Source organism: Mixta mediterraneensis (assembly GCF_030283135.1).
Lineage (GTDB): Bacteria > Pseudomonadota > Gammaproteobacteria > Enterobacterales > Enterobacteriaceae > Pantoea > Pantoea mediterraneensis.
This window is the reverse complement of sequence record NZ_JASUAZ010000018.1, coordinates 1-56,814: the sequence shown is the minus strand read 5'-3', so window position 1 is coordinate 56,814 and position 56,814 is coordinate 1. Positions and strand designations below refer to the sequence as shown.

Below are 56,814 nucleotides of genomic sequence, written 5' to 3'. Positions count from 1 at the left end.
GCCGAAGGCTATAGCACGCTTCTGCTGGAGAGCGCCCGCCACCGGCGCGCCCGGCAGATAACGGGAGGGGTACGTCTGCAAACCGCCTACGCGCAAATCAGCGCTGGCAGAAGTAACGACAGTTCATGGCTCAGCACCAATATCCTGCAAGTAATGCAGTCGGCGATGAAAAAAGCGGACGTCAGTACAGAACAACTGTGCGCGATCATTCCGCACGGCAACGGCTCATCCGTCAGTGATAAAGCGGAAGCCAAAGCGATAGCGGTATTTGCCGAAGACAATACGATCCCGGTCCTCGCCTATAAAGGACAAATGGGTTATACCGCAACCGGCTCGGGCATTATTGATTTAATTATCGGCCATCACGCTTTATCTCATCGCGAACTTATTTCCCCCGTTGGGAATGACGAAATTATTGATGTCGTTGCGCAGCATGTTTTAGTTAATCGCGGCGTAACCGGACACAATAAACGTCATCTCCTGAAAACAGGCATTGGGGTTGATGGTTCTGTTATTGGCGCCGTGATGACTGATGTGAATCCAGGCCGGTGAGCGATCATGGAGAGTGACATGTATTTATCCTCATTTTCGATTATTGAGCCAGACGATAAGTTTTATTTTTATCAGCCAGGCTGGCTGAATGCCTGGGAGTCGCATTTATATAATAAGGCACTTAAATCTTCGCATGTGAATGGCTGGGGACTGAAGCGCTTTGGTACGCAGCCGGAACGCTATGCCGGAGAAATGATCCGTAATCCTCAGTATCAAAAATACCTTGAGGCAATGGAACGGGCGGCTGATGAAGCGCTGCAGGGGCTAGCCACCAAAGAGCGAATGAAGTTATTAAAGCTTCGTACGGCATTTATTTACGTGGATTCATGGGGCGAATCGGGGCCATTTGAGAATATCTCCAGCGCACTACACATTTCGATGATAGATACCCTGCCAAAGAATCTGGTAAAGAAATTCGCCATTAACGCGCCGACCTGCAAAATCCGGGGCGAGAAGCAGGCTTTCACCCAGGCAATCTTTCTGGCGAAGGATTACCTGAGCTGGGATGTTTTTGATTATGTCGTGATATGTGCAGCGTACCGTGCCATTCCGATACTCGTATTTTCTGATGAGGATCTTTCCCTGAAGCGGGGTGAAAAGCGCAGAGGCCGGGCTGATAGTGTGAATTTAACGGTCGAACGTGCAGGCTGCTTTATTTTTAGTCAGCAGGAAAGCGCAGTAAGAGTGAGTGGTGGGCAATATATTAGGGCGGATCACATTAAAAACCCCGCAGTTGCTGAATACATCGCTTTTGCTGGTTTGCGAAAAGAACTGCTGCAGCGTTCAGCGGTTCCTCAGCAAAATACCCTTTATCTGGTGGATACCTACGGTGCCAGCGGCTGTCTGACACCCGCGTTGAGCTTTGCCTGGATTCATCAACATCCTCATGTTGCAGGAAAAATAAGAACGGTCGTTCCTGACAATTTATCTGGCTATAGCTATTTCGACATTGAATATCGAAAGGAATAACGATAACTCCATGAACGGAATAATAAAAGAGCTCCCTGTAATAGCGTTAAGCAATATTTATAAGCGCTATGGTACAGGTGACGGCAAAGTCGATGCGCTGAAAAATGTCAGTATGGAAATAGCCAAAGGTGAATTCCTGGCGCTGTGCGGGCCATCCGGCAGCGGCAAAAGTACGCTGTTAAATATCCTGTCAGGGATTGATAAGCCTACAGGCGGTACGGTGCTGTTTTTGAATAAATTACTGAATAACCTTAGCGAAGAACAACTTTCAGCGATCCGCGGTAAGCATCTGGGTTTTATTTTCCAGTTCTTTAATTTAATTCCGGTGCTGAATGTATTTGATAACGTTTATTTCCCTCTGGTGCTGAACGGACACACGAGCAAAAACGAGGCGAAAGCGCGGGCGCTGCACTTTATCGACAGCGTAGGGCTGGCTGCCTTTGTGGATCGCAAACCAGGGCAACTTTCCGGCGGTCAGCAGCAGCGGGTAGCCATAGCCAGGGCGCTGGCGCACGACCCGCAGGTGGTGATCGCCGATGAACCCACCGGAAATCTCGATCTGGTGACCGGGGAAGCCATTCTGGATCTGTTGCTGAAAATTAATCAGGAGACCCGCACCACTTTTATTATTTCCACCCACTCCAGCCAGCTTAAAGCGCGCGCGCGGCGTGTGGTTGAAATTAAGGACGGAGAGTTAGTTCATGATTCGCAATCGTAATTTCCTGGTGCTCTGCGGGTGCCTGCTATGTCTGGCCTGGGCCGGTAATGTCAGGGCTTCTGCCGCACCCGTTGCTGAACGCATTATACAGAACGGGTTTCCGACTCAGCCTGGCGCGCTGGCGGAGATGACCCAGGCACTGTTTACCGAGTACAAAGCGAACGATAACCCGCTCTCGCTGGTGTTTTACGCATACGGCATGCTGCGCCAGGCCGATGGTTTTATGACGACCAATGATTTTATTCGGGCATCTGAATACGCCAAAACGGGCTTTTTCTATCTGGATGAAGCGGTTGACCTGCATGAAGACAACCTGCGGGTGCGCTATCTGCGCGCACGGGTTGATGCCTGGCTGGCGGCCGATAGTGGGCGTTGCGTGGTCACGCTAAAGGATACGGCGCTGATGCTGAGTAACACGTCGGCCTTCAACGCCGGGCTGGTGGATCACATCAACGGCATGCGTTATCGCGCGCTGCTGAGCTGTAAACAGCAGCAGCAGGCGGAAGCGCTGCTGGCGCACATTAAAAAGCAAAACGCCGGGGCCGCCGTGGCGCTGCTGTCTGGCAGCGCGCCGGAGTGGGATATGAATGAAGTGAATCAGGTCTTGTTACCGCTGGTGAAAGGGAAATAAATGTCCGGGCAAATGGTATTAACCCATGTGGGTATCGTATTAATTCTGCTTTTTGTCCTCTGGTGCGTAATATTTCGCTCACAAGATGTGAAGTTTGCATTCCTGAATCTCTTCCGTCATAAGCGCCGATCATTTTCAACCATCGCCGCTATCATGCTGGGTGGAATATCGATTTTCCTGTATGGCGGATTTATCGATTACTCCTTCTGGATTTTGAAAGAGCAGACCATTCGAACCAACATTGGGCATGTTCAGATCTATAACCAGAATTATTTTGAAACGTCGAATAAAAACAAAAGCCTGATTAATGACTACCGCTCGTTGAAAAAAGCGATCCTTAACGAGCCAGAGCTGGCCAGGAGTATCTCGACCCTTTCCGGGCAACTGGAATTCACCGGCGTTATTTCGCAATATGAGAGTGAAACCTCTGGTTATTTCTCTGCGCTGGGCGTTGAGCCATTGCCGGCATTAAAACTGGGATCCTTTGATAAGTTAATTACCGGCAGCGATCTGTCACGGGTAAAAATCAATGAAATTACGCTGGGCAGCGGGCTGGCGAAAACGCTGAATGCTCATTACGGAGACTGGCTTGACGTGCTGGTGGTCAACACTCAGGGCGGACAGGGCGCATTATCTATGCAGCTGCGCGGCGTATTTGAATCCGGTATCAAAGATTACGATGACGTGGCAATGAAAATTCCGCTGATTACCGCGCAACGTATCATGGGCACCGACAGCGTAAGCAAAATCCTGATCCTGCTGAAAGAGGAGGATACCGCCGCCTTCAGCGACAGGTTGCGCCAGTTTATTGCGAAGCACCACCTGCCGCTCATCGTAAAAGACTGGAAAGAGGTCTCGCTGTTTTATCAGCAGGTCGAAGGACTACTGACCGGGATTTATTTCTTTATTAAGCTCATCGTCAGCCTGATTGTTATTTTTATGATCAGCAACTCCATGACGATGAACGTTATTGAACGCACAAGAGAAATTACCACGCTCAGGGCCATTGGCTTAAAGCCACTTCATGTTACACGGCTTTTTTTATTAGAGGGGATTTTCGTCGGCATTATTGGGGCCGCAGGAAGCCTGGCGGTCGGTTATGCTGTTGCATCCGTTATTAACCTTTACGGCATTGCGATGCCCCCGTCGCCAGGGCAATCCCTGGGCTATACGGCCTTTATCAAAACTGACAGCATAGCGCTCAACTGGATAACCCTGGTTCTCCCGATATTAACGGCAGCGGGTGCCTCCGTTCTGCCCGCGTTGCGCGCTTCACGGCTTAATATTTCGGATGCTTTTAAATTCTCGTAAGGAAACGGTATGAAGCGCATTGTTATTGCAAAGCTATTTTTAGGTTTATGGCTCTATTCGTCGTGGGCTTATTCAGATCCTGTGGATGAAAAGGCGATGGAGATTATTCGGCGTGCCGATGAGATTCGTTCTCCAAATAAACCTTTTCGCTACACCCTCACCATCAGTGAATATAAAGCGGGAGCAACCCAGCCCGCTAATAAACAGGTTCTGGATATTTCCATGCGCTTTTTGAAGCCTGAAGGAGAAACAAAGGCCGATGCCCGTTCACTGGTGCGTTTTATTTATCCGCCACGAGACAGGGGAAAAATGCTGCTCTCCGACTGGTATGCGCTGTGGTTCTATACGCCCGAACTGCGCCGCCCCATTCCGGTTTCGCCACAGCAGCGGCTCGTGGGTCAGATTTCCAACGGCGACGTCATTGTTACCAACTTTGAATATGCCTATCGCGCTACGCTGCAAGGTGAAGTGCCGTGCGGCGAGAAGGTTTGCTACTCGCTGGAATTAGAACGCAAGTCTGAAGAGGTGACCTGGCCAAAAGTCATCTACTACGTTGAGAAAGCGGGCGATAACAGGCCGTACAAAGCAGCCTATTACTCGCTGGATAATCAGCTGTTCAAAGAGGTGTCTTACCATGATTTTCGAATGGTGCTGGGGAAGATGCGCCCGACGAAAATCGTGGTGCAGGATACTCGTCACGGTAAGAATTATTCTGTTATGGAGTACAGCGATGTCCGCCTGGAATCCTTACCTGAATCTTATTTTACCCGAGAGTCTATTCAGCGAGGGATGAAATGAAACTCGCGCTGTTGGGATTAACGCTGGTATTGTCCGCCTCTCCGCTGAGCCTGTGGGCTGACTGTCTCTCCGGGGCTGAGATTGCACAAAACACCACGGTGACGCTATTTGAGCAGGTGTCATACGCGAATAAGCAGAGCTCGCTGTGGCAGATTGATGGCAAAAACCCCTATACCCGAAACAATCTGTTTAACGATGCAGGCGTCAACATCGCCAGCAACTGCTCGCTTATCGACAATGTGCTGAACCTCGACTTTTCGCTCTACGGACTGACCTGGTATGCCCTTCGGCCGCTCGGCACATTCGAAGAGGATGACCGCCGTTCTCGCGGGATTATCGAACAGCTCAGGCTGGTTTATTCGCTGTCAGACCGTATACAGCTAGAGGTGGGGAAGCTCAACACGAAGCCGGGACTCTTTTCCCTGCATTCGCCATCCGATCTCATTAGCCATTACTACGGAGGATTCAAGCCTACGCGGCTTTATGAACCACAGCTGAGATCGGTGTATTCGTCCTCCTCCTGGGCGGCAACCCTGTCTGCGGTTAACCGGGAGCATGCATTATCGCTGACCGTCGTGCCAAAACTGGCGACGATAGATAAACACTATCTCTCTTCCGGCAACTGGTCGGCTAATCAGCGCGGGAACAGCAGTGAAGCCTGGCTGGTGCGTTACACCTCGCATCAGTTTAGCGATCATACGCCCGAAGTCCGCGTTTTGCTGGGGAACTCACATTCGGTGGCGCTCTCCGACAGCTTCAGCTACACCCCTCAGCTGACATTTAACGCTGAAGTGGCGTATCACGCTGAGCAGCGCTGGCGCCATTTTTCCGAACAGAAACAAGCGGAAGTCGAGCGTTATCAGTTCCCGTCATCGCTGTACAGCGCAGAAGATAAAAAGGGCGTTGAGCTAGCCGTAGGGGGGCAATATACCTCTGACACCTTCAACATTTTTGCTCTGGAATACTATTTCCAGAGCGAAGGGTATTCGCGTTCCCAGTGGCAAAAACAACGCGAGCTGTTGAGCTTTCTGAACACCAATACGGGCTCTGGTCCGCTGGATAAGGCATTCGGCGCGTATAAATATCTCATGTCGTCTGAAATCAGCAATACCGGCAACAAAGGCATGCTGCAGGGAAAACATTATCTCAGCGCCTGGTCCAGCCTGCGGTTGGCAAATCAGGCAACGCTACAGCCGTACGTAATCTTCAACCTGGTGGACAAGAGTTCAATGGCGGGTCTTCACTTCAGCACGCCGCTGACCGCTATTAACGACAAACTGGAAGCCTTCAGCGGGGTCTACACGGCACAGGGTAGTGCAAGTTCTGAGTTTGCGTTCTTTGGCGATGCCGTCGGAATTTATGTTGGTTTAAAATATTATTTATAAGGAAATTACTGTGACGCTTAAAAATACCTCGCACCCCGTGGTGCTGCTTTTTTCCGGACAGGGAAATCCGGTTATTGGGATGGGAAGCGATCTATGGGGCGTAAATGCAACGGCAAAACAGGTCTGGGATTGTGCCAGCGATATTTCCGGCATGGATCTGCGTCGACTCTGCCTCAAGGGGCCGATGAATAAGCTGGTTCAGACCACGGTGCAGCAGCTGGCAGTGACGGCCATCAACGTGACGCTGTTCAGCCTGTGGCGGGAGCGCTTTACGAATATACCCATCATTGGCTCCTGCGGCCATAGCGTTGGGGAATACAGCGCGCTGTATTCCGCCGGGGCTATCTCCCTGGAGTCGCTATTTCATACGATTCATTTTCGCGCCAGCACCATGGATGCGGTAAGCAAAATCCATAAAGGATCGATGCTGGTGCTGAAAGGCGCAGCTTTCCCGACACTCCGCGACATTATTACCCGTTCGGGTATCGCCTTGGATATCAGCTGTGATAACACGCCCCTCCAGCAGGTTATTGGTGGTACGCAATCCGCGTTGAGCGATTTCGCCAGCGTTCTGCTGGATGAAGGATACAGCCCGATTAAACCTGGTGTCAGCGGTGCCTGGCATACGCGTTTAATGGAGGAGGGCGTTCAGCCAATGCGCGATTTCCTTGCCAGGCAACCTGTCGTCGCGCCCGAACATGAGGTGTTAATGAACGTAACGGCGCAGGTTGAGTACATTCCCGAAAAGATAAAAGAAAACCTGTCTCTGCATCTGACGCACACGGTGAAATGGACCGATACTCTGTCGTACTTCTTAAACCATACCACGCGCCCGCTGTTTGTTGAGATGAGCAACAAATCTTATCTTGGGCAAATGCTGAATGACTTTCCTGGGGTAGCTTCTGCCCCTGTCCTGCACTGCAGAAAAGCAGTAGAAATGTAATGGTAGAGATATGATCCCTGATTATTTAACATTTATTCGCTTTCAGGATAAAAGGAACCTGCTTTTTATCTATATCATGACGCTTATTCTGCTGGGTTTATACTGGAAAAATAGCGGCTTTTCGTTTTCCAGTGAGGATACCTGGTGCGTGAGCGGCATCTTAGCGCTGGTGCTGTATTCATTTATTGCGGACCTCAAGGCGTATTGGGCCTATAAATGCGTCGTCAAAAATATAGATTTGACTTACTTCCTGGGCAAAGAAAATCAGAAGGTGGATGCGTTTATCTCTGCACCCTTTATCGCTCTTACGTTCGCCGCTCTGGTTTTTAGCGGCTTAACCTGGGCGCTGTTTTTCTTTATACCGCCAGACATAACGTTGATGGTGTTGATGATTGTGGCACCGTTACTTATCTGGATCATGTTCGCGCTACTGCGCCCTGTCTACATAAAGCAGGTGATAGCATCGGCAAGGAACAAAGCGAAATATAAGCGGCTTTCTCATTATTTAGCCCTTGCTGTGGTTATGTGTGTTGTGATGAATCTGATGACAATCACTCCCCTGCGTAACAGCGAACAGTTTGATCTCTACGGACGCTACCTTACACTCAAATCCATCATCACCATGCAGGTACTCTGTACGGTGGTACTGGCGATTAATCTCCTGTTTTTACGTTTTACGAAGCGGTATATCTTCCTTGGCCATCTGTTCCTGAATGAAATCGATCTCTTCTTTTCATCGGCTATACCGTGGCGTTCGCTATACGAAAGGCCACTCTGGCTAAGGCTGGTGATACTTTGCGGCATTGAGTTTGTCTGGTCGGCATTGACTGGGCTTATCGCCACACTAACGGGATGGAAGGTGTGGTTTGAGGTCTATTTCCTGTTCTGTTATTTGCCTTGTCTGGCTTATTACACGCTTCATGCCTGGTGGAAATGGCATAACGATTTCATCATGTCCTGCGATATGTACCTTCGCTGGGGGGAGATCAGCCGACAGAACGCGTTATGCTAAGAGCGTGCTAGCAAATCTGCCTGCAACGTGCGCGTTCAGGCAATAAAAACACAACAAAAAAGAGGGAGCGGCATGACAATGCTCACCATTGCGAATATTAACTGACTACTTGCGGCATAGTGCGGCCCAACGTCATCGGCAGACTTGAATTAACGTTCCCGGAAATAAAAAACCACGCACTGCGGCGTGGTTCAGTAGTTTTTAATCAGCGATCATTTGTTAGCGTCATTGTAGACAGTGGCGACGGCATCAAAATTAGGGCCGTGCTGACGAGCGGCAATAATATGGTAGTACTTACCGCCTTTCTCATCGGCTAACTTTGAGAGCTCTTTGTGCAGATCACTTGGAGAAGATATGCTTCCTCCACTTTGTGAAACATTGACATTACCGATTTTGACCAGTTTAAAATGTTCAACTTCTTCTTTAGACACCTGATCAGCGGCAAGCGCACTGAATGAGAAAGCGGAAATAAGCAGAGAGGTAGCAAAAGCGATTTTTTTCATAGAAGGAATCCTTTTTCATTAATCTCAGAAATATGCTTCACGCCTATACAGTTTAGACTGTATCGCCACGGATACCGCAAACATTACTGATCCATTGAAAAAATTACCGTTCTCTTTTGCGGGATCTTTTTATTTCAGCCTCACCCCACAGGCTGGTGACTTTTTTATCTCAACGCGTTTTAAACATAACCGATTTTGCTTTTACCTGAAATAATACCGCAGCCCTGCTGTCGTCAGGCTGTACATTCAGCGTGACTGCGGCACAGGGTTATAGATGTTATGTAAATAATTAGCATGGCAATTATTGTTAAAACGACGTCGCGCTTTTTTGAGATTATTCCTACGCCCCTTCAAGAGCTAAGCCATTAGAGTGCCGGAGATAAGCGCCGGGTGGGGCATTCACTTTAAAAATGATCGTCTTTCCCGCCAGTTGTCCTCAATGATTGTCCATGCTGTTATGCCCGTTCGGGTATGCTCAGCATCATCATAAATGTTACTCGCATCACTAATTTGTAATGAATATTCCCTTTCATTTCCTTTTGAAATCTTTGTTCTTCATTTACTCTTTCAGCACACCTCCCGGCTGACGCGAAACCGAGTATTGATGATGAACAACACGATAAAAGAGATGCAGCTAAGATCAGCTAAAACCCATGTTATTGGCGTGGTCTGCGAGGGTTTAACTCACCCGCACACTTCAAAAATGCTGGATGAGTTAACCCGACAACTGAATGCACGCGGTTACTTAACGCTGTTATTAAATATCAACAGTCAGGATCATTATCCGATGATGCTGCGAAAGGCTGGGCAGTTGCCGGTCGATGGTTTGGTTTTCTTATCGAACCAGGTTGATGAGCCATCCATTAGCACAGCCGTTGCAAATTATCCCTTTCCGTTCATTCATCTTTGTCCCGCTACTACCGCCCCAGGTCTCAGCGCAGATGATTATGCAGCTGGAGCAGCATTGGGTCGTTTACTGCTGTCACAGGGCTACCAGCGCTTCGGTTATATGCAAAGCCAGGACGCTTCCTCAACTCTTCAGCAGCGTATGAAGGGGTATATCGCCAGCTTAGACGCTGCGGATAAATCATTGAATCAGAGGCTGATAGCCGACGGGCATAGCCGGGAGCGGGCTTATCAATCAATGCTGGCTTACCTGAAAAAAAGCCGGGCAGCAGAACGTATCGAAGCCTTGTTTTGTGAAAATGATTTGCTGGCGTTTGGCGCGATACAGGCCATTCGGGATTTTGGTCAGGCCACGCATATCGGTGTAGTGGGTTTTGGTGATGTGGATGAAGCTCGTTCATCAACCTGGCACTTAACCAGCTGGGCGCAGCGCTGTGACTTACTGGTTTCAGAAGCGCTAAACAGACTGCTGGATAATCGCGTTGCAGAAGAGGGGGCATGGCGCCAGGGTGAGCTACAAATCAGACATGCGCATCGAAGAAAGGAAACGCCAGGAGAGATGGCAACGTGCGGATGCACGGGCCGTCACTAGCAAATTTTAACGAACAATATCAGCAGAAAAGCCAGCCTAAGCGCCATCGACTGCGCTGATCTTTTACTGTGCAGCCCAGACGACAAACAGCGTATCACGACTGCGGCTGACCAACCGGGCCGCTGCCGCCAGGTGCGCCGGTAGGCTGTTGCCCGGATGGAGGCGGGGCATCGTGACCGTGATGGCGCGGTGCGCAGGCGGACAGGGTGGCGGCAATACCGATTGCGGCAAAAAAGAGAACGATAGGCTTCATGCAATTTTTCCTGTTACGTGATTTAACGGTTAAGTATAGAAAAGCGTGTCAAAAACACAGCAATCACTGGAAAGCACGCCGCAGTGAAACTCCTGGCAAGATAATTTGAGATGTCTCTCAACTTTGCATCAATAATCATGTGTTTTTACTGAGCGAAAGGTATGGTAGCGCCTCATCTTAAAGGAGTCGTTATGAATGGCATTTTGAAATTTGTCCGAGGCTGGTTGCTATTTTCACTGCTGTGGGGCGTGTTCATGTGGTTTATGTCATGGCAGGCACAGGGTAAAGAAATTGGCCTGGCTGTTGTGATGAGTTTGTATGCTGGTTTGATTTATCAGGCTTTGGTGACGATGATCGCGCGTTATAAGGCTCGCAGACAACAAGCTTAATTCAGACCTGCTGCCGGACAGCAGCAGGTCTGAAACGTTAGCCAAGATTTCCGGTCAGGCGACGGTGGAAATCAGTGCTCCGTACATCCAGCCCTTCAATTGTCACCTGTGCGCCATAACGCTGATAGCGATATTCAATTCCGTCTAACGCCGCGACACTTGAGGCATCCCAAATCTGCGCATGAGTCAAATCAATGATCACTTTCTTAGGATCATGGGCATAATCGAAATGTTCAAACAGATCGTTGCTACTGGCAAAGAACAGCGGGCCGCGCACCTGATAGCGCACCGACTCACCATCCTCACTGAGCTGACGTTCGGCATGGATCACATGGGCGATACGTCGGGCAAACAGCATGATGGCTACCACCACGCCCAGCGCCAGATTACCGGTCCAGACAGTCACCAGCACCGTCAATACCATGACCAGCGTTTCTGGCCAGGGCATACGCTTCAGCGTTGCGGGTTGCAGGCTGTGCCAGTTAACCGTTTTCACTGCCACCACCATCATAATACCCGCCAGCACTACCATCGGAATTTGCGCCATGATCTGGCTCAGCCCCGTTACCAGCAGCAATAAAACTAAACCAGCCGCTACCGTTGACACGCGACTACGCGCTTTGCCCAACTCAACGTTAACGATGGTTTGCCCAATCATTGCACAACCGGCAATGCCACCGTAGAAGCCCGCAAAAATATTGGCCACGCCTAATCCCCAGGATTCGCGACGTTTGCTGGATGGCGTATCGGTGATGTCATCCACCAGTTTTGCGGTCAGCAATGATTCCATCAGGCCAACGAAGGCGATACTCAACGCGGTTGGCCAGACAATTTGCAGCGTTTGCAAATTCAGTGGCACCAGGAAAGTGTTAAAACCTGGCAAACCGGCGCTCATGGGGCCTTCATCCCCCACGTTCGGTACGCGATAGTCCATCAACAATGCAACGGCGGTCACCACTACAATGGCGACCAGGGGCGAGGGGACGCTTTTCAGTATGCGAGGCAGGAGCAGGACGATTGCCAGAGTCGCGGCAAATAAAATCCACACCAGCGATGCCTGACCCCAGACGTGCGGCACTTGTGCAAAGAAAATAAGCACCCCAAGCGCATTAACAAAACCCAGCATGACCGAACGTGGGATATAACGCATCATGCGTGCCAGCCCAACGACACCAAATAAAATCTGGATCACGCCACCCATCACCACGGCGGGCAAAATATATTCGACGCCGTGCGCGTGCACCATGGGACCAATCACCAGCGCCACCGAACCCGCCGCTGCGGTAACCATTGCCGGGCGTCCGCCGAGAATCGATAACGTCAAACACAGCACCACAGACGCCACCAGACTGACTTTGGGATCAACGCCAGCAATTACGGAAAAGGAGATCACTTCCGGGATCAGCGCCAGTGCGGTAATCACACCAGCCAGGCACTCCCGGGTGAGCAGCGCAGGTGAATGCAATACGCGCTCCACACTCAGATCGCTGTCCACGCGTTGTGACGTAGCGACATCATTTGAATTAGTCATAAATTTGTGCAGGCTCTTTTATTTTTTAATCTCGCGCGAAAGGCGAGAAAGATCGGCTAAATCGTGAAGTGATAATGTTACCGGGCGGGGCGGGAAGATACCAGCAAAAGCAACATGGACTCCCTGTCGGGAGCCTGTGTCATACGGACAAATCGTCGGGTGTTTTATGTACAACCAGCTCAAGCAACTGACGATAAATGTCGAGCGAAACCACATCCGATTCCAGCTCAAGGCGATGAATCAACGTCGAAATAATCGTCTTATTACTGATGGGTCTACCGGATCGCAGAATTTCCGCAATAACAGTACCCAGTATTTCCATATCGCTGGCGGGTTTATTTGCAGCAATATTGAAATACTCGGCAATTTCTTTATCGGTTTGAGGTTGTACATTTTGCATAGATCAGCCTTTCAAAACAGCCCGGAATGATATTTCAGCTGTCAGGACATATTGACGTTAAAAAACTTCGCATGGACAGACGCGAAGAAGCCTAATTAATCCGCTATAACATTAAAAATAACCTCTGAGGGTGGAAATCCCTTGGCACCTTCAGATGTGACGCAAACGCATCATGCGTTACAGAGTCGTAATCGACTCACGGAGAATAAAGTTATACAAGGAGATCTTGTTTCGACAAGGTGAATTTTGATTAAATTGTGCTATTTTTTATTAAACAGAAGGTTATTGAGGAAATTCCCTCCTAAAACCTGTACAGGGCAGCTGCATATAGGGGGGAATGTTGTATCGAACGACAAAGAAAGGCGACCAGTTGACAACGGGCAGCGCGATCAGCTGAATAAATTCAGTTTGGCTGTTAATTTACGTAGCGTTTTTTTCTCACCGACAACAGCCAAACCCAGTAGCCGCCATTCAACGCTGGGCATCAGGCGTATCGCATTGCTGAATGCCAAATAATCCGTGGTGGTTTGACCCTGCTCGGGGAATACTACCACATCACATTTCATCTCTTCGCATTTTATTTGCAGTTGATTTAACTGTTCAATACTGGCTGCTAATACCGGAATGCCAACGGGAATTAAACCCGGATAATGACGCGCATTGACATCTTCTAAGGCTGCGCCCACCAGCGCAGGATGACGCTGACCCAGCGTTAACGCAATGACAGCGGCGGCATTAGTGGCTTTACCCGGCGGCAAGCTGGCATTCAAAATCATGGCACAACGAAGATCTTGCATAGTTTTCTCCTGACGCAAAAAGCGCATTATGACCCTCTGCTTAATCAGAGTCTGGAAGATTTGTGCAAGCCAGTTGATAGCGGGCAGGGGTGAGATGGCAGGCGCGCTTGAACCAGCGACCCAAATGACTTTGATCAGCAAAGCCGAGTTCAGCCGCGACATTAACCGGTGCACAACCTGCGGCAAGCTGGCGTCGCGCCTGGCAGAGCCGCCATTGCACCAGCCAGGCATGCGGCGGCAAACCCCAGTGTGTCTGAAACAGACGCGATAAACGAAAGCGATCAATATTCAGCGCCTGCGCCATAGTCTGCAATCCTGGGTTTTCTGTATGATGTGCTATCAGCCAGTCACGAGCCCGTTGCGCCAGCAAGACATCCTTATCAATCATATCGTTGCGATTACGCCACAGCGGATGTTGACCCAGTTGTAAAAACAGGCGATCCAGCGCCGCGTCTTTAATCATCTCAGGATGGTCATGCCACAGCGCTTCAAAGGCATGCCATACCGCGTAAGCTAATTGCTTATCATCGCGCAGGGTGGCCGCGAAACCGAGTTCATGCTGCTGTACGCCAGACTCAGTCAGGGGCGCTAATCGTTGTTTAACCTGCTGCGGCGAAAGATACAGCATGCGATAAGTAAAGCCCTGGGCATTAATGGCGTCGCCATCATGCAGTTCTTCTGGCTCTAACATGAATACCGTGCCAGGCCGGCTTTGATGCTGCTGACGTCGTGAGTGAAACTGCTGCACGCCTTGCTCGGTGACGCCAATTAAATAGCTGTCATGCCAGTGTGGATCATAAGCATGGCCGGTAAAATGCGCACGCAGGCTCTCTATTCCGCTCGGCTTGTCATGGCGCAGATCAAGCCAGTTTTGCGTAGTCTGTTTCATCTTACTCTCACCAGATTGGCAGCCTCTGGACATTCTGTCGTGATTCATTCACTTTTAACAGGACACGTTCTTTTCATCAGCGTTTAGCTTTGCGTATAATAACGCCATTATTTAATTAGATACCTAACCATTAGAGTGCTATTTTTTGACGCAGCATAACCAAACGTTTACCCGTTTACTTTATCTCACCGCGCATGCCTGGCGTATCGCTGTTGATCGTCATTTAAAAGACAGTGGTTTAAGCATGAGCAGCTGGATGGCAATCGGCATCATTGCCAGCGACCCTAACCCTCTGACACAGACTGAGCTGGCGCAATTACTGGGCCTGGAAGATGCCAGTATAGTACCGCTGGTTGATCGACTGGTGAAACAGGCATTACTGTCGCGCGTACAGCCATCTGAAGATCGTCGTAAGCGGCATTTGGTGTTGACTGAAAAAGGAAACCAGGCTTCTGCGGAAGTCAAAGCGCAGGCCGATATGCTGCGTGCCTCGCTGCTGTCTGACATTGATCCGCAAGCGTTAGCGGTGACGGAACGTGTATTACAACAATTGCTGACACGTCTGGGAACCATGTAATCGTGGCCCGGCGCAACCCCTATACCGCGCGTGAATGGCTGCCGCATGAAAAACCCATGCTGCCGGGGTCGCCGTCAACGCCGCTGCATTCGACACCCAAACGTATCGCCTTCGGCCTGATTGGCTTATTGATTTCACTTACCGGTGCGCTAAGTAACGCACTGGTTACCGCCAATCTTACCAACCTGCAAGGCACCTTTGCCGCTTATTCAAACGAAATTGCCTGGTTGCCGGCGGTATATGTGATGGGGAATATCTCCATTAACCTGCTGCTGGTGAAATTTCGCCAACAGTTTGGCCTGCGAACGTTCACCGAAGCGTTTTTGTTACTGTATGTGCTGGTGGCGTTCTTCCATCTTTTTGCCAACGATCTCAACTCAGCGATCATTGTACGCACCGCTCATGGCATGGTGGGCGCGGCGCTGAGCTCGCTGGGCATCTATTACCAGATCCAGGCGTGGCCTGCCAGACACCGCCTGAAAGCGCTGGTGATCGGGCTGACCGCGTCGCAGCTGGCCATCCCACTGGCGCGTTTGTTCTCCAGCGAACTTCTGCAACTGGAAGAATGGCGCGGGCTTTACTTATTTGAACTGGGTCTGGCAATGATTGCGCTGGGCTGCGTACTGATGTTGAAGTTGCCGCCCGGCGATCGCATCAAAGCCTTCGAGAAAATGGATTTTGTCACCTTCATCCTGCTGGCGCCGGGCATGGCATTGCTGTGCGGCGTATTATCGCTGGGTCGCATTGAATGGTGGTTTACCACACCGTGGCTGGGCGTCTGCACTGCCATTGCGTTAACGCTCATCGTCACCGCCATCGTCATTGAACACAACCGGCGCAATCCGTTAATCAACACCCGCTGGCTCAGTAGCGGCACGATGGTGCGGCTGGGTATCGTGATGATTATGATGCGTATTGTGTTAGCCGAACAAAACACGGGCGCCATCGGTTTTCTTCAGCAACTCGGCTTACTTAACGATCAGATGCGCGGTCTGGCGCTGGCGATTATTGCTGGGGTCATCGTTGGCATTATCGCCAGTGCGCTGACAATCAAACCAACGCAACTTAACTGGCCAATCGTGACGTCGCTGGTGGTGATGAGCATCGCCTCCCTGATGGATGCGCAATCCAGCCCGCTGACGCGTGGCAACAATATGTACTTCAGTCAGTTCCTGCTGGGTTTTGGCAGCGCCTTTTTCCTTGCTCCGGCGTTGTTAATCGGTATTGGCAGCGTGGTGACTCAGCCGAAAAACCTGGTTAGCTTTGTGGTGCTGTTTGGCATGAGTCAAAATCTTGGCGGTCTGATTGGTTCAGCAATTCTTGGGACTTTCCAGGTATGGCGCGAAAAATATCACTCCAGCCTGTTAGCTGACAGACTGTCACTGCTCGATCCGAATGTCACAGAACGTCTTAATCAATATAATGCGCTCTATAACAGTCTGGTGGGCGACAGCGTATTGCGCAGTGCGCAAAGCAGCAGTCAGCTACAGAGCGTGGCAACACTGCAGTCAAACGTGCTGGCTTATAACGACACCTATTTATTAACGGCAGCGCTGGCCTTAATGACCTTGATGTGGGTGCTGTGGCGTTTAACCCGCCGTCGTTATCTCGACTGGCGTCAGGCAAAACATAATATGCGTGAGCAGCAGCTCGCTGCCTTACAAGAACGAACGGAGCAACAATGAGTCAGCAGGATGAACTTCAGGCTGCAGAGCGCGATCGTGCAAACCGTCGCCGCATTCTTTCTATTGCCGCCGGAGGCGGTATTGTCGTGCTGGGGGTGCTGGTTATCCTCTATGCGTGGCAACTCTGGCCGTTTACCAGCTCGGTGCAAAGTACTGAGAACGCCTACGTACGGGGACAGGTGACATTTATCAGCCCGCAGGTCAGTGGTTATCTGACATCGGTTAATGTCATCGATCTGCAGCCAGTGAAAAAAGGCCAGCTGCTGATGACGATTGATGATCGCATTTATCGTCAGCGTGTGCATCAGGCGCAGGCACAGCTGGCGATGAAACAGGCCGCGCTGAGCAATAACCAACAGCAGCGCCGCAGCGCTGAGGCTACCATTCAAAGCAACAAGGCTGCCCTGGAAAATGCCAAAGCGCAGGCGCTGAAAAGCGGCTTTGACCTGAAACGTGTCGAAAACCTCACTGCCGACGGATCGCTTTCTGTGCGTGAGCGTGACGCCGCACGCGCCGCCAATGCGCAGGCGCAGGCGCAGGTGCGTCAGGCCGACGCGCAAATTGCGGTCGCGCAGCAGAACCTGCAAACGGTGATCGTCAATCGCGCCTCGCTGGAAGGCGATGTCGCCAGTGCCAGAGCAGCGCTGGAACTGGCCAACATCGATCTGGCTAATACGCGCATTATCGCGCCAGATGAGGGGCAGCTCGGTCAGTTATCGGTACGCAAAGGCACCTACGTCACTGCCGGAACGCGTCTTACTTCGGTGGTGCCCAACAATAAATGGATCATCGCCAATATGAAAGAGACGCAGCTGGCACGCATCCGGCCCGGCTTGCCTGTCAGTATTCGCGTAGATGCGCTCGACGGTAAACATTTTGATGGCCGCGTCGAATACATTTCTCCGGCCGCCGGATCAGAGTTCAGCGCCATCTCGCCGGACAACGCGACCGGTAACTTTGTGAAAATCGCCCAACGCATTCCGGTACGCATTCGTATTGATTCGAAAGATATGCATGAGCTGCGCCCTGGCATGTCAGTGGAAGTCAGCATCGATACCGACGCGCCAGTCAAAGACGAGGCGGCGCCATGATGCGTCGCAGCTTGCTGGTCAGTCTGCTGGCGATGGCGTTAACGGGATGTGCAACCAACGTCGAAAAAGCGCCATCTTCGCTGCTGATCCCGCCAGCGTGGCGCGATCAGGTTGGCCCTTCGGCTGCCGTTGAAGCCGAATGGTGGCGCGCTTTTGGCGATGACAACCTTAACCGGCTGGTGGCGCAGGCGTTGCGCAATAATCCCGATATTCTGATTGCCCGATCGCGCGTCGATCAATATCGCGCCCAGCTGCGTGCGGCCCAGGGTGATAACTTTCCGACCCTTAGCGCGGGTGTAGCCGCAACGCGTGAACGCGTAATGTCATCGGTGACCGGTCAACCGTATGAAACGGCCGTATTCCAGGGATTATTGCAGGCCAACTACGACGTGGATTTGTGGGGAGCACGCAGCAGCAGCATTGCCGCGTCGCAGGCCACGCTGGATGCACAACGTGCGGCGGCTTCCGCCGCGGAATTAACGATTGCCAGCTCGGTGGCCTCGGGTTATCTCACGCTGTGCGCACTGGACCAGCAATTGCGCGTCACCGAGGCAACGATGCAAACGCGTAGCAACTCGCTGAAACTGGCGCAACGTCAGTATGAAACGGGTTACACCTCGCGGCTGGAATGGATGCAGGCGGCATCGGAATATCAGACGGCAAAAGCCCAGATGCCACAGTTACAGCATCAAATTGCTCAGCAGGAGAATGCGCTCAGTATTCTGGTGGGAATGAATCCGCGTGAGATTGCGCGTCGACCTGAATTTAATCAGATCTCCCCGCAGCAAATGCCGAGCCTGCTGCCCTCACAGTTGCTTAACCGACGGCCCGATATTGTGCAGGCACAACGTCAGCTACTGGCTGCTGACGCCAGCCTGGCTTCTTCAAAAGCCAACCTGCTGCCGAACCTCAATTTAACCGCGACCGGAACCCTGCAAAGTTCGGTCTTGCATCAGCTGGTGGAGAATCCGTTCCGCCTGTGGAGCATTGGCGGCAGCGTGCTGGCGCCGCTTCTTAATCGCGAGGCGCTCACCGCACAGGTTGACGTCTCAATGGCAACGCGCAACCAGGCGCTTTACAGTTATGAAAAAGTGGTACGTAGTGCATTTTCAGAAGTGAATGATGCAATGGACGCTATTCGTCAGGGTGAAGCGCAACTGGAAGAATTGCAAAAACAGGAAAAATACGTGGCTGAAGCGCTGCGCATTGCCAGCAATCGTTATCAAAACGGTTATGCTTCCTATCTGGATGAACTTGATGCACAGCGCACCCTATTCAGTACCCAGCTCAACCTGGTAACGGTGAAAAATAATCTGCTACTGGCGCAAATCGATCTTTATCGCGCCCTGGGCGGCGGCTGGCAGAACAATTCAAAAAAACCATAACAGACGCTATTCCTGCGTAATGGGAAGAAAAGTCTGATCTGAAACGCAGACGCGTCTCAGGGGTGAGGCGAGTGATAACGAGATCGATCCGCACAGACAGAAGATGAATTTGCGGCCGAGCCAGTTTTTTCTGTTATGAACCAAGGGATCAGACGCCTGTCGATACCTGACCTAAACGTAAAAATAAGGCTGTATACCGGCCTTTAACCACGCACCATCCGTCATTCCCTTTTCATATTTCAGCTGACGTGTCTTTACAAAAGGTGTTATTATGCGCCGGTTTCACAGAATCTGAACGGAGAAGCGCACTATTATTAACAGTTGCGCAAGGCGAGTTGCGATTTTAACAGCCTGAAATGACAGGGGAATAAAAGAGAAAGCCATGAATAATAAATCAGTTTTGGTACTGGCTCTTACCGCCACATTATTAACCGGTTGCGCACGCACCGCGCCGATTCACAATGTGCATCAAACGCTGCCACAACGCTACACCGACAATCAAATGAAAACGGCCATCATTGAGGCCGGTATTGGTCGTAAATGGATAATGACGCCGGTAGCGCCAGGCATTATCAATGGTCGGCTGGCTCAGCGTGGGTACACCGCCAATATTCGTGTCAGCTACAACCCGCAGAGCTACAGCATTCAGTACCTGAGCAGTGAAAATCTGAAAGCCAAAGGTGGAAAAATCCACAGCAATTACAATCGCTGGGTTAATAATCTGGATCAGGATATTCAACTGCGTCTGGCGGCACAGAGCATTAAATAACGGCTATTCCGCCGCCTAAATCAGGCGGCGGAATACACGATAATAAAATAATTCATCTGTCTGCCAGCCAACCCAATGACCGGTTCTTGCCGTATCGCGGGTTAAACCAATAGCGTCCGCGTCAGAGACGGGCAGATATTTTCAGGGATGAGCCTTTGCTTGTATCGGGAAGATCGTTGACGCCCCACGGACGGCGATTCCAACAAGCTTATAAAAGAACACTGCTATGAAACTCGCTTATTCGTTAATTGACTGGCAGGCTCTGGCACCGGGGTTAGCCGAACGTGAGGCCTGGCAACGCTGGGCGCAACAGCCTGCAGTGATTGACAGCTCACAACAGATTGCTAAGCCGCAATACCTGCCAATGATGACTGCACGCCGTCTGAGCGCCGGTAGCCGTGCAGCGGTAGATGCTGGCCTGGCGTTACTGGCGCGTCAGCGGGTCGATGCGGTGGTCTTTACCAGCCGCCATGGCGAGCTGGCGCGTAATCTGCGCATTCTCATCACATTAGCTGAACAACAGACGCTGTCGCCGACTGATTTCGCGATGTCAGTGCACAACTCTGCCGTTGGCAGCCTGACCATTGCAGCAAAGCAGCCACTGGTTTCCACCTCGATTTGTGCCGGTAGCGATACTTTCCAGCAGGGCCTACTCGAAGTCAGCGCGCTGCTACAGGCCGGTTATCGGCAGGTGATGCTGGTTGACTTTGACGGCACCGTTCCTGACTATTATTTACCCTGGCTGCCCGAAACAGGCTGGAACGTGCCCTGTGCAGTGGCGTTGCTGCTTGCGGCAGGCGACCCGTTGCAATGCACGACGTCCGCGAAAACCGAGCCTGGCCTACAGCCAACGCCGCCACAAAGCCTCGTTTTTCTGCATAATCTGCTGGCGCCACGCAAAACGTTTACCGTCGTGGGCGAACGCCTCAACTGGCATTGGGAGAATGCATATGGCTGATTCTTCTCTGTCGCTGCGTCATGGCCGGCCTGGCTTCAACTATTACTGGCGATTATTTATGACCGCCATCAGCTTTACGCTGTTCAGCGTCGGCGGCCTGTTGCTGTCACTCACCTGGTTTAATCTGTTGCTACTGGTGCAGCACGACACCTATCGCCGCCGCCAGATTGCCCGCCGCAGCATTGCCAGGAGCTTTCGCTGCTTTCTGCGTTTCTGCCGCTTCGTTGGCGTTTACGATTACCGTATTGAAGGCGCAGAACAGCTACGAGGCGATCGCGGCTGCTTAATTGTCGCTAATCACCCCTCCCTGATCGATTATGTGATGATCGCATCAGTGCTGCCGGAAATGGATTGTCTGGTTAAAGCGGATTTGCAAAAAAATTTCTTTCTGCGTGGCGTGATTCGTGCCGCCGATTACCTGATTAACAGTGAAGCGGATACGCTGCTGCCGGACAGCCAGCAGCGGCTGGCGCGCGGCGAAACAATCCTCATCTTCCCGGAAGGAACACGCACCCGCTACGGCGAAGCGCTGAAACTGCAACGCGGCGCCGCGAATATCGCGGTGCGCGCGGGCTGCGATCTGCGCGTGGTTCATATTAGCTGTACCCAGCGTATGCTTGACAAGCAGAGCCGCTGGTATCAAATCCCGCCGGTAAAGCCTCTGTTTACCGTGCGCGTACATTCGCGGATCGACAGTACGTCGTTCTGTGAAAGCCACCAGGATGCGCAACCGTTGGCTGCGCGCCGTCTGACCCGCCATTTACAACAGGCGTTGGTTCCCCAGGATAAGCTGTAATGTGGAAAACGGTATGGACGTATTAATTAACGATATTAAACAGATGATCATCGACACGCTGAATCTGGAAGATGTCAGCCTGGATGACATCGAAACAGATGCCCCGTTGTTTGGCGAAGGCCTGGGACTGGATTCAATTGATGCGCTGGAGCTTGGGCTGGCGGTGAAAAATCGCTACGGCGTGGCGCTGTCTGCTGAGAGCGAGACCCTGCGGGCACATTTCTTCTCCGTTGCCTCTTTAGCGGCGTTCGTGAACCAACAACGCGCCTGATCGCAGAGAAATAAATCATGATGAACAAAGATGAAATTTATCAGGAAGTCGCTTCGCTGCTGACCAGCCTGTTTGAAATTAACGCTGACGATATTCGCCCTGATGCTCGTCTTTATGAGGATCTTGAACTCGACAGCATTGATGCCGTGGACATGGTGGTGCATTTGCAAAAGCGCACTGGCCGAAAAATTAAACCGGAAACCTTCCGCTCAGTGCGCACCGTGCAGGATGTGGTCGATGCGGTGGAACAGCTGATGCGCGAAGACGCCTGATTTCATCATGCATACCGCGTTGCGCTTGCTCAGTTTGCTTACGCTACTGGCCTGGCCGTTTCTGGTCTGGCTGGCACTGACGCAGCCGCACTGGCATGCGCTGTTCTGGTTACTTGCGGCACTGTTTGGCCTGCGCTGGTTAACGTTGCGTCGGCAAAAAACACCGTTCAGTCATGTAATGGGATGGCTGGCACTGCTCGGCACGCTGTTATGTATCAGCAGCCTGACGTTGCGCAGTCAGCATTTGTTACTGTGGTATCCGGTGGCGGTCAATCTGGCGATGCTGCTGATATTTGGCGCATCGCTATGGAGTCGTATGCCGCTGGTGGAACGGCTTGCGCGCCTGCGTGAACCCGCGTTACCGCTACAGGCCGTGCACTATACGCGACGCGTAACCCAGCTCTGGTGCCTGTTTTTTATCTTAAACGGTGGTATGGCGTTGTTCACCTGTTTGCGGGGAAACCTCCAGTTATGGACGCTGTGGAACGGCTGCATCAGTTATCTGTTGATGGGCGTATTGATGAGCGGCGAGTGGCTGGTACGTCAGCACATAAGGCGCAAAGTATGAAACCTGTTGCCGACTGGCTAAACGGCGAGCAACGCGAAGTCGCCTGGCGAGGCGAGCAATCACTGTTGCTGAACACGATGCGTCGTCAGGTGCTGGCGCTGAGTCGGACACTGCAAACCTTGCCCGGCACGCAATGGGCATTATGCTTTGACGACAGTTATCATTTCTGCGTCACGTTACTGGCAGCCTGGTACGCTGGAAAAGTCCCGGTGATCCCTGGCCACTGTCGCGCGGCGCAACTGAACGAGATGCGTGACGAGCTGGATGGCGTGATCAGCGATCTGCCACTGGATATTCAGTTGCCGCTACTGAAATGGAAGGGCGAGGAAGCCGAAGGCAAATTACCGGCCTTGCCTACAGATGCGACGCTGGTGCTGTTTACGTCAGGTTCAACTGGCGCGCCGCGTCGGGTGGTAAAATCGCTGGCGGTACTGGAACAGGAATCGCGTTGGCTGGCGGCGTTATGGGGTGAGCAGCTCGCGGATTGTCGCATTATCGCGTCGGTCAGCCATCAACATCTTTATGGCTTAACCTTTCGCATTATGTTGCCCATGGCGCTGGGCCGTCCGTTTGCGGCGCAGCAGGTATTTTACAGCGAACAGCTGGCAGAACAGTGGCAACAGGGTCGTCATGCCTTGATCAGCAGTCCGGCATTTTTACGCCGCCTTGATCATTCGCTCACCACCTCAGATTGCGCGCTGATTGTTTCCGCGGGTGGGACGCTGGCCTGGCAAGACGCGCAACGATCGCATCAGGCAATGAACTGCCCGGTGAATGAAATTTACGGCAGCACGGAAACCGGCGTCATTGCCTGGCGTCAGCGTATTGTCGATGAGGCAGCCTGGCAGCGTTTTCCCGGCGTCAGGTTGCAGCAGGTCGAGACGGATCGGTGGCAGGTTTATTCCGCCTTGATTGAAAATCAGGAGGGCTGGCGACTCGACGATCGTTTGCGGGTCGATGCAGAAGGCCACTTCCAGTTAGCGGGCCGTCATGACAGGTCAGTAAAAATCGAAGATAAACGCATTTCCCTGAGCGATATAGAGCGTCGTCTACTGGCGCTACCGGGCGTCACAGATGCCGCCGCGCTGGCAGTGACGCGTCACGGACGTCAGGCGATTGGGGTGGTACTGGTGCTAGATACGCCGCTTGATGATCAACAATTGCACCAGCAAAAAAAATGCTGGCGACAGCATTTGCAACCGTGCCTGGAGCCGGTGGCGCTGCCACGCTATTGGCGCGTAGTTGAGACCATTCCCGTTACCAGCCAAAGCAAGCGCGCCTGGCCGCAAATTGAGGAGCTTTTCCATGTTACCGGTTGAACGCAGCCGCCAGATACAGCACAACACGGTGACGCTTATGCTGCACGTCACGGCCGATCTGTTCTGGTTTCAGGGCCATTTTCCTGCTCTGCCTATTCTGCCTGGCGTCGCTCAACTTAACTGGGTGATGCATTACGGCGTGTCGCTGTTAGCGGCTGGTAAACAGTTTTCTGCGGTGGAAAACATCAAATTTCAGCAGCCGGTTCCGCCGGATTCGTTACTGCAACTGGTTATCGGCTGGGATGCAAGCACATCTCGCCTCGGTTTTCGCTACAGCCTGCTGCGTGATGGTGACGCTGTCAGCGCCAGCAGCGGAAAAATTCAGCTGTGTTAACGTCAAATTTTTCACCCTGCGTGGTGATCCCCTGTTACAACCACGGCGCGATGATGGCGTCAGTACTGGCGCGTCTGGCACCTTTCAATCTGGCGGTGATCATTGTTGATGACGGCAGCGATGCCGCCACACAGCGGCAACTTGACAGTCTGCAGGCTACACAAACCACCGTATTGCGCCTGGCAAAAAATCAGGGTAAAGGAGCGGCGGTAATACAGGGTTTGCGGGCGGCGGCGGCGCAGGGCTTTACCCATGCGATTCAGCTCGATGCCGACGGACAGCACCAGATTGAAGATTGCCCGGCCATGCTGGCAGAAGCGCAGCGCTATCCTGACTGTCTGATCTCTGGCCAGCCGCTTTACGACGACTCAATCCCTAAATCACGCTTGTATGGGCGCTACATCACCCATTTTTGGGTGTGGATCGAAACCCTGTCATTTTCGATCAAAGACAGCATGTGTGGTTTTCGTGTCTATCCGTTGCAGGCAACGCTGATGCTGTGCAACCAGCGCCCAGTTGGGCTGCGTATGGATTTTGATACCGAAATTATGGTGCGGCTTTACTGGCAAGGTACGCCAGCCCGCTTTCTCAGCACGCGCGTTACTTATCCTGAAACCGGTATTTCCCACTTCGACGCTCTGCATGACAACTTGCGCATTTCCTGGATGCACACGCGCTTATTTTTTGGCATGTTGCCACGTATTCCGCATTTATTAGCGATGCGTCGTCAGCAAAAGCACTGGTCCGGCGAGCCGGAACGACGCGGTCAGCTGGGCCTGCGCTTTATGCTGGCGATCTATCGCTATGGTGGCCGCTTGCCGTTTATGCTGCTGTTATGGCCGGTGGTGGCGATTTACTGGTTAACCGGGCGACGCGCACGCCAGGCCTCGCAACAGTGGCTAGCTCAGGTAAAAACGCAGGCGGCACAGCAACGCATTCGGCTGCCTGCGCCGCTTAACAGCTATCGTCATTTTCTGCGTTTTGCCGAAGCGATGCTGGATAAAGTCGCCAGCTGGCGTGGTGATCTGCGTTGGGGGCGTGATATTGAGTTTGCGGCAGGTGCAGAGGCGGTAATTCGAGCACCGGCCGGGCGGGGCAAACTGATCCTCGCCTCGCATCTGGGCGATATTGAAGCTTGCCGCGCCATGGCAAAGCAGGTTAACGGGCTGGTCATTAATGCGCTGGTGTTTACCGACAATGCGCAGCGTTTTCGTGCGGTACTGGAAACTATCGCGCCCGAGGCGGGCGTGAACCTGATCCCGGTCAGCGACATCGGCCCGGAGACCGCCATTTTGTTGCAGCAAAAACTGGATGCCGGTGAATGGGTGGCCATCGTTGGCGATCGCACAGCGATAAATCGCCAGCGCGGCGGCGAACGTCGCGTGGTATGGAGCGAATTTTTAGGCCGTCCGGCACCGTTCCCGCAAGGTCCTTTTGTCCTGGCAGCGGCGTTGCGCTGTCCGGTGCTGCTGATGTTTGCCTTACGTCAGCAAGGCAAATTACAGGTTTACTGCGAACCCTTCGCCGATCCGCTCCTGCTGCCACGTGGTCAGCGGAAGCAGGCGCTGCAAACAGCAGTCGATCATTATGCGCAGCGGCTGGCGTATTATGCGCTGCTGGCTCCGCTCGACTGGTTTAATTTTTTCGATTTCTGGACGTTGCCCGATGAACGGGAACGCCATAAGGAGTCCGATAATGCCTGATTGTTTGCCTGCCATTGAGGTTGCGCTAACGGTGTCCTTTCATGACTGCGATCCGATGGGCGTGGTATGGCATGGCAACTATTTTCGTTTTTTCGAAGTCGCCCGGGAAGCGCTGTTACGCAGCATCCATTATAGCTATAGCGAAATGACTGCCAGCGGTTATATCTGGCCGGTGGTGGATGCGCATGTTAAATATCGCCAGCCGCTGCGCTGTGAAGAAACTGTCTTCGTCAGCGCCGCTATCAGCGAGTATGAAAACCGCTTACGTATTGATTATCAGATCCGTAACGCCGCCGGAAAAATCACCACTAAAGCCCATACGGTGCAGGTCGCGGTAGAGCAGGAAACGGAAGCGTTGTGTTTTGTTTCGCCGGACATTTTGCTGGAACGTTTAGGGGTGAAAGGATGCTAAAAATTATTTTTACCGGTTTGCTGCTGTGGACCAGCGCCGCCAGTGCGGTTACGCTTGCGCAGTTGCAACAGCGTTTCGCCAGCCAACCGGTGATCCGCGCAAACTTTGTCCAGACGCGCACCATTTCTGGCATGAAGCAGCCGCTGGTGTCGCATGGCAATCTGCTTATTGCCCAGCAGCAGGGGCTTTGGTGGCATCAAAGCACACCGTTTGTTATGACGTTGCTGTTAGATGATAAACGTATGGTGCAAACGCTGAACAACCAGCCGCCGCAAATCGTGACCTCAGACAGTAATCCACAGATGTTCCAGTTCAATCATCTGCTGCGTGCGCTGTTTCAGGCCGATGAAAAAGTACTGAAAGAAAATTTTACCCTCGACTTTCAGGATAAAGGCAACAACCGCTGGACGCTGGGTCTGATCCCCAAAGCCGCACCGCTCAATAAAATCTTCAACCGTATCGATCTTGCCGGAAGCGAGTTTCTCGAACAGATCAATCTGGATGATAAGCAGGGCGATAAAACCCAGATTCAACTCAGCAATACGCGTATCCAGCCGCCGCAGCTAAGTGATGAGGAGCGCACGCGTTTTGCCGGGCCGTAACGATAAACTTTTCGCACTATTATGGTTAGTCATTTGCCTGGTGCTGGCGAGCGCGCTGGCGCTGTTGCTGCCACGCAGCCATCTCAATAGCAGCGTATTAGCGCTGTTGCCGCAGCAAAACCTTGGTGCGGCGCCCGCAGAGTTGCAGCAAGGTTTCATGCAGCGCCTGGATCGCCAAATGGTGTGGCTGGTGTCGTCGGGAAAAACCGACGATCCGCGCGTCGCTAACGCGTGGCTTGCACAGCTGCGCGCTTTGCCTGCGTTAAAGCAGGTACAAGGCAAGATGGACGACAGTCAGCAGCAAGAGTGGGGCCGCTTTGCCTGGCAACATCGTAACGGCCTGATTGACGATGCCACGCGCGCCCGGCTGCAAAACGATGGTAATGCACAGGCGGATTGGCTGCTGGGCCAGCTATTTTCTGCCTTCGCGGGCGTAGGCAGCAAAGAGTGGCAAAACGATCCGCTGATGCTGGTACGTGGTTCGCAGCTGGCGCTACAGCAAAATGCTGACCGTATGATGCTGCATAACGGCTGGCTCACCACGCTGGATAAAAACGGCCAACGCTGGTATTTCCTGCATGGCGAGTTGGCAAATAACGCCTTTAGCATTCAGCAAAGCCATCAATTAGTCACGCAGCTACAACAGCGGGAAAAAGCGCTGAAAAGCCGCTGGCCGCAGGCGCAGTTGCTGACGCGTGGCACGGTGTTATTCAGCGATGATGCCAGCCAGCGTGCACAGCATGATGTCGAAACGCTCGGCAGTATAACGTTAGGCGGGGTGCTATTACTGGTACTGCTGGTGTTTCGATCTCTGCGGCCGCTGCTGTTGATTATCGCTTCAGTCGCGACTGGCGCGATAGCCGGTACGGTGATGACGCTGCTGTTTTTTGGTGAACTGCATCTGATGACGCTGGTGATGAGCCTGAGCATTGTCGGCATTTCCGCTGACTACGCGCTCTATTACCTGACCGAACGTATGGTGCATGGCGAGCATGTCACACCATGGCAAAGCCTGCGTAAGGTGCGCGGCACGCTGCTGCTGGCATTAGCCACTACCGCCATTGCCTGGTTATTGATGTTGCTGGCGCCGTTTCCCGGTTTGCGCCAGTTGGCGGTGTTTGCCGCCAGCGGTTTAACCGCCTCCTGTTTAACGGTTATTTTCCTCTATCCCTGGCTGGTACGCGGTTTGCCGGTTCGCCCGGTGCCGCTGATGGTGCAACTCGCACGCTGGCTGGCGGCTTGGCGTCGACGCAAAGCCCTGCGCATCGGCCTGCCGCTGGCAATGGCGATCTACGCGCTGAGCGGCATTATCCAACTCAGGGTTGATGATGATATTGCCCATCTGCAAAGTGCGCCAGGGCATCTGCTTCAGCAGGATCGCCAACTGGCGGCGCTGACCGGGCAACGCGCCGATCAAACCTGGTTTGTGGTGTGGGGCGAGAATGCTCAACAGACGCTGCAACGTCTGGCGCAGCTGGCACCCGATTTAAAACAGGCACAGCAGCAAGGCCAGTTACAAACTTACCGGTTACTGCCGCTGCGCTCACTGCAACAGCAGCAGCAGGACGTGCAAACATTACACCAGGCGGTGCCGCACATCATGGCGCGGCTGCAACAGGCGGGAATCACCTTGCCGACACCCAGCCTGCAACCGATGCCAGTCACGCCGGCTATGTGGCTGGCCAGCCCGTTGAGCGAAGGCTGGCGGCTGCTGTGGTTGAGCCTACCCGATGGACGCAGTGGCGTGCTGGTGCCAGCCAGCGGGATAAAAGACAGCGCGGCGTTAACGGCCCTGGCGCAAAAACATCCAGGCGTGAGTTGGGTTGATCGCAAAGCTAGTTACGATACGCTTTTTAGCTTCTGGCGTTCTCTGCTGAGCGGTTTACTGGCGCTGGCGTTAGCATTTATCGCCCTGAGTTATGTGCTGCGTTTGGGGCTGAAAGCGGGTCTGCGTAGTGTGCTACCGTCGTTGCTGTCGCTGGCTACCGCGCTGGCAACCCTGGGCTGGTTGGGCGCATCACTGAATCTGTTTGCGCTGCTGGCGTTGATTCTGGTGCTCGGCATTGGTATCAACTACACCTTGTTTTTCAGCAATCCCCAGGGTACGCCGCTGACCTCATTGCTGGCTGTCTCCATGGCGATGATAACCACACTATTAACGCTGGGTATGCTGGTGTTCAGCAGCACTAGCGCCATCGCCAGCTTTGGCACAGTGCTGTGCAGCGGCATCTTTAGCGCCTTTCTGCTGTCGCCGCTGGCGATGCGGCCTGCCAAATCGAGGAAAAAAGGATGATTCGTATCGCCATAATGATGCTCAGTCTGCTTCTTCTGAGCGCCTGTGCCAGCCACGCGCCAGACGACACGCAACCTACCGCCTGGCTGAAACCGGGTGTGCAGATAACGCTGCCACCGCCGGGCATCACCCCCGCGTTTCAACAGCAGCAGCTGTTAACCGGTCAGGTCAAGGGGCAAAGCCAGTCATTACTGGTGTTGCTGAGCGCGGATGCGCAAAAAATTGAGCTGGCGGGCTTATCCTCGGTGGGTATACGTCTGTTTCGCGTCAGCTACGACGCCAGTGGGATACATACGCAACAGATGATGCCGCTGCCGCATATGCCGCCAGCCAGCCAGGTTCTGGCCGATATTATGTTGAGCCACTGGCCGCTTGCGGTATGGCAAAAGCAGTTGCCGCCGGGCTGGACGCTGCAAGACACAGGGCTGAAGCGCGTGCTGAAAGATGCTGATCACCGGGTAATAACCGAAATCGATTACCTGCAACGTAACGGTCAGCGTGAGCCGATCAGCATTCAGCAGCATGCGTTTGGTTATCGGATTCACATTCAACATCTGGACGCATCATGATTTATATCTCCGCGATCGGCATGCTGAACGCACTTGGTAACAATAATCAGCAGGTTGCCGCTAACCTGCGCAACGGTCTTGCACCCGGCATGCGCGAACGTAAAGGCTGGCTGACATCAGGCAAAACCTGCTGGCTTGGCGCCGTCGAAGGGGCGCTGCCTGCACTACCGCCCGCGCTGGCCGCGCATGATACCCGTAATAACCGGTTGCTGCTGGCGGCGCTGGAACAGGTTCGACCCGTGCTGGATGCGGCGATCAAAAGATATGGCACCGATCGCATCGCGGTCGTGATGGGGACCAGCACCTCCGGCATTGCCGAAGGAGAGGCGCAGATCCGCGGCGATGGGCAACATTATGATTACCGTATGCAGGAGCTGGGCGATCCGTCGCGTTTTCTGGCGCAATACCTGCAACTCAACGGCCCAGCCTACACTATTTCTACCGCCTGCTCCTCCAGCGCCCGCGCATTAATCAGCGGGGAGCGCTTAATTGCCGCAGGCTTAGCGGACGTCGCGCTGGTTGGCGGCGCGGATTCGCTGAGCCGCATGCCGATCAACGGGTTCGCCAGCCTGGAGTCGCTTTCGGAACGTCGTTGTGCGCCCTTTAGCCGCGAACGTGACGGCATTTCCATTGGTGAAGGTGGCGCGCTCATGCTGCTTACGCGTGAACCGCAGCGGCTGGCGCTGCTGGGCGTGGGGGAATCGTCCGATGCCTGGCATATGTCTGCTCCCCACCCGCAAGGCGAGGGTGCGGAAAAGGCGATGCGCATGGCGCTGCAACAGGCGGGGTTAACGCCGCAGGATATCGGTTACATCAACCTGCATGGCACCGCCACCCCCCTGAATGATCAAATGGAGGCGGCGGTTATTCATCGTCTGTTTGGCTGCACTGTGCCCTGTAGTTCGACGAAACATCTTACCGGGCATATGCTCGGCGCAGCGGGCGTATGCGAGGCGGCGCTCAGCGCGTTACTTCTCAGCGAAGATTTAGCACTGCCTGCGCAAGATTTTTCTGACACGACCTATGACAAGCGTTTGCCGGAATGCGGCCTGCTGTTGCAGTCACAGCCGCTGCGCCGTCCGGTGATTGCCTCGAACTCGTTCGCTTTCGGCGGCAATAATAGCTGTTTGATTCTGGGGCGTTGTGATGACCATTAATAGCTGTGCAGCAGATTTTCTGCCGCATAAAACGCCGATGGTGCTGGTCGAACGGGTGATTGCAGTTAATGACGACAGCGTGCATTGCCAGGTTTCTACCGCAAAAGAGGGATGTCTGGCGCCGTTTCTTACCACACAAGGCGAACTGCCTGCGTGGTTTGGCGTTGAAATCATGGCCCAAACCGTTGGCGTTTGGTCTGGCTGGCAGGCAAAGCGGGCCGGTAGCACGCTTATTCTGCCTGGCATGTTGCTGGGCGGGCGCGGTTGGCGGGCAACGCAATCTACTTTTCCGGCGAACGCCACGCTGGATATTACGATACGGCTGCTGATGCGCGATGATCGCATGGGCAGCTTTGAAGGTGAGATTTATCATGGCGAGCGGCTGCTGGCCAGTGGACGTCTGAACACTTACCAACCGAATAAAGAAGAATTACAGCAACTGATGTCACAAGGAAATCAGCCATGACAGGTTCCGTATTGGTAACGGGTGCGAGTAAAGGTATTGGCCGCGCTATCGCGCTACGTCTGGCACAGGACGGGTTTGAACTGGTGGTGCATTACAACCGCGATCGCGCAGGTGCAGAGCAAACCTTGCAGCAAATAGTGGAAAACCACGGTCGCGGACGCGTGCTGGGCTTTGACGTTGCCAGTCGCGCCGCCACACGCAACGCCTTAGAGACTGATATGGCGCAGCATGGGGCTTATTACGGTGTAATCAGCAATGCAGGTATTACGCGTGACGGCGCATTTCCGGCCTTGACCGAATCGGAATGGGACGACGTTATTCATACCAATCTCGACAGCTTTTATAATGTGATCCATCCCTGTGTGATGCCGATGATTAGCCTGCGGCGTGGCGGCCGTATTATTACGCTGTCATCGGTATCCGGCATGATGGGTAATCGCGGCCAGGTGAATTACAGCGCGGCAAAGGCGGGCATTATAGGGGCCACCAAAGCGCTGGCAATAGAACTGGCGAAGCGCAAAATCACCGTTAACTGCATCGCCCCAGGCCTGATCGATACCGGCATGGATGGGCTGGAGCCGCAGGTAATTGAAGAGGCACTCAAGATTATCCCAATGAAGCGCATGGGCGCGGCAGAGGAAGTGGCAGGGCTAGCCAGCTATTTAATGTCTGATATTGCAGGTTATGTCACGCGTCAGGTCATTTCGATTAATGGAGGCATGCTGTGATTCAGCGCGTAGTGGTCACGGGGATGGGCGGCGTGACCGCTTTTGGTGAGCAATGGCAGCAGGTAGCTAATCGCATTCGTGCCGGTAAAAATGCCGTGCGCGTTATGCCGGAATGGCAGGTTTATGCGGGGCTGCACACGCTACTGGGGGCGCCGATTGATGACTTCACGTTGCCCGCTCACTATACGCGCAAACGCATTCGCGCCATGGGACGCGTTTCGTTGCTGGCTACCCGCGCTACGGAGCTGGCATTAGAGCAGGCCGGTTTGATCGATCATCCGGTGCTGACGAATGGCGAAACCGGTATCGCCTACGGCTCCTCTACGGGCAGCACCGGGCCGGTAAGCGAGTTCGCCACCATGCTGACCGAAAAGCACACCAATAACATCACCGGCACGACTTATGTGCAGATGATGCCGCATACCACCGCGGTGAATGCTGGTCTGTTTTTTGGCTTACGTGGCCGCGTGATCCCCACCTCCAGCGCCTGTACGTCGGGCAGCCAGGCAATTGGCTATGCGTGGGAAGCGATTCGTCACGGTTATCAGACGGTGATGGTGGCGGGCGGGGCAGAAGAGTTGTGTCCGTCCGAATCCGCGGTATTCGATACGCTGTTTGCCACCAGCCAGCGCAACGATGCGCCTCACACCACGCCCGCGCCTTTCGACCACAACCGTGATGGGCTGGTGATTGGCGAAGGCGCCGGCAGTTTGATTCTTGAATCGCTGGAACATGCGCAGGCGCGGGGGGCAACCATTTATGCCGAACTGGTAGGGTTTCATACGAACTGTGATGCGGCACATATCACGCAACCGCAGCGCGAAACCATGCAAATTTGCATTGAGCGTGCGCTGGAAAGCGCCGGGCTGACGGCCTCACACATTGGCTACGTCAATGCGCACGGCACGGCAACCGATCGGGGAGATATTGCGGAAAGCCTGGCAACCGCCGCGGTATTTGGCACGCAGACGCCGGTTTCATCGCTGAAATCCTATTTCGGCCATACGCTGGGGGCTTGCGGCGCACTGGAAGCCTGGATAAGTATCCAGATGATGCGCGAAGGCTGGTTTGCACCAACGCTGAACCTTACGCAACCCGCTCAGGCGTGCGGCGAACTGGACTATATTATTGGCGAGCCACGCCTACTGGAAACCGACTATATCCAGAGCAATAATTTTGCCTTTGGTGGCATTAATACCTCGCTGATCTTCAAACGCTGGCGCGACGCCTGATTTATCGCGCTGCTGCGGCAGCGCATCCTCTTTTACTGTCCTTCCTGTATTTGCCTGAGCAAACTGTAAATTCTGCACTTTAGCGTGCGATTTTTCTTGCATTAAGCTTTATGCTGCGCATAATCGCAAACCGCAATAATAATGATTCTCAGTATATTTACCATTAGGGAACGACAATGCGCCAATTCCTTTCGACGCCAGGATTTAAACCGACACTGCTCGCGATTTTCGTCAGTGCCGGGTGTTTGCCAGCGATGGCGGCCACGACCACCACGCCAGCCACCCCCCGTGCTGCCAGCGATGCCGCGGCGGCTAAGCAAAGCGACCAGACCATGACCGTCGTCGCGACACCGGAAGACGACTTTAAACCTGGCGGCAATGATTTGGTGCCAGCTTATCTTGATGGGCAAGTTGCTCATGGTGGTCGTCTCGGTATGCTCGGCGAGCAAAAAGCGATGGATGTGCCGTTCAACATCATCGGTTTTACCTCGAAAATGATTCAGGATCAGCAGGCACACACCATTGCCGACGTAGTGAAGAACGATGCGGGCGTACAGAACGTGCAGGGTTACGGTAACTTTGCGGAGACTTATCGCATCCGTGGGTTCGATTTAGATGGCGATGATATGACCTTCGGCGGGCTGTCGGGTATCGTGCCGCGACAGGTGATGGATGCATCACTGATTGACCGTGTCGAAATTTTTAAAGGTGCGAACGGTCTGCTGAATGGTGCGGCAACGACTGGCGTCGGCGGGATGATTAACCTTGAGCCGAAACATGCTGACGATGTGCCATTAACGCGTGTTGGCGTAGATTACACGTCTGATTCGCAGATTGGCACCAGCGCAGATATTGGTCGTCGCTTTGGTGATAACAATCAGTTTGGCGTTCGACTGAATGCAGTACATCGTGAAGGTGAAACCGGCGTTGATGGTGAGAAGAAGCGCACCACCGCAGTAGCAATCGGCCTGGACTACCGTGGCGACCGTCTGCGCACGTCGCTGGATCTTGGCTATCAGAAAAAGACTTTCCATGACGCACGTCTTGGCGTAAATGTCAGCGGGGTCGATTTTATTCCTTCGGTTCCTTCAAACAGTCATAACTACAGCCAGAAATGGGTTTTCAGCAATATCGAAACCGAATATGGCATGGCGAAAGCTGAGTATGACCTGAATAACTACTGGACCGTTTATGGTGGAGTGGGAGGACAGCACTCACATGAGCTGGGTGATTACGCCTCGCCAACCCTGACTGATGCTAATGGCGATGCGACCATTGGCCGCCTCGATACCAATCGCATTATCAATAATTTCAGTGGACTGGCCGGTATTCGCGGTAGCTTCGATACAGGTTTTGTTTCGCACAAGGTCAACTTCGGCTATTCGGCAGTGACCTCGCGTAATAACACCGCCTGGCGCATGGCATACGGGGACAATGTTGAAAACACCAATATTTATAACACCAGCAATCTGCCTAATCCGACCAACAACCTGAGCGGCGGTCACTATAGCGATCCACTGACGTCGGGTCGTACCCGTACGCAGGGCTATCTGCTGAGCGATACGCTGGGCGTGCTAGATGATAGCGTGCTGCTGACCGTGGGTGCACGTCATCAGAAAGTGGTAGTACGTAACTACAGTAATGCGACCGGGGCGGAAGACGTTTCTACGCGTTATACCGACAGCCGCTGGATGCCGACTTACGGCATTGTTTATAAGCCGTGGCAGTCCATTTCGCTGTATGCCAACCATACGGAATCACTGCAACCAGGGGATGCTGCGCCGAACACCGCAACTAACTACGGTGCAACCACCGGTATCGCGCACTCCAGACAGAACGAAGTGGGCATTAAAGCGGATTTCGACCGTGTGGGTGGGTCACTGGCTCTGTTTGAAATCAAGAAACCGGCGGGCATCCTAAACAGTAACAACTATTACAGCATGAGCGGCGAGCAGCGTAACCGCGGTATCGAGCTGAACGTGTTTGGCGAGCCGGTGTTGGGCTTCCGTTTGAACGGTAGCGCGACCTGGATCGATCCAAATATGACCAAAACCGAAGACGGCGCTTACGACGGTAAAGATGCGATCGGCGTTCCACGTTACAACTATGTGTTAAGCGCCGAGTACGACATTAAGCAGCTGGAAGGTCTGACTGCAACCGCCCTGTTGAACCACTCCGGTTCGCAGTGGGCAGATTCGGCGAATACGAAAAAGATCGACAGCTTTACTACCCTCGATCTTGGCGTACGCTACCGTACTAAAGTTAACCAGAACGATATGGTATGGCGTGTTGGCGTGGATAACGTGACCAATGAGAAGTACTGGTCAAACATAGACGGTACGGGCACCTACCTTTATCAGGGCGAAGGTCGCACCCTAAAAGTTGGCGTTACTTACGACTTCTAATCCTGTGCCGGGGCGCATTACGCGCCCCGTTTTTTGGGTTGCGAATAATTCTGAACAATCTGCCCGATTCATCTACACTGTAGCGCGCCGTGCCTTAACGGACTTATCCCATTTTGTAGAGAATTCATGTCAGCACCTTTACCACCCGATAAACACGACGAGCCTTTGCGCCAGACGTTAGACGATGCACAGTTCGCCATTGTGGTGCTTGCAGTGACGTCGGTTACGCTTATAATCTTCGTCCTGATGGTGACGCTCTGGATGGGCTAAAAGAGTCAGCCATGAAAAGGACATCAACAGGAGAGGGCGATGGAATCCAGAGATGACAAACTGGTTGCAATTATTGGCCTGCTGGCCGCATGTCTGATTGGCGTCACATTTCTGTTTACCATGACCTGGCTTACTGATGTTCGCCATCCCACCGATCCTTCTCTTGACGTGCAATCCTGCTATCCACAATCCGAAACGCCACCGTCTCAGCACTCCTGATCGCGCTTTTGATATTTGATTTGTTGACTACGCAACGCCAGCGCCAGCGCTTCGTGCAGGGTGCGATTGCCATTAGGATCGCCTAAGCCCAGCAGGGGACCAGGCGAACGTCGGTCGTCTGCCCAGGCGGGACACTCCACCACCGGATAAAGCGACACGCCTTCAATGGCGATGCCGTTTTCCAGCGCTACCGCGATATTTTCACTGACTTCTTGCAGCCAGGGCGCGCACATATTACCTTCCGCGCCGGTTTCCGCCAGTAACATGGGACGTTGATAACGCTGCCAGCATTGCGCTAACAGCGTATGCAGCGGCACACGCGACGAGTGTCCGGCTTCCATTGGCCGATCGGGGAAAAACCAGTGATTGTCAGGGTAGTAATTCAAGCCAGGAATATCGAGGCAGTCTTCGCTGCCGCCTAATTCTTTATCGAGCCGGCCTGCAAGCATGTCCCAGGCTTCGAACTGCGCCTGATGCTGGGCATCGGCATAGGGCTTGCTGTCCGGGTTATCAGGATGGGTGGCGATCTGCACCAGCGGATCGGTCAAGACAAAGCGGGCGTCGGGATAGACCTCGCGAATAGCATGGATCGCCGCCAGCGATGCCCGTACCAGCTGCCGCTTAAGCTCTTTGCCGCGGTTTGCCACATGCGGATTAAACCAGGCCACATCGGCTCCGGCCCACGACCAAAATGAGATTTGATTAATCGGGGTGAAGAACGGGCGCACAACGCCTTGATCATACATCAGTTGCGCCATTGCGCGCGCGAAGCGTTCGAAATGCTCAACGAATTCTGCTTTCCAGATATTAAGGTGCTGAGGATAGCCAAAGTGCGCCAGCTCCCAGATGAGCTCAAGATTGTGGCGCCGCGCCGCGGTAATCATGGGCAGAAATGTCTCCCAGTCATACTTATTGGCCGTTTTCTCGATCAAATGCCAGCGTGCGCCATCACGAGCGGTTAAAATATGTTGTTCAACCAGTGCGGCATAATCTTTATCTAACAACATGTCGTGGCCGCTGGAGATCACCATATCCAACCGTTTTCCTGGCGTGCGACAGGCGGTAGAGCAGGGAAAACTGCCCTGAAAGAAACTGCGAAATAACCGGGGATGGTAGCGCTGCGGGGCATCGGTAACGGATTGTTGAGACATTTTCCTCTCCTGTCAGGCGATTGCCGTTCACAGATGGTTCGGCTAAGTCTAGACCAAAAATTTCGCCGGACCGCTGAGCAAAGTCGGAACGCTCGCATAGCGTGTCAACCCGGGCCGGTGAATAATAAAATTAACTGAATCATCCAGGGAATCGTCATGACCGAAGCTTTTGACTTACATCCGTCCCGTTCACACCTTACCTGGCTGGAACAGCGGCTTGTGACACGGAGCGCGCAATACGCCGAATTCAGCGGCATTTATCCGCTCAGTGACGGGCTGGAGGCCTTCGCTGCCCGCTATACGTTGATTGAAAAGGCTGAACGCTCACTCGATATTCAGTATTACATCTGGCAAAACGATATGTCGGGCCGGTTACTGTTTAGCGCATTGCTGGATGCCGCCGAACGCGGCGTGCAGGTACGTTTGCTGCTGGATGACAACAATACGCCGGGCCTGGATGAGACCCTGGCGCAGCTCGATCGTCATCCCAACATCACCGTGCGGCTTTTTAATCCGTTCTCTTTTCGCACCTTGCGTGCGCTGGGTTATCTGACTGATTTCGCCCGCCTTAACCGCCGCATGCATAATAAAAGCTTCACCGTTGATGGCATCACGACGCTGGTTGGCGGACGTAATGTGGGCGATGAATATTTCGGTACTGGCAACGAACCTCTGTTTGCAGATTTGGATGTGATGGCCGTCGGGCCGGTCGTTGAGGAGGTCGCGAAAGATTTTGCAGACTATTGGAACAGCAAGCCAGTCTCGCCGCTGAAAAAGGTGCTGGAGGAAACGGACGATGACAAAAGCGCGGTGCGCTTGCCGGACGCGTGGCGTCACAGCGAAGCGGTGCAAATTTATCTTCAGCGGCTGGATACCTCGGATTTTGTCAGTCAACTTGAACGAGGCAAACTGGAATTAACCTGGGCGAAAACGCGCTTGCTGAGTGACGATCCACGGAAAGGGTTGGGTAAAGCCAGGCGCAAAAGCCTGCTGCCGCAGCGCATGCTGGAGGTGATTGGCACGCCACAACGCCAGTTCGACATCATTTCGGCCTATTTTGTGCCAACCCGTGCGGGCGTCGCACAGCTGCTGACGCTGAAACGTAAAGGGGTGAAAATTGCCATCCTGACCAATTCACTGGCAGCGAATGACGTATCAATTGTGCATGCCGGTTACGCCAAATAGCGGAAAAAACTGCTGCGTCACGGCATTGCGTTGTATGAGCTAAAGCCGCAGGCGGCTTTGCAGGATGCGCCGCATGATCGGGGTTTGACGGGTAACTCCGGCTCAAGTTTGCACGCCAAGACGTTTTCGGTTGATCAACGAATGTTGTTCATTGGCTCGTTTAATTTTGATCCGCGCTCAGCGGAGCTTAATACTGAAATGGGCCTGGTGATTGAAAGCGAAGCGCTGGCGAAGCAAACGCATCAGCGTTTTAGCCAATCCATGCGCGATCGTGCCTGGACATTACGGCTGGACAAATGGGGCAGGGTAAACTGGCTGGAATATCCTGGCGAGCCGCAGGAAGTAGTGCATAAACATGAACCGGGCTGTTCGTGGTGGCAACGATTGCAGGTGCGACTGGTGTGGCGCTTGCCCATTGAGTGGCTGTTATAAGAAAAAGCGATCCACTGCGGGATCGCTTTTTTTGTTACTTGTTTTGCGGTTTGCCGGAAAACAGAAAGCGCAGCAGTGGAATGCGCAGGTGGATCTCATACAGCAGAAAAGCCAGGCCAAACACCATCAGCAGACCAATGAAAAAGCCCAGCGTGTCATTGTGAATATGCGGGGTAACGTAAATCCCATACAGGAGTGTTAATGGGTGGTGAACCAGATAGATAAACAGTGAGGCATTAACCAGATACATAATACGCGGCGAATGCGAGTTCAGCAGCTTGTGGCCGAAGCAGAAGCAGACGTTGAGCATGCACAACCCCATCAGGGTAGAGATCAGCGCATCCAGCTCATATAACCACCCTTCACCACTGCTCATCCGTTGATTGACACAGTAAAGAACAAACACCGCAATCGCGCCAAAGCACATCACCGGATTAAAACGCACAAATAATTGCTTTAGCGTCTGATGCTTCCATGTCAGCGCGCCCAGCATGAAGAAGGGCAGATAAAACAGCGTTTGCATGACCACAATGCTGAACAAACCATCCATTAACCAGGCAGGCTGGAACATAAAGATTACGCGGCGGAACATACACCACAGCAAGGCCCAGGCCATGACCGCCAGCGTCAGCGTACCCCAGCCGACACGTTGATAATCAATAAGGCGTTTTTGATCGCGTAGCCAGCGAAAAGTGAGCATACCCAGCGTGGTCAGCACCACTAATACCAACAAAAACCAAAGGTGAGAGATCAGTTCCCACATCAGGTTATTAAATTTCTCATAGGGAGAAAAATGCTCCCAGTTGGCGAGTTTGGGCGTCCACGCTTTTAGCATGAAAAATTGCGGCAGGGTGATCAGTGGAATGGCTGTCAGCAACGGGATACCGACACGCTCCAGCCGCACTTTCAAAAAACGCTGCGGCTGATAGCGCAAATAGAGCATGTAGGAAAAATAGCCAGAGATAACAAAAAATACCTGCATTCGGAAGGCGTGAATAAAATCATTCAACAGCGTCAGCCATAATGAAGCTTCGGTACTATTTACTGCCCATTTTTGTGTGGAATAAATCAGGGAAACGTGAAATGGCACCCCCAATAACATCAAATATGCCCGAATAGAGTCGAGAAAATATTCACGTTCAGGTTTTACTGTACTCATAAAGTTCCAGTTCGTTAGTACGTTGCGGCCGGTTTCGCCCTGAAACCGGAGTATGCCGGAGTGAAATTCTACCTGCGTTAAACAAGGTATACTATCAGTCAAATCTGTATCGTTTAATTGTCCTAAAAGCATCTGTCGGGCTGATGAACGCAGGGAACATTCTTTCGCATAAGCTGTCGGAAAACCGAATAATCCTTTAAGATAAACGGGTTTGATTTAAGCACACGAAAGGGGGAGATGTGCTGACTAAAGAGAAAAATAAAGCAGGACTGATGAAGGTACGCTGGATAGGTGCCGCAGTTCTGCTGGCGCTATACGCCAATAACAGCTGGGCGTTTAGCATCGATGATGTGGCCAAACAAGCCAAAGCGTTAGCAGGGAAAAGCTTCGAAGCGCCTAAAAGCAATTTACCCTCTCAATTTCGTGAAATGAAATTTGATGATTACCAGCAGATCCAGTTTAACCACGACAAAGCGTATTGGGGTAAATTGCGTACGCCGTTCAAGCTGGAATTTTATCACCAGGGTATGTATTTCGATACGCCGGTGCAAATTAATGAAGTCACCGCCAGCTCGGTGCGCGAAATCAAATACAGTCCCGATTATTTTAATTTCGGTAATGTGAAACATGATGCCGACTCGGTTAAAAACCTGGGTTTTGCCGGTTTTAAAGTTCTCTATCCTTTGAATACCCCAGGGAAAGATGACGAGATCAGCAGTTTTCTCGGCGCCAGCTATTTCCGCGTTATTGGTGCGGGTCAGGTTTATGGTTTGTCGGCGCGCGGTCTGGCGATCGATACCGCGCTGCCTTCCGGCGAAGAGTTTCCACGCTTTAAGTCGTTCTGGATTGAACGTCCAAAGCCGCAGGATAAGCAGTTAGTGATTTATGCCTTGCTGGATTCGCCTCGCGCAGCGGGTGCTTATCGCTTTGTGATCCATCCGGGCAAAGAGTCTACCGTTGACGTGCAGTCGAAGGTTTATCTGCGCGATAAAGTGGGCAAACTCGGCATCGCGCCGCTGACCAGTATGTTCCTGTTTGGGACGAATCAGCCCTCGCCCGTCAATAATTTCCGCCCTGCGCTGCACGACTCGGATGGCCTGTCCATCCATAACGGCAACGGCGAATGGATTTGGCGTCCGCTGAATAATCCGCGTCATCTGGCGGTGAGCACTTACACTATTGAAAGCCCGAAAGGTTTCGGTCTGCTGCAACGTAGCCGTGACTTCAGCGCTTATCAGGATCTCGACGATCGTTACGATCTGCGTCCAAGCGGCTGGGTTGAACCGTTAGGCGACTGGGGTAAAGGCCGGGTGGAACTGGTTGAAATCCCTACAGCGGATGAAACCAACGACAATATCGTAGCCTTCTGGACCCCAGAACATCTGCCTGATCCGGGCAAAGAGATGAACTTTAAATACCGGTTGCACTTCACGCGTGACGAAAGTCAGCTGCATTCCGACGACACGGCATGGGTAAAAGATACCCTGCGTTCAGCGGGCGATGTGAAGCAGTCTAACCTGGTGCGTCAACCGGATGGCAGTATCGCCTTTACAATCGATTTCGTGGGTAAAGCGATGAGTCAGATGCCGGAAAACAGCCAGGTTGCGCCGCAGGTCAGTGTGGGGAAAAACGCAGATGTCGTTGAACAGAGCGTGCGCTACAACCCGGTCACGAAAGGCTGGCGTCTGGTGTTGCGTCTGCGAGTGAAAGATAACAAGCAGCCAACCGAAATGCGTGCGGCGCTGGTTAGCGGCGACAAAACATTGACGGAAACCTGGAGCTATCAGCTACCTGCCAATGAATAAATTGACTTTTACACCTCAAAATTATGTGGAATCCCTGCCGCTGGATGCGGCAGGAAAAGCCCGTTTAAGCGCGTCGCTGCAAAATGCCGGCGCGTTTCACTTCATACACGAATCACTGGGCCAGGATGTGGCTGCCAGCGATCGTCCCGATGATGCGCCGCTGAAATCCGTTTCGTCGCGCGTGAAAATGGCCTGGCCAGAGTCACTCGCCGATGGTCAGCAGCTTGGCAAAGATTATCTCGATCGCACCACACTGAAGGCAATGCCGAAAGTAACGCGCTCGCTGATGTTTCCCGAAGCCTGGCGTACAAACCCGCTGGTTCGTGCCTGGTCTTCGCTGCGTGGACAAAAATCCGTGCCGCGCTATGCAAATGCCGATGAGCAACGCGCGGAAGAGAAGTGGCGTCATGTCGGTTCGATGCGTCGCTACACCTTGCTGATTCTGACTATCTTCCAGACTGTTGTCGCCACCTGGTACATGAAAACCATTCTGCCGTATCAGGGCTGGACGCTGCTTGATCCGATGGAAATGATCAACCAGAACTGGCAGCAATCGGTAATGCAGATTCTGCCTTACGTGCTGCAAACGGGCATTCTCTTCCTGTTCGCCATCTTGTTCTGTTGGGTTTCTGCCGGTTTCTGGACTGCCTTAATGGGCTTCTTGCAGCTGCTGATTGGGCGCGACAAATACAGTATTTCCTACTCAACGGTAGGCGATGAGCCGCTCAACCCCGAACATCGTACTGCGCTGATCATGCCTATCTGTAATGAGGATGTTGAGCGCGTATTCGCCGGTTTGCGGGCGACCTGGGAATCGGTCGTTCGCACCGGCAACGCCGAGCACTTTGATGTTTACATTCTGAGTGACAGCTACGATGCCGATATTGCCATTGCTGAGCAGAAAGCCTGGATGGAGCTGGTACGTGACGTTGGAGGCGCCGGAAAAATTTTCTATCGCCGCCGTCGCCGTCGCGTGAAACGTAAAAGCGGTAATATTGACGACTTTTGTCGCCGCTGGGGCAGCAACTACAGCTATATGGTGGTGCTGGACGCCGACAGCGTTATGAGCGGCGAATGTCTTACCGGTCTGGTACGTATGATGGATGCGAACCCTAACGCCGGTATTATCCAGTCGTCGCCAAAAGCATCGGGTATGGACACGCTCTATGCGCGCTGCCAACAGTTTGCTACCCGGGTCTACGGTCCGCTGTTTACCGCCGGTTTGCACTTCTGGCAGTTGGGTGAATCGCATTACTGGGGCCACAACGCCATCATTCGCGTGAAGCCATTTATCGAACATTGCGCGTTAGCCCCGTTACCGGGAGAAGGTTCGTTTGCCGGGTCGATTTTGTCGCATGACTTCGTTGAAGCAGCGCTGATGCGCCGTGCCGGATGGGGGGTGTGGATTGCTTACGACCTGCCGGGTTCCTATGAAGAATTGCCGCCAAACCTGTTAGATGAACTGAAGCGTGACCGCCGTTGGTGCCACGGAAACCTGATGAATTTCCGTCTGTTCCTGGTGAAAGGGATGCATCCGGTTCACCGCGCGGTCTTCCTGACCGGGGTGATGTCTTACCTGTCTGCACCGCTGTGGTTCTTGTTCCTGGCGCTGTCTACCGCCTTGCAGGTGGTGCATACGCTGATGGAGCCAACCTACTTCCTGCAACCACGGCAACTCTTCCCGGTGTGGCCGCAATGGCGTCCTGAACTGGCGATTGCGCTGTTCTCGACCACGCTGGTGCTGTTATTCCTGCCGAAGTTACTGAGCGTGGTATTGATTTGGTGCAAAGGCGCAAAACCTTACGGTGGCGCATTCCGCCTGTTCCTGTCACTGTTGCTGGAAATGCTGTTCTCGGTACTGCTGGCCCCCGTCCGTATGCTGTTCCACACCGTGTTTGTGGTCAGCGCTTTTCTCGGCTGGGAGGTAGTATGGAATTCACCGCAGCGTGATGACGATGCTACGCCGTGGAGCGAAGCCTTCAAACGTCACGGTTCACAGATGGCGTTGGGGATTGTCTGGGCAGCAGGCATGGGTTGGCTGGATCTCAACTTCCTGTGGTGGTTGTCACCGATCGTGTTCTCACTGATTCTGTCGCCGTTTGTCTCGGTGATGTCGAGTCGTACAACGCTGGGTATTAAGAGTAAAAATGCCAAATTATTCCTGATTCCAGAAGAATACGAACCGCCGAAAGAGCTGCTGGATACTGATTTGTATCTGAAACTCAACCGTGAACGCGTGCTGGAAAATGGCTTTATGCATGCGCTATTCCATCCGGCATTTAACGCGCTGGCAACAGCGCTGGCAACGTCCCGTCATAAGCAAAGCCAGCTGCTGGAACATGCCCGCGATCGCCGCGTTGAGCATGCGTTAAGCGATGCGCCAGAAAAACTGAATCGTGAGCAGCGCTTGCAGCTGATTAGCGATCCCGTTGTGCTGGCACGCGTCCATACGCGTTTATGGGAAAACGGTGAGAAGTATCATCAGTGGGTTGAAAGCTATCAAAAGCTGAAACTGAATCCGCAGGCGTTGCTACAAAACGGCTAAATCAAACAAGCGGCAGAGATGCCGCTTTTTTTTGTCTGAAATTTGAAAAGACGGCAACTTAACGTGAACTTTACATTATACCGTGAAAAACCGGGTGTAACTTCTGTTCGCGGCTGGCTAAAATAACGTCAGTCCATTGTGAGTAAAAGTTGTGAATCGTTTCTTAAAATTAAGTGCGTTAACCGTGTCGATCGTATTTCTAAGCGGTTGCGGCAGCATTATTAGTCGTACCGTGCCCGGTCAGGGACACGGTAATCAATATTATCCCGGCGTACAGTGGGATATGCGCGACAGCGCCTGGCGTGTATTGACCATTATCGACCTGCCGCTGTCGCTGGTACTGGATACATTATTGTTGCCTGTCGATGCCAGCCACGGGCCTTACGAGTAGCTGCGATCCGAATCGCTATTATCGTCTTCCCATTCTTCTGCCGCTGCTTCGCCTTCTTCCGAGTCCAGCGGCGGTTCCAGTTGAAATTCCCCTTCGTCCCACTCATGTAGCGTATTTTCTGCCAGCCATTCCTGACGTAATTCGATTTCGTCGAAGTCACTCTCAAAGATGGCTTGCGCCGCTTCACCGCTGCGAAATGGCAGGCACTCGCCAGCTTCACCTTCTTCTTCAAAGAATTCAGCCTGCCACATAATATCGCCGTCCTGCATGACGTATTTCTGCAGGCCAAACTGGCTTACCGAGGCATCCGCTTCGTCAACTTCAGGGTGACTGGCGAGATATTCTTCACGTGCTGCCTCAATGGCTTCTTCCAGCGTTGAATATAATGACATACCTTTTCTCCTTGCTTAGTCATGTTTAATTAGCAAGGATAGTCGAATAATAAGAGCGGTAAACCGAAGGCAATGAAAAAAATTAATTCATTTTTGTAAACATGAATCAGCAGTTTACGGTATCGCTAAAGATCTGGATGCTATCAAAGAGACCGTTAAAGCGGCTGTGAAAGCAATGTCTGTGAATATTGCACGCTATCCCAGGGTGTTACAGGGTCTGCTCTGTGCCTGGCGGACGGATGTCTGGTGAGAATAAGAGCCAGAAACCACCAAAGAAAATAAGGAATATCTTAACCCACTTTAAATAAATGAAGAGAATCCCTGATGAAGGCATGATTTATTGTTTTTTAGATGATTTAAATATCAAAAAATTATTCAGGTGGCGGTTAGCATTTTGCTTTTCAGACCTGACGATTACCAATGTTGCATGTTTCCTGAAAGCAGGATTGAGTCGATTTATAAAAACAGCACAGGGAAGATAATTTTAACTCTCTGACATCACGGCATCCGGTCTGTTATGGCTTTAATGACACGCAGCTAAAGTAATCCTCTTTTTAACCCTTCATCTTTATCGGGATTTTTAGAGAATATCACCTGATAACTTATGCAGGTATATTCCCGGTAGAGTCGGGTGGAAATGCGTTCATTCCTTTAGCGGGTGGACTGTTCCATAACATCAGAAAAGGCAGAGTGGTGTCGGGAAGCGAATAAGCTAAGCGGCGAGAAAACCAGTCATTCCCGCCGAATGTAGCTTCACTGCATTTTTTGTGGAAAATGTAATACCGGGCGCACGGATTCGTGAATTACTGGCGCTGAATAGCGAATGCAGCATTTTATACAAGGTTTAACCTTTTTGAAGTTTATTCTGGCGATCGATAACGCCTGATTCAAATTATACAGAGTGCCAATGAAAACTACCTCTTCCTTGTCTGGCATGCGCTCGCACTCTTTCCGATGTAAATAGTGATAACCTTCCTGAACCGGGCTGATTGTCACGTAATAGTAGATACCTTTATTCATATTATATTCCTGCAGGATATTTGCTGTGGGTAACCTTTTTAATTTTTTAGACACGCAGTTAATTAGCTAACTGTCACGGTTGAAACTACCGGTAAAGAATGGGTTATTCAAATTCCATAAGAATATATAAAATCCATAAAATAAATGAAAAAGTAATATGTGGTCTTCTGTTTAAGACAATGCCTTGTAAAATAAGTTAATTTTTTTACACTGATAAGCGCTAGCAAAGAATTAAACATCATTAAATAGGAATATGCCTGGAAAAGAAGAAAATCAGATCCATTTAAAGAAAATGCGATACATTAATTTCTAATGCGTAAGAAGCGTATAAACGGGGCGATGGCGGTTTCTGGTTAAAAATAGTTAAGAGATCATTAACCGGGTTTGAAAATGCCTGCATTATAGATGAGTAAATATAAACTATTTTCCCTTGTTCTCTGAGTCAGACTCCAGTTAATACTGGCCTGTATAAAGCAACAATAGAAAAGAAGAAACCAGGGAAAATAGTGGACCGGTTTTATGAGACGGAAGGGGTGTCATTTCCCCTTCCTTATCTGTTAGCCATTAATAACGCGGCGGTTCGTTTTCCGGTCTGGTTTTGAAACGACGATGCAGCCACATATATTGCTCTGGCGCTAATAAAACGCCTTCTTCTACCACTTTATTCATATGCATTGCGGTATCAGCATCACTTTCAAGGGAAAATTGTTCGCTGACATCCGGCAGAATCATTAATTCATAACCTCGTCCTTCGGGCAAACGGCGCGGAACAAAAGGGATCACCGCAGGTTTACTGGTACGTATCAACATATGTGTACCCACCGTAGTCGCGGCATTCTCAACAGCAAAAAAAGGTACGAACACGCTGCTACGTGGACCATAGTCATGGTCTGGTGCGTACCAGATAATATCACCGCCTTTCAGGGCCCGAATCATGCCCTTGAGATCTTTTCGATCCAGCATACTTTTATTTGAACGCATGCGGCCATGTACCTGTAACCAGTCAATAAGCTTATTGTCATTTGGACGATAAACCCCAATGCCGGGATTATGAATGCCAAACATACGGGCACCAATTTCTAATGTCAGAAAATGCATACCAATTAATAGCACGCCACGATGCGTGTCGCGTGCCTGCTGGATGTGCTCAAGCCCAGACGGCTTATGCCATTTGTTGATACGCCAGTCTGGCCAAAACCACGCCATCCCGGTTTCGATTAATCCCATTCCAACCGATTCAAAATTATGCTTTACCATCGCTTCACGATCGTTTACGGGCATCTGCGGGAAGCAGAGTTCCAGATTTCGCCGTGCAATATTGACGCGACGCTTCATAAATCGCATGCCAATACGACCCATTCCACAACCTAAAACATAGAGAAGCGGATAAGGAAGTAGCACTAAAATGTAAAGAAAAATAACCCCCAGCCAGGTTAACCAGTAGCGGGGATGAAGAAGTTCACGCGAAAATTGAGGCAATTGGGTCATGTGGATGTCATTATCCTGCGTCACGCACCTTATGGTGCCGTTATCTCGTTGATTTTTCCTATTGTGCCAGTTTTTGCGTTGGGCTGAAATATTACGAGCAGTTGTAGCACGCTGCTAAGCATTGCAGACGAAACACACATTTGTCATGAATTGAGATCAATTTTCCGTATGCTCTTTGCATCCTGAGGATTTCAGGTATCATGTGCGCGCTAAATTTCTTCTATTGATGACAGGAACGAACACCATGCCAGTGTTACACAACCTTGTTTCCAATAAAGAGCTGAAGGCGCGTATGTTGGCTGAAACCGAACCGCGCACCACTGTCTCTTTCTATAAGTACTTCCATATTGCCGATCCAAAAGCCTTTCGTGATGCGCTTTATCAGGGGTTAACCGGACTTAACGTTTTTGGTCGCGTTTATGTTGCCCATGAAGGGATTAATGCACAGATCAGCGTGCCTGCCAGCCTGTATGAAAAGATGAAGTCATTCCTTTACGGTTTTGACGCTGCCTTGAATAACCTGCGTATGAACGTGGCGCTGGACGACGATGGCAAATCTTTTTGGGTGCTGCGACTGAAAGTACGTGACCGTATTGTAGCGGATGGTATTGAAGATCCTACTTTCGATGCCAGCAACGTCGGCAGCTACTTAAAAGCGGCTGATGTGAACGCCATGCTGGACGATCCTGACGCCGTATTTGTCGATATGCGTAACCACTACGAATATGAAGTCGGACATTTTGACAACGCGATGGAAGTGCCTGCTGACACCTTCCGCGATCAGTTGCCGATGGCTATTGATATGTTGCAGGATCAAAAAGATAAGAAAATTGTCATGTACTGCACCGGCGGTATTCGCTGTGAAAAGGCCAGTGCGTGGATGCGTCATAACGGCTTCGAAGATGTTTATCATATCGAAGGCGGTATCATCGAATATGCCCGCCGTGCACGTGAGCAAGGCTTACCGGTACGTTTCAAAGGTAAGAACTTTGTTTTTGACGAACGTATGGGAGAGCGCATTTCAGATGATGTGCTGTCACATTGTCATCAATGTGGAGCATCCTGTGATACGCATGTGAATTGCGTAAACGACGGCTGCCATTTGCTGTTTATTCAGTGTCCGGGCTGTGCAGTAAAGTATGAAAACTGCTGTAGCCCGCTATGTCAGGAAGAAGCAAAACTCTCGCCTGAAGAGCAGCGCGCACGTCGTGCCGGTCGTGAAAATGGCAATAAAGTGTTCAATAAGTCGCGTGGACTGCTGAACATGACCATTCCAGCGCCGTTTAAGGAATAATCCAGACCGCCTGGAGGCTCACTTCAGGCGGTCATATTTTTCCCGATGAGCGTCTTCAACCCCGGTCAATAGCTGAAATTTTTGTGAGGCTGGGTCCAGATTGTGGCTAATATTGAAAACTCTCCACGCCATTTTGCCTTTCGCTTCACGCTCTAGCCGCTCCATAGATCTTTGCCTTTACCCAACAGATACACTTCCAGCGTTAGCCGCCTGCAGTCACCATTTAAGGTAAAATTTATAAATTATTAAGCCTATTTTGCGGCATTTTATTGAGCAACGCTGGCGTAATTAACTGAGCGGTAAATAAACCAGGATAAAAATTAACGTTACGGACGAAAGCAGCCCGAAAAAAGCAAAGCGGGGTTTTTAAATACGTCAGTTAATGTTAAACGGCGACCGTAATTTTAAGGTCGCCTGCGGGTTACGAAGAAAAACGCGACAGTGAAAAGGGCGTGAGATCAAATGAGAAGGGCTTATTCTGGGCAAATTCAGCGGCTAATTCACCTAAAACGCTGGCAAATTTAAAACCGTGCCCGCTTAAGCCGGTCATCACTAAGCGATTCTGATCGCCAGGTAAGGTATCAATAATAAAATCTTCATCGGGACTGAAATCATAACTACAGGCTTCACCGTGCAGGCAAACGCCAACGCCCGGCAAAAACTGACGTAAGAATCCAAATGCTTCGCTGCCATCCGCCGCTACGCTGCCGAAAGGTTTGCGATCGCCCGGTTGTTGCATTGGCTGCCCGCCATCGTGGCGCCCGACTTTTAATGCATTATTATCGGCAGGAAAACCGTAGAACTGACTACCGTTTTCCATCTCAACGGTAAAGCCGGGAAACTGATTGTTTTCACTGTAACGCCCATCAGCCTGATACCAGGCGAAAACTTTACGTGTTGGCGTCACCGGTAAACCTGGGATCAGTGTGCTTACCCATGTCCCTGCGCTGATTAATATTTTGCGTGAACGGAACGTGCCGTCCAGCGTCGTGACCTGCTGTAAATCACCGTCATAACCTATCTCGCTGACTGGACAATTAAATAATTGCGCGCAGCCCGCTTGTTCAGCCAGATGAATATAGCTACGCACCGCTTGCTCGCATTTTAAATAACCCGATTGAGGTTCAAACACGCCGAGATACCCATCGGGTACGTTTAACTGCGGCCAGCGCTTACGCACTTCATCAGCCTGCATCACCTGAACATTCAGTTGCCAGGTTTTGGCACTCTCGATCACGTTATTAATAAAATCCGATTGCAGAGGGGCCAGGTTAAGTACACCGCTCCGGTGCATAATGCGTTCACCTGCCTGCTGTTCCAGCTCGTCCCAAAGCGTTTGCGCCCTCAGCACCAGCGGCACATAGCGCTCGCCTTCACCATACGCGTGGCGAATCAGGCGACTATCGCCGTGATGCGTGCCCTGGTTGTGCGGTGGATGGCTGCTGTCGATCATCAATACCGACAAGCCGGCTTGCGTTGCGTAAAACCCTGCCGCTGCGCCAATAGAGCCGCTACCCACCACAATAAGATCATAAATCATTGAGACGAAACTCCTGAAAAGGTCACACGATCAAAAGCATACCAGAAACAGAAACGAAAAAGGCACCCCGTGGGGCGCCTCTTGATGTGGCAGGAATTAATGTTTCTTAAGGAGTCGTTCTACCTGCTCGGCAGATTCTATCTTGGCGATGCCCGCTTCAAGGATAGAAATGAACTGCCTTGCCACATCCGTTGTCAGCCAGTAAGTAGGGCCAACGTCTGCTTCTTCTTCTTTTTGCTCTTGCGATGAGAGCGAGTGCAGGCGGATCATCATGGCATCGTAGCTGTCAACGGTACTGATGTCCCAACCCACCAGTGAATGGGTCTGAATCACATCTTTATTTCTGTCCATTATAACCTCCTTATTACTCGTTAAACGAAGTGCTTGATGAGGTTCAATGCGGCTTTTTTATTCCAGTAGCGGAACAATTATAACAGTAAAATAGCCTTTTACTGACTAAAAATTGCGTGAAGCGCCGGTGACTCGGACAATTACTTTAAAAAAGCATGAAAGAGAAAAATAAAATGCCTGATGAAACAGGCATTTTAAAGCATAAATTAAAATGTCAAAGCGGCTGTTTTATAAATTGCAAAATGACATAAGGCTGTCATTAAGCCAGCGTTTCAGGTGTTGGCCCACCGTTGCGTTTTTGTAACGTCTCCACCAGTCGGGCAAAGTGCTGCTGCAGTTGTTCATCATGATTTTGATTTTGCGCTTCCAGTGACAGATTATGCACCAGTAGCTGACTGGCGCGATCGTCCAGGCAGAAAATCAGGCTGGAGAAAGCATTTTCCAGCACGGTCAGGCGACGTTGCTGCTCGCCAATGAGCGTCAACAGCTCACCAAACGTCATCGCCTCTTCCGGTTTTTCAGTATTCATGTTGTCGCACCTCCTGTTAAGCATGACGAGCGCAAGGATAGGGGATTGATCAATCAGAGTCTAGTTGCAGGAAGGGGTTATGGCGAGAGCGGAAAAACAGAAAAAAACCGGGCGGCGAAGCCCGGCGAAAAACAGCACAGTGGCGGTTAATCGGTCATAAACCAGTCATCAGCGCTTTCCCAGGTTTGCTGCAAAATATCGCTGATTTGGTCACGTGTCTCTTTGCCGCCACCTAATACGCTAAGTTGACCGGTAGAGGCATAACGCACCTTGATGTGATGAACAGCATCAGGGAATTGCTCATCAATGCGGCGTGCAAGCTCCTGGCTTAGGGCATCCAGTGCGCCAGGAGGAAGAGGTTGGGTTCTGGCAACGGTAATGTCGATACGCATAAAGGCCTCCAGAAAATATACTGTATATATTTGCAGTAACAACCCTCTGGAGGCAAGCGATATTACACTTTAACGCGCCAGTTTAACGTTTCACCGGCCAGGAAAGGAATCAGGGTATGTGCGCCCATTTCGATTTTAGTTTCTACTGTCCACGGCTCACGTACCAGTGTAAGGGTGCCTTCATTAAGCGGCAGGCCATAAAAGCGTGGTCCATTCTCAGAACAAAAAGCTTCAAAATGCTGCAAGGCATCCAGTTCTTCAAAAACGGTGGCGTAAGCAGACAGCGATGTCGGAGCATTAAATACACCGGCACAACCGCAGCTGGCTTCTTTTAAATGCTGTAAATGTGGCGCGGTGTCAGTACCAAGGAAAAAGCGTGGATGACCGCTGGCAACGACTTTACGCAGAGCATCCTGATGCACGTTGCGCTTTAAAATCGGCAGGCAATAAAGATGTGGACGAATACCGCCTACCAGCATGTGATTGCGGTTGAACATCAAATGCTGAGGTGTAAGGGTTGCGCCAAGCTTTTCATCAGCCGCTTCGACATATTCCGCCGCCTCTTTAGTGGTGATGTGTTCCATTACCACTTTTAATTCAGGGAACTGCTTACGCAGCGGCTCCATTACCGTTTCGATAAAGCGCGCTTCGCGATCAAAAATATCAATATGCGCATCGGTTACTTCGCCATGAACCAGCAGCGGCATAGCCAGTTTCTGCATACGCTCCAGCACGCTGGCGATTGAGGCGATATTCGTCACGCCGTGACTGGAGTTGGTGGTGGCATGCGCTGGATACAGTTTGGCAGCGGTGAATAAACCTGCTGTAAAACCGCGCTCGATCTCATCCGGGTCCAGCGAATCGGTTAAATAGCAGGTCATTAAAGGGGTAAAAACATGATCGGCGGGTAATGCCGCCAGAATGCGGTCGCGATAAGCTTCCGCTGCCGCCACGCTGGTGACTGGCGGCACCAGATTTGGCATCACGATGGCACGAGCATTTACCGCGCTGGTATAAGGCAAGACGGTGTTGAGCATCTCGTCATCACGCAGATGGATATGCCAGTCGTCTGGGCGGCGGATGGTAAGTTGCTGAGGTTGTGCAGTCATCAATGAGGCTCCGGCAGTAAGGAAACGAAAGGCACGTTTAGGCCGGGGTCTAAGCATAAGGTTTCAGGCAACCGTTTGCACCTGGTTTTTGCGCAGAAGAAAAGAAAACCGCGCCAGGCGGCGCGGTGTAGTGATTAATGGGTGAAGGGAATAATGAGCTGGCCAGGTTTCACTTCAAGTCCTTTGGCAAACTTTTTCGCCAGCGACTCAGCTTTGCTACGGTCTTCACTCAGTATATAAGCGGGTTTCTGATCGAAATAGCTTTTCAGCGACTGGTTCAGATACGGTGTCAGGGTTTTCATGACGGATGCCATTTTTTCCGGTTGCACCTGCGCGTCCACAATTTCAAGATCGCGCAGGTAGATTGCGCCTTGGTGTTGATCGAAATACGGTTGCGCTTTCATTTTCAGCTGCATATCGGCCTGCTGCGGTCCAAAAAGCGAACTCACATTAATTTTTGCCTCACCCGATAGCGTGATTTTCCCCGGTTCTTCACGGCCGATTTGGCTGCTGAGGTTGTTCAGAACAATATGCGCATTAATCAGGCCGGCAACGCCGACATCTTTTGCGTAGTTATTGTGTTTTTGTAGCGCCTGGTTAATTTCCTGCTCGCTAATAGTGTACTGCGTAAGTTGATTACAGCCGCTCAACATTACGGCTAAAAACAGAGCGATAAGCCCCGAAACGACCTTCTTCATGCCATCCTCATCCAGATTATCAGTGCGCGAAAGCAACGCATAGCGTGCCTGAATGCAGAGCGAGTGTCACCAGGGAAGGGATGAGAAACGCTGTCACGCTTCTCATCAGGTCAGATTTAGCGGGCAATAGAAGAGAGCAAATTAACCTGGGTTTGTTTAGCCATATTATCGCGGTAATCGGCGACACGGCTGGGCCATTCAATACCGCTGACCAGCGTCAGGGAGCGCAACAGCGGGAACAGATTAATATCATCGTCCGATAATTCACCATTAACCGCATTGGGTTTAACAATCAGCTTGTCCAGCTGGCGTAAATCATCACTGACATTTTTGATAAAGCCTGGGGCATGGCGCTTAAGCTCTTCAAAGTCGCCTGTACTGGCCTGCTTTTTAGCGCGGAAATATTCACGCGCTTCCGGCGTTGCGAACTCAGCAAAAGGCGCTTCAGCAATGCGTGGTAACAGCAGTTTATTCACATAGCCATTAATATGACGAAGCCAGTCACTAATTGCTGGGTTTGTTTTGCCAGTAATCAGCGGTTCGCCATCCTGCTTATCAATAAAGCGCACAATATCCATACTCTCCGGCATCGCGCTTCCATCTTGTTTTTGCAGGATCGGCGCCATTTTCTGGCCAACCAGTTTATCCGGCGTCGTTTCGTCATCGTTAAGCATCACAATGAGTTCAACGGGGATATTTTTCAGGCCGAAAATCATGCGTGCTTTGACGCAGAAAGGGCAATGGTCATAGATATATAGCTTCATCCCGATCTCCTTTGTTTAACAGAGCGAAAATGATTCGCTCTGTTTTCGGACTTGCGGGAAGTATGGAAGAGATTAGCGTAGGGGGCAAACCCGGCTGCCTGCGATGGGGGATTGCTACCCCAACACGAACAGCAGCTCCAGGCCGCGTTTACGGTGTTAAATCAAGGTGTTTGCGGCTGGATCAGTCGTAACGTTTTACCGCAGCCCAGGCGGCGGTTATAGTGAAGTGAAACGTTAAATGCTTATCCTTTTCAGCCACGTCTTTCAGGAGTCCAGATGTTTAGCTATCGTTCTGCCGCGCCAAAGGTGCGATTGGCCACCGATCGGTTGGTGGTACGTCTGATACACGAACGCGACGCGTGGCGATTAGCGGATTATTACGCGGAAAACCGCACCTTTCTCAAGCCGTGGGAACCAGTACGTGATGAAAGTCATTGCTACCCTTCGGGCTGGCAAGCCCGTCTCGGGCTTATTACCGATATGCACAAACAAGGGTCGGCCTTCTATTTTATTTTGATGGATGTTGATGAAACGGAAGTCCGTGGCGTGGCGAATTTCAGCAACGTGCTGCGCGGTTCATTTCATGCCTGCTATCTTGGCTATTCGCTTGGCGAGAAATGGCAAGGGCAGGGTTTCATGTTTGAAGCATTGCAGGCCGCCATTCGCTATATGCAGCGTCAACAACATATTCATCGCATCATGGCCAATTACATGCCGCACAATCAGCGTAGCGGCAATTTACTGGCTCGGCTGGGCTTTGAAAAAGAGGGGTATGCCAAAGACTATTTATTGATTGACGGGCGTTGGCAAGACCATGTGCTGACGGCGCTAACCAGCAAGGAATGGACGCCAGATCGGCGTGGATAATAATGAGGAATTATATATGAAGATGGCTTTATCCGCGCCAGCGCTGCGCGTGTTGGGTTGCCTGATGGAGAAACAGGTAACGACGCCAGAACAGTATCCTCTTTCTCTGAATGGTGTCGTCACCGCCTGTAATCAAAAGTCTAACCGCGAGCCGGTGATGAATCTCTCCGAGGGCGAGGTGCAGGAACAGCTCGATCAACTGGTAAAAAAACATCTGGTCACCTCGAATAACGGCTTTGGTCAGCGCGTTGCGAAATATGAGCAGCGCTTCTGTAATTCAGCCTTTGGTCAGCTGCAATTAAACAGCGCTGAAGTCGCGATTTTGACCTTACTGTTTCTGCGTGGTGCGCAAACGCCTGGGGAATTGCGTACCCGTAGTGGTCGCCTGCACGAGTTTGCTGATGTTTCCGAGGTAGAACACACGCTGGAACGGTTAACTGAGCGCGAAGAGGGCGCGATGGTGCTGCGTTTGTCACGCGAGCCCGGCAAGCGCGAAAATCGTTTTATGCATCTGTTTGGTGGTGAAATGACAGAAGCTCAGCCTGACACAGAAACCGATAATGATTTAGCCGCGCGCGTCGCCACGCTGGAGCGACGCGTCAATGACTTGCAGGCGCAGTTAGCGCAATTGCTGCAACAGGAACAGTAAGAAGAGGTTGGGCACTGGCGAAGAGCCATTAAGCGGGGATTGGGTAAATCCGTCTGCCGGGGCGAGCACAGACGGGGCTGGACGCGGATCGGGCTTCTCTCCCATCAGACGAAAGGCTGAATGATTTGCGGCCGCCTGTCTGGCAATGTCTTTTAGCGCCGCATGATTTTAGCGGGGCGGCACCGTGCTTTATTAGCGGGGGATAAAATCAGACGATGCCTGAAGCGAGTGGGGAACACGCCCTGCTGGCGCAGCCCGTGATGATAAAGTGTACTAGCTCAGACCTGATCTGACAGTTACCGGTTATTTATACAGGTGTCTGTCAGATTAAATCTGGTTCAGATTCTTTTCTGCCCAGACCCGTTTTCCATCAAGTAACGTGGCCATTGGCGT

At 51.9% G+C, this 56,814-nt stretch carries 60 protein-coding genes and 1 pseudogene (1 of these 61 only partly in view); 42 read left to right on the top strand and 19 right to left on the bottom strand.

Annotation, left to right across the window (positions count from 1 at the left end; all coding sequences use genetic code 11):
* The 9 genes in view from QRY16_RS12585 to QRY16_RS12545 are tightly spaced (at most 18 nt apart) and all read left to right on the top strand, a layout consistent with a single transcriptional unit that may run on beyond the window.
* On the top strand, positions 1-552 hold the 3' end of the coding sequence (locus tag QRY16_RS12585; protein ID WP_289776825.1) for a beta-ketoacyl synthase. It extends 666 nt beyond the left edge of the window; only the last 552 of its 1,218 coding nucleotides appear in the window; the start codon falls outside the window, past its left edge; its stop codon occupies positions 550-552.
* An 18-nt stretch (positions 553-570) separates the two neighbouring features.
* The gene (locus QRY16_RS12580) at positions 571-1,521 is read left to right on the top strand and encodes an ATP-binding protein (protein WP_289776824.1); all 951 of its coding nucleotides are present in this window, start codon (positions 571-573) and stop codon (positions 1,519-1,521) included.
* A 10-nt stretch (positions 1,522-1,531) separates the two neighbouring features.
* Complete coding sequence (locus QRY16_RS12575) at positions 1,532-2,239, top strand: ABC transporter ATP-binding protein (RefSeq protein WP_289776823.1); 708 nt, start codon at positions 1,532-1,534, stop codon at positions 2,237-2,239.
* Positions 2,223-2,870, top strand: coding sequence for a hypothetical protein (locus QRY16_RS12570; RefSeq protein WP_289776822.1), 648 nt, complete (start codon positions 2,223-2,225; stop codon positions 2,868-2,870). The genes QRY16_RS12575 and QRY16_RS12570 overlap by 17 nt, the downstream gene beginning before the upstream one ends.
* Positions 2,871-4,181, top strand: a complete 1,311-nt coding sequence (locus QRY16_RS12565; protein ID WP_289776821.1) for an ABC transporter permease — start codon at positions 2,871-2,873, stop codon at positions 4,179-4,181. It abuts the gene before it with no gap.
* A 9-nt stretch (positions 4,182-4,190) separates the two neighbouring features.
* Positions 4,191-4,979 carry an outer membrane lipoprotein-sorting protein gene (locus QRY16_RS12560; RefSeq protein ID WP_289776820.1) on the top strand — a complete coding sequence of 263 codons (789 nt, stop codon included), beginning with the start codon at positions 4,191-4,193 and terminating at the stop codon, positions 4,977-4,979.
* Positions 4,976-6,364, top strand: a complete 1,389-nt coding sequence (locus QRY16_RS12555) for a hypothetical protein (RefSeq protein WP_289776819.1) — start codon at positions 4,976-4,978, stop codon at positions 6,362-6,364. Before QRY16_RS12560 ends, QRY16_RS12555 begins: the two co-directional genes overlap by 4 nt.
* 10 nt (positions 6,365-6,374) lie before the next feature.
* Positions 6,375-7,307 carry an ACP S-malonyltransferase gene (locus tag QRY16_RS12550; protein ID WP_289776818.1) on the top strand — a complete coding sequence of 311 codons (933 nt, stop codon included), beginning with the start codon at positions 6,375-6,377 and terminating at the stop codon, positions 7,305-7,307.
* Between the two features lie 10 nt (positions 7,308-7,317).
* Positions 7,318-8,319, top strand: coding sequence for a YcdU family protein (locus tag QRY16_RS12545; RefSeq protein WP_289776817.1), 1,002 nt, complete (start codon positions 7,318-7,320; stop codon positions 8,317-8,319).
* 212 nt (positions 8,320-8,531) lie between these two features.
* Here the strand turns inward: QRY16_RS12545 and QRY16_RS12540 are convergent, their stop codons facing one another.
* On the bottom strand, positions 8,532-8,822 hold the full coding sequence (locus QRY16_RS12540; protein WP_289776816.1) for a YdgH/BhsA/McbA family protein: 291 nt from the start codon (positions 8,820-8,822) through the stop codon (positions 8,532-8,534).
* Positions 8,823-9,426: 604 nt separating this feature from the next.
* Between QRY16_RS12540 and QRY16_RS12535 the strand changes: the two genes are divergently transcribed.
* Positions 9,427-10,320 (top strand): substrate-binding domain-containing protein, encoded by an 894-nt coding sequence (locus tag QRY16_RS12535; protein ID WP_289776815.1) that lies wholly within the window; start codon positions 9,427-9,429, stop codon positions 10,318-10,320.
* Between the two features lie 94 nt (positions 10,321-10,414).
* On the opposite strand, the gene QRY16_RS12530 is transcribed toward QRY16_RS12535, so the two are convergent.
* Complete coding sequence (locus QRY16_RS12530) at positions 10,415-10,573, bottom strand: hypothetical protein (protein ID WP_289776814.1); 159 nt, start codon at positions 10,571-10,573, stop codon at positions 10,415-10,417.
* A gap of 161 nt (positions 10,574-10,734) precedes the next feature.
* Here QRY16_RS12530 and QRY16_RS12525 point away from each other — a divergent pair, with 161 nt between their 5' ends.
* Positions 10,735-10,962 carry a DUF6404 family protein gene (locus QRY16_RS12525; protein WP_289776813.1) on the top strand — a complete coding sequence of 76 codons (228 nt, stop codon included), beginning with the start codon at positions 10,735-10,737 and terminating at the stop codon, positions 10,960-10,962.
* A gap of 37 nt (positions 10,963-10,999) precedes the next feature.
* Here the strand turns inward: QRY16_RS12525 and QRY16_RS12520 are convergent, their stop codons facing one another.
* The 4 genes from QRY16_RS12520 to QRY16_RS12505 all read right to left on the bottom strand — a co-directional run bounded on the left by QRY16_RS12520 (position 11,000) and on the right by QRY16_RS12505 (position 14,579).
* Positions 11,000-12,493 carry a SulP family inorganic anion transporter gene (locus QRY16_RS12520; RefSeq protein ID WP_289776812.1) on the bottom strand — a complete coding sequence of 498 codons (1,494 nt, stop codon included), beginning with the start codon at positions 12,491-12,493 and terminating at the stop codon, positions 11,000-11,002.
* Between the two features lie 139 nt (positions 12,494-12,632).
* Complete coding sequence (locus QRY16_RS12515; RefSeq protein WP_193403183.1) at positions 12,633-12,893, bottom strand: biofilm/acid-resistance regulator YmgB/AriR; 261 nt, start codon at positions 12,891-12,893, stop codon at positions 12,633-12,635.
* Between the two features lie 389 nt (positions 12,894-13,282).
* Positions 13,283-13,690, bottom strand: a complete 408-nt coding sequence (locus QRY16_RS12510) for a DUF2000 domain-containing protein (protein ID WP_289776811.1) — start codon at positions 13,688-13,690, stop codon at positions 13,283-13,285.
* A gap of 40 nt (positions 13,691-13,730) precedes the next feature.
* Positions 13,731-14,579, bottom strand: a complete 849-nt coding sequence (locus QRY16_RS12505) for an AraC family transcriptional regulator (RefSeq protein WP_289776810.1) — start codon at positions 14,577-14,579, stop codon at positions 13,731-13,733.
* A gap of 145 nt (positions 14,580-14,724) precedes the next feature.
* On the opposite strand from QRY16_RS12505, the gene QRY16_RS12500 reads away from it, so the two are divergent.
* From QRY16_RS12500 to QRY16_RS12385, 24 genes are all read left to right on the top strand, one after another.
* Positions 14,725-15,156: a MarR family winged helix-turn-helix transcriptional regulator gene (locus QRY16_RS12500; RefSeq protein WP_289776809.1), complete on the top strand. Its 432-nt coding sequence runs from the start codon at positions 14,725-14,727 to the stop codon at positions 15,154-15,156.
* A 2-nt stretch (positions 15,157-15,158) separates the two neighbouring features.
* Entirely contained in the window at positions 15,159-16,841 is a 1,683-nt protein-coding gene (locus QRY16_RS12495) for an MFS transporter (RefSeq protein WP_289776808.1), read from the top strand.
* On the top strand, positions 16,838-17,932 hold the full coding sequence (locus QRY16_RS12490; protein WP_289776807.1) for an HlyD family secretion protein: 1,095 nt from the start codon (positions 16,838-16,840) through the stop codon (positions 17,930-17,932). The genes QRY16_RS12495 and QRY16_RS12490 overlap by 4 nt, the downstream gene beginning before the upstream one ends.
* Positions 17,932-19,317, top strand: a complete 1,386-nt coding sequence (locus tag QRY16_RS12485) for an efflux transporter outer membrane subunit (RefSeq protein WP_289776834.1) — start codon at positions 17,932-17,934, stop codon at positions 19,315-19,317. Before QRY16_RS12490 ends, QRY16_RS12485 begins: the two co-directional genes overlap by 1 nt.
* Before the next feature lie 382 nt (positions 19,318-19,699).
* Positions 19,700-20,086 carry a hypothetical protein gene (locus QRY16_RS12480; RefSeq protein ID WP_193405511.1) on the top strand — a complete coding sequence of 129 codons (387 nt, stop codon included), beginning with the start codon at positions 19,700-19,702 and terminating at the stop codon, positions 20,084-20,086.
* Between the two features lie 226 nt (positions 20,087-20,312).
* A complete protein-coding gene (locus QRY16_RS12475; protein ID WP_289776806.1) occupies positions 20,313-21,044 on the top strand; it encodes a beta-ketoacyl synthase chain length factor in 732 nt (243 codons plus the stop codon).
* Positions 21,037-21,840 carry a lysophospholipid acyltransferase family protein gene (locus tag QRY16_RS12470; RefSeq protein WP_289776805.1) on the top strand — a complete coding sequence of 268 codons (804 nt, stop codon included), beginning with the start codon at positions 21,037-21,039 and terminating at the stop codon, positions 21,838-21,840. Before QRY16_RS12475 ends, QRY16_RS12470 begins: the two co-directional genes overlap by 8 nt.
* A gap of 1 nt (position 21,841) precedes the next feature.
* Positions 21,842-22,111 (top strand): phosphopantetheine-binding protein, encoded by a 270-nt coding sequence (locus QRY16_RS12465; protein ID WP_289776804.1) that lies wholly within the window; start codon positions 21,842-21,844, stop codon positions 22,109-22,111.
* A gap of 17 nt (positions 22,112-22,128) precedes the next feature.
* Positions 22,129-22,383 (top strand): acyl carrier protein, encoded by a 255-nt coding sequence (locus QRY16_RS12460; RefSeq protein ID WP_193405507.1) that lies wholly within the window; start codon positions 22,129-22,131, stop codon positions 22,381-22,383.
* A gap of 7 nt (positions 22,384-22,390) precedes the next feature.
* Entirely contained in the window at positions 22,391-22,951 is a 561-nt protein-coding gene (locus QRY16_RS12455) for a COG4648 family protein (RefSeq protein ID WP_289776803.1), read from the top strand.
* Positions 22,948-24,270, top strand: coding sequence for an AMP-binding protein (locus QRY16_RS12450; RefSeq protein WP_289776802.1), 1,323 nt, complete (start codon positions 22,948-22,950; stop codon positions 24,268-24,270). The genes QRY16_RS12455 and QRY16_RS12450 overlap by 4 nt, the downstream gene beginning before the upstream one ends.
* Positions 24,257-24,604 carry an ApeI family dehydratase gene (locus tag QRY16_RS12445; RefSeq protein ID WP_289776801.1) on the top strand — a complete coding sequence of 116 codons (348 nt, stop codon included), beginning with the start codon at positions 24,257-24,259 and terminating at the stop codon, positions 24,602-24,604. Before QRY16_RS12450 ends, QRY16_RS12445 begins: the two co-directional genes overlap by 14 nt.
* Complete coding sequence (locus tag QRY16_RS12440) at positions 24,598-26,307, top strand: glycosyltransferase family 2 protein (protein WP_289776800.1); 1,710 nt, start codon at positions 24,598-24,600, stop codon at positions 26,305-26,307. Before QRY16_RS12445 ends, QRY16_RS12440 begins: the two co-directional genes overlap by 7 nt.
* Positions 26,300-26,719 (top strand): acyl-CoA thioesterase, encoded by a 420-nt coding sequence (locus QRY16_RS12435; RefSeq protein WP_193405503.1) that lies wholly within the window; start codon positions 26,300-26,302, stop codon positions 26,717-26,719. The genes QRY16_RS12440 and QRY16_RS12435 overlap by 8 nt, the downstream gene beginning before the upstream one ends.
* On the top strand, positions 26,713-27,321 hold the full coding sequence (locus tag QRY16_RS12430; RefSeq protein WP_193405502.1) for an outer membrane lipoprotein carrier protein LolA: 609 nt from the start codon (positions 26,713-26,715) through the stop codon (positions 27,319-27,321). The genes QRY16_RS12435 and QRY16_RS12430 overlap by 7 nt, the downstream gene beginning before the upstream one ends.
* On the top strand, positions 27,290-29,614 hold the full coding sequence (locus QRY16_RS12425) for an MMPL family transporter (protein WP_289776799.1): 2,325 nt from the start codon (positions 27,290-27,292) through the stop codon (positions 29,612-29,614). Before QRY16_RS12430 ends, QRY16_RS12425 begins: the two co-directional genes overlap by 32 nt.
* Entirely contained in the window at positions 29,611-30,183 is a 573-nt protein-coding gene (locus QRY16_RS12420; protein ID WP_289776798.1) for a DUF3261 domain-containing protein, read from the top strand. The genes QRY16_RS12425 and QRY16_RS12420 overlap by 4 nt, the downstream gene beginning before the upstream one ends.
* Complete coding sequence (locus QRY16_RS12415; protein ID WP_289776797.1) at positions 30,180-31,340, top strand: beta-ketoacyl-[acyl-carrier-protein] synthase family protein; 1,161 nt, start codon at positions 30,180-30,182, stop codon at positions 31,338-31,340. Before QRY16_RS12420 ends, QRY16_RS12415 begins: the two co-directional genes overlap by 4 nt.
* Positions 31,330-31,806, top strand: coding sequence for a hotdog family protein (locus tag QRY16_RS12410; RefSeq protein WP_289776796.1), 477 nt, complete (start codon positions 31,330-31,332; stop codon positions 31,804-31,806). The genes QRY16_RS12415 and QRY16_RS12410 overlap by 11 nt, the downstream gene beginning before the upstream one ends.
* Entirely contained in the window at positions 31,803-32,534 is a 732-nt protein-coding gene (locus tag QRY16_RS12405; protein ID WP_193405498.1) for a 3-ketoacyl-ACP reductase FabG2, read from the top strand. The genes QRY16_RS12410 and QRY16_RS12405 overlap by 4 nt, the downstream gene beginning before the upstream one ends.
* A complete protein-coding gene (locus tag QRY16_RS12400) occupies positions 32,531-33,766 on the top strand; it encodes a beta-ketoacyl-ACP synthase (RefSeq protein ID WP_289776795.1) in 1,236 nt (411 codons plus the stop codon). Before QRY16_RS12405 ends, QRY16_RS12400 begins: the two co-directional genes overlap by 4 nt.
* Positions 33,767-33,942: 176 nt before the next feature.
* The gene (locus QRY16_RS12395; protein ID WP_289776794.1) at positions 33,943-36,171 is read left to right on the top strand and encodes a TonB-dependent receptor; all 2,229 of its coding nucleotides are present in this window, start codon (positions 33,943-33,945) and stop codon (positions 36,169-36,171) included.
* 126 nt (positions 36,172-36,297) lie between these two features.
* Complete coding sequence (locus QRY16_RS12390) at positions 36,298-36,441, top strand: hypothetical protein (RefSeq protein ID WP_193405495.1); 144 nt, start codon at positions 36,298-36,300, stop codon at positions 36,439-36,441.
* Positions 36,442-36,480: 39 nt separating this feature from the next.
* Positions 36,481-36,660 carry a hypothetical protein gene (locus QRY16_RS12385; RefSeq protein WP_193405494.1) on the top strand — a complete coding sequence of 60 codons (180 nt, stop codon included), beginning with the start codon at positions 36,481-36,483 and terminating at the stop codon, positions 36,658-36,660.
* Here QRY16_RS12385 and QRY16_RS12380 read toward each other — a convergent pair.
* The gene (locus tag QRY16_RS12380; RefSeq protein ID WP_289776793.1) at positions 36,648-37,811 is read right to left on the bottom strand and encodes a beta-glucosidase; all 1,164 of its coding nucleotides are present in this window, start codon (positions 37,809-37,811) and stop codon (positions 36,648-36,650) included. The two genes, QRY16_RS12385 and QRY16_RS12380, sit on opposite strands and share 13 nt — an antisense overlap.
* Before the next feature lie 156 nt (positions 37,812-37,967).
* On the opposite strand from QRY16_RS12380, the pseudogene QRY16_RS12375 reads away from it, so the two are divergent.
* Positions 37,968-39,428, top strand: a pseudogene (locus tag QRY16_RS12375) (phospholipase D family protein).
* Between the two features lie 34 nt (positions 39,429-39,462).
* Here QRY16_RS12375 and mdoC read toward each other — a convergent pair.
* Positions 39,463-40,587 carry a glucans biosynthesis protein MdoC gene (mdoC, locus tag QRY16_RS12370; RefSeq protein WP_289776792.1) on the bottom strand — a complete coding sequence of 375 codons (1,125 nt, stop codon included), beginning with the start codon at positions 40,585-40,587 and terminating at the stop codon, positions 39,463-39,465.
* Positions 40,588-40,856: 269 nt separating this feature from the next.
* Between mdoC and QRY16_RS12365 the strand changes: the two genes are divergently transcribed.
* The 3 genes from QRY16_RS12365 to QRY16_RS12355 all read left to right on the top strand — a co-directional run bounded on the left by QRY16_RS12365 (position 40,857) and on the right by QRY16_RS12355 (position 45,328).
* Positions 40,857-42,392, top strand: a complete 1,536-nt coding sequence (locus QRY16_RS12365) for a glucan biosynthesis protein G (protein ID WP_289776833.1) — start codon at positions 40,857-40,859, stop codon at positions 42,390-42,392.
* Positions 42,385-44,937, top strand: coding sequence for a glucans biosynthesis glucosyltransferase MdoH (gene mdoH, locus QRY16_RS12360; protein WP_289776791.1), 2,553 nt, complete (start codon positions 42,385-42,387; stop codon positions 44,935-44,937). The genes QRY16_RS12365 and mdoH overlap by 8 nt, the downstream gene beginning before the upstream one ends.
* Before the next feature lie 184 nt (positions 44,938-45,121).
* Entirely contained in the window at positions 45,122-45,328 is a 207-nt protein-coding gene (locus tag QRY16_RS12355) for a YceK/YidQ family lipoprotein (protein WP_419776130.1), read from the top strand.
* Here the strand turns inward: QRY16_RS12355 and QRY16_RS12350 are convergent.
* The 3 genes from QRY16_RS12350 to QRY16_RS12340 all read right to left on the bottom strand — a co-directional run bounded on the left by QRY16_RS12350 (position 45,319) and on the right by QRY16_RS12340 (position 48,228).
* A complete protein-coding gene (locus QRY16_RS12350; protein ID WP_289776789.1) occupies positions 45,319-45,720 on the bottom strand; it encodes a MysB family protein in 402 nt (133 codons plus the stop codon). The genes QRY16_RS12355 and QRY16_RS12350 overlap by 10 nt on opposite strands.
* A 753-nt stretch (positions 45,721-46,473) precedes the next feature.
* Positions 46,474-46,740 (bottom strand): hypothetical protein, encoded by a 267-nt coding sequence (locus tag QRY16_RS12345; RefSeq protein ID WP_289776788.1) that lies wholly within the window; start codon positions 46,738-46,740, stop codon positions 46,474-46,476.
* 564 nt (positions 46,741-47,304) lie between these two features.
* Complete coding sequence (locus QRY16_RS12340) at positions 47,305-48,228, bottom strand: Kdo(2)-lipid IV(A) acyltransferase (RefSeq protein ID WP_289776787.1); 924 nt, start codon at positions 48,226-48,228, stop codon at positions 47,305-47,307.
* A gap of 244 nt (positions 48,229-48,472) precedes the next feature.
* Here QRY16_RS12340 and trhO point away from each other — a divergent pair, with 244 nt between their 5' ends.
* On the top strand, positions 48,473-49,522 hold the full coding sequence (trhO, locus tag QRY16_RS12335) for an oxygen-dependent tRNA uridine(34) hydroxylase TrhO (RefSeq protein ID WP_289776786.1): 1,050 nt from the start codon (positions 48,473-48,475) through the stop codon (positions 49,520-49,522).
* Positions 49,523-49,540: 18 nt separating this feature from the next.
* Here trhO and QRY16_RS12330 read toward each other — a convergent pair whose 3' ends face one another.
* From QRY16_RS12330 to grxB, 8 genes are all read right to left on the bottom strand, one after another.
* Positions 49,541-49,687 (bottom strand): hypothetical protein, encoded by a 147-nt coding sequence (locus QRY16_RS12330; protein WP_289776785.1) that lies wholly within the window; start codon positions 49,685-49,687, stop codon positions 49,541-49,543.
* 256 nt (positions 49,688-49,943) lie between these two features.
* The gene (gene solA / locus QRY16_RS12325) at positions 49,944-51,062 is read right to left on the bottom strand and encodes an N-methyl-L-tryptophan oxidase (RefSeq protein WP_289776784.1); all 1,119 of its coding nucleotides are present in this window, start codon (positions 51,060-51,062) and stop codon (positions 49,944-49,946) included.
* Between the two features lie 96 nt (positions 51,063-51,158).
* Positions 51,159-51,413, bottom strand: a complete 255-nt coding sequence (gene bssS / locus QRY16_RS12320; RefSeq protein WP_193405483.1) for a biofilm formation regulator BssS — start codon at positions 51,411-51,413, stop codon at positions 51,159-51,161.
* Between the two features lie 259 nt (positions 51,414-51,672).
* On the bottom strand, positions 51,673-51,942 hold the full coding sequence (locus tag QRY16_RS12315) for a hypothetical protein (RefSeq protein ID WP_289776783.1): 270 nt from the start codon (positions 51,940-51,942) through the stop codon (positions 51,673-51,675).
* Positions 51,943-52,088: 146 nt separating this feature from the next.
* On the bottom strand, positions 52,089-52,334 hold the full coding sequence (gene dinI / locus QRY16_RS12310) for a DNA damage-inducible protein I (protein ID WP_289776782.1): 246 nt from the start codon (positions 52,332-52,334) through the stop codon (positions 52,089-52,091).
* 62 nt (positions 52,335-52,396) lie between these two features.
* Entirely contained in the window at positions 52,397-53,443 is a 1,047-nt protein-coding gene (gene pyrC, locus QRY16_RS12305; protein WP_289776781.1) for a dihydroorotase, read from the bottom strand.
* A gap of 134 nt (positions 53,444-53,577) precedes the next feature.
* The gene (locus QRY16_RS12300; RefSeq protein ID WP_289776780.1) at positions 53,578-54,141 is read right to left on the bottom strand and encodes a lipoprotein; all 564 of its coding nucleotides are present in this window, start codon (positions 54,139-54,141) and stop codon (positions 53,578-53,580) included.
* Between the two features lie 116 nt (positions 54,142-54,257).
* Entirely contained in the window at positions 54,258-54,905 is a 648-nt protein-coding gene (gene grxB / locus QRY16_RS12295; RefSeq protein ID WP_289776779.1) for a glutaredoxin 2, read from the bottom strand.
* Positions 54,906-55,181: 276 nt separating this feature from the next.
* Here grxB and rimJ point away from each other — a divergent pair, with 276 nt between their 5' ends.
* Both rimJ and QRY16_RS12285 read left to right on the top strand, forming a co-directional pair.
* Entirely contained in the window at positions 55,182-55,772 is a 591-nt protein-coding gene (gene rimJ / locus QRY16_RS12290) for a ribosomal protein S5-alanine N-acetyltransferase (protein WP_289776778.1), read from the top strand.
* A 16-nt stretch (positions 55,773-55,788) separates the two neighbouring features.
* Positions 55,789-56,421: a YceH family protein gene (locus QRY16_RS12285; protein WP_289776777.1), complete on the top strand. Its 633-nt coding sequence runs from the start codon at positions 55,789-55,791 to the stop codon at positions 56,419-56,421.
* Positions 56,422-56,814 lie beyond the last annotated feature (393 nt).

Coding starts and splice junctions, on each gene's coding strand:
- QRY16_RS12345 (WP_289776788.1), bottom strand. CDS start 46,740: ATGAATAAAGGTATCTACTATTACGTGACAATCAGCCCGGTTCAGGAA.
- QRY16_RS12405 (WP_193405498.1), top strand. CDS start 31,803: ATGACAGGTTCCGTATTGGTAACGGGTGCGAGTAAAGGTATTGGCCGC.
- QRY16_RS12555 (WP_289776819.1), top strand. CDS start 4,976: ATGAAACTCGCGCTGTTGGGATTAACGCTGGTATTGTCCGCCTCTCCG.
- mdoH (WP_289776791.1), top strand. CDS start 42,385: ATGAATAAATTGACTTTTACACCTCAAAATTATGTGGAATCCCTGCCG.
- QRY16_RS12390 (WP_193405495.1), top strand. CDS start 36,298: ATGTCAGCACCTTTACCACCCGATAAACACGACGAGCCTTTGCGCCAG.
- QRY16_RS12535 (WP_289776815.1), top strand. CDS start 9,427: ATGATGAACAACACGATAAAAGAGATGCAGCTAAGATCAGCTAAAACC.
- trhO (WP_289776786.1), top strand. CDS start 48,473: ATGCCAGTGTTACACAACCTTGTTTCCAATAAAGAGCTGAAGGCGCGT.
- QRY16_RS12515 (WP_193403183.1), bottom strand. CDS start 12,893: ATGCAAAATGTACAACCTCAAACCGATAAAGAAATTGCCGAGTATTTC.
- QRY16_RS12285 (WP_289776777.1), top strand. CDS start 55,789: ATGAAGATGGCTTTATCCGCGCCAGCGCTGCGCGTGTTGGGTTGCCTG.
- QRY16_RS12525 (WP_289776813.1), top strand. CDS start 10,735: ATGGTAGCGCCTCATCTTAAAGGAGTCGTTATGAATGGCATTTTGAAA.
- QRY16_RS12420 (WP_289776798.1), top strand. CDS start 29,611: ATGATTCGTATCGCCATAATGATGCTCAGTCTGCTTCTTCTGAGCGCC.
- mdoC (WP_289776792.1), bottom strand. CDS start 40,587: ATGAGTACAGTAAAACCTGAACGTGAATATTTTCTCGACTCTATTCGG.
- grxB (WP_289776779.1), bottom strand. CDS start 54,905: ATGAAGCTATATATCTATGACCATTGCCCTTTCTGCGTCAAAGCACGC.
- QRY16_RS12435 (WP_193405503.1), top strand. CDS start 26,300: ATGCCTGATTGTTTGCCTGCCATTGAGGTTGCGCTAACGGTGTCCTTT.
- solA (WP_289776784.1), bottom strand. CDS start 51,062: ATGATTTATGATCTTATTGTGGTGGGTAGCGGCTCTATTGGCGCAGCG.
- QRY16_RS12470 (WP_289776805.1), top strand. CDS start 21,037: ATGGCTGATTCTTCTCTGTCGCTGCGTCATGGCCGGCCTGGCTTCAAC.
- dinI (WP_289776782.1), bottom strand. CDS start 52,334: ATGCGTATCGACATTACCGTTGCCAGAACCCAACCTCTTCCTCCTGGC.
- QRY16_RS12395 (WP_289776794.1), top strand. CDS start 33,943: ATGCGCCAATTCCTTTCGACGCCAGGATTTAAACCGACACTGCTCGCG.
- QRY16_RS12315 (WP_289776783.1), bottom strand. CDS start 51,942: ATGAATACTGAAAAACCGGAAGAGGCGATGACGTTTGGTGAGCTGTTG.
- QRY16_RS12530 (WP_289776814.1), bottom strand. CDS start 10,573: ATGAAGCCTATCGTTCTCTTTTTTGCCGCAATCGGTATTGCCGCCACC.
- QRY16_RS12430 (WP_193405502.1), top strand. CDS start 26,713: ATGCTAAAAATTATTTTTACCGGTTTGCTGCTGTGGACCAGCGCCGCC.
- QRY16_RS12480 (WP_193405511.1), top strand. CDS start 19,700: ATGAATAATAAATCAGTTTTGGTACTGGCTCTTACCGCCACATTATTA.
- pyrC (WP_289776781.1), bottom strand. CDS start 53,443: ATGACTGCACAACCTCAGCAACTTACCATCCGCCGCCCAGACGACTGG.
- QRY16_RS12510 (WP_289776811.1), bottom strand. CDS start 13,690: ATGCAAGATCTTCGTTGTGCCATGATTTTGAATGCCAGCTTGCCGCCG.
- QRY16_RS12570 (WP_289776822.1), top strand. CDS start 2,223: ATGATTCGCAATCGTAATTTCCTGGTGCTCTGCGGGTGCCTGCTATGT.
- QRY16_RS12340 (WP_289776787.1), bottom strand. CDS start 48,228: ATGACCCAATTGCCTCAATTTTCGCGTGAACTTCTTCATCCCCGCTAC.
- QRY16_RS12385 (WP_193405494.1), top strand. CDS start 36,481: ATGGAATCCAGAGATGACAAACTGGTTGCAATTATTGGCCTGCTGGCC.
- QRY16_RS12540 (WP_289776816.1), bottom strand. CDS start 8,822: ATGAAAAAAATCGCTTTTGCTACCTCTCTGCTTATTTCCGCTTTCTCA.
- QRY16_RS12475 (WP_289776806.1), top strand. CDS start 20,313: ATGAAACTCGCTTATTCGTTAATTGACTGGCAGGCTCTGGCACCGGGG.
- QRY16_RS12520 (WP_289776812.1), bottom strand. CDS start 12,493: ATGACTAATTCAAATGATGTCGCTACGTCACAACGCGTGGACAGCGAT.
- QRY16_RS12560 (WP_289776820.1), top strand. CDS start 4,191: ATGAAGCGCATTGTTATTGCAAAGCTATTTTTAGGTTTATGGCTCTAT.
- QRY16_RS12330 (WP_289776785.1), bottom strand. CDS start 49,687: ATGGAGCGGCTAGAGCGTGAAGCGAAAGGCAAAATGGCGTGGAGAGTT.
- QRY16_RS12300 (WP_289776780.1), bottom strand. CDS start 54,141: ATGAAGAAGGTCGTTTCGGGGCTTATCGCTCTGTTTTTAGCCGTAATG.
- QRY16_RS12410 (WP_289776796.1), top strand. CDS start 31,330: ATGACCATTAATAGCTGTGCAGCAGATTTTCTGCCGCATAAAACGCCG.
- QRY16_RS12425 (WP_289776799.1), top strand. CDS start 27,290: ATGAGGAGCGCACGCGTTTTGCCGGGCCGTAACGATAAACTTTTCGCA.
- rimJ (WP_289776778.1), top strand. CDS start 55,182: ATGTTTAGCTATCGTTCTGCCGCGCCAAAGGTGCGATTGGCCACCGAT.
- QRY16_RS12575 (WP_289776823.1), top strand. CDS start 1,532: ATGAACGGAATAATAAAAGAGCTCCCTGTAATAGCGTTAAGCAATATT.
- QRY16_RS12490 (WP_289776807.1), top strand. CDS start 16,838: ATGAGTCAGCAGGATGAACTTCAGGCTGCAGAGCGCGATCGTGCAAAC.
- QRY16_RS12485 (WP_289776834.1), top strand. CDS start 17,932: ATGCGTCGCAGCTTGCTGGTCAGTCTGCTGGCGATGGCGTTAACGGGA.
- bssS (WP_193405483.1), bottom strand. CDS start 51,413: ATGGACAGAAATAAAGATGTGATTCAGACCCATTCACTGGTGGGTTGG.
- QRY16_RS12350 (WP_289776789.1), bottom strand. CDS start 45,720: ATGTCATTATATTCAACGCTGGAAGAAGCCATTGAGGCAGCACGTGAA.
- QRY16_RS12415 (WP_289776797.1), top strand. CDS start 30,180: ATGATTTATATCTCCGCGATCGGCATGCTGAACGCACTTGGTAACAAT.
- QRY16_RS12545 (WP_289776817.1), top strand. CDS start 7,318: ATGATCCCTGATTATTTAACATTTATTCGCTTTCAGGATAAAAGGAAC.
- QRY16_RS12565 (WP_289776821.1), top strand. CDS start 2,871: ATGTCCGGGCAAATGGTATTAACCCATGTGGGTATCGTATTAATTCTG.
- QRY16_RS12505 (WP_289776810.1), bottom strand. CDS start 14,579: ATGAAACAGACTACGCAAAACTGGCTTGATCTGCGCCATGACAAGCCG.
- QRY16_RS12460 (WP_193405507.1), top strand. CDS start 22,129: ATGATGAACAAAGATGAAATTTATCAGGAAGTCGCTTCGCTGCTGACC.
- QRY16_RS12445 (WP_289776801.1), top strand. CDS start 24,257: ATGTTACCGGTTGAACGCAGCCGCCAGATACAGCACAACACGGTGACG.
- QRY16_RS12450 (WP_289776802.1), top strand. CDS start 22,948: ATGAAACCTGTTGCCGACTGGCTAAACGGCGAGCAACGCGAAGTCGCC.
- QRY16_RS12380 (WP_289776793.1), bottom strand. CDS start 37,811: ATGTCTCAACAATCCGTTACCGATGCCCCGCAGCGCTACCATCCCCGG.
- QRY16_RS12580 (WP_289776824.1), top strand. CDS start 571: ATGTATTTATCCTCATTTTCGATTATTGAGCCAGACGATAAGTTTTAT.
- QRY16_RS12455 (WP_289776803.1), top strand. CDS start 22,391: ATGCATACCGCGTTGCGCTTGCTCAGTTTGCTTACGCTACTGGCCTGG.